Source organism: Gardnerella vaginalis (assembly GCF_001546485.1).
GTDB classification, from domain to species: Bacteria; Actinomycetota; Actinomycetes; order Actinomycetales; family Bifidobacteriaceae; genus Bifidobacterium; species Bifidobacterium vaginale_D.
Window position 1 is genome coordinate 1 of the sequence record NZ_KQ956862.1, and the last position, 57671, is coordinate 57671.

A 57671-nucleotide genomic window follows, 5' to 3' on the forward strand; every position below is an offset into this window, starting at 1 on the left:
ATATTCATCATCATAGTTTTACACACTTTTTGACCTATAACCCGAATAACCCCATTTTGATGACTGATGCGGTATTAAATAAAAAAGCCAAGAACCACAACAATCGTGAGAAATTTGTGTGATTCTTGGCTTCAGTAGCGGGGCATGGATTTGAACCATGGACCTCTGGGTTATGAGCCCAGCGAGCTACCGAGCTGCTCCACCCCGCGTCGGCTACTTTTAGCAGCTCTATCTACGATAGGTGCAAATTTAGATTTGTCAACTTTCGGCGTGTCTTATTGGGCTACTCTGGAAATTCTGTTGATGGTCATAATAGAGGCATAAACAGTTGTGAGATATAATAAACATATGCCTATTAAGATTCCTGAAGGATTGCCAGCACGAAGCATATTAGATGCTGAGCGTATTTTTGCATTGGAACGCCCAGAAGCAGAACAGCAGGATGTTCGTCCGCTGCGCTTATTGATTTTGAATCTCATGCCCAAAAAAATCGAAACAGAAACTCAACTTTTGCGCCTTATCTCTAAATCGCCTTTGCAAGTTGATGTCGATTTTATGAAAACTTCCACGCATGTATCAACACATGTGAGTGCGGATCATTTAGTGAAATTCTACGAAAATCTTGACGCACTTCGTAACAATTATTACGACGGCTTTGTGGTTACAGGTGCACCAGTCGAACATATGGAATTTGAGGATGTTGATTATTGGCAAGAATTCACTCAAATTCTTGACTGGGCAGCAACACATGTTTTTTCAACAATGTACTTATGCTGGGGTGCAATGGGCGCGCTTTACCATCGTTACGGCATAAAAAAGCATGTGCTCAGTGAAAAAGTTTTTGGAGTATTTCCGCAATATTTGCAGGATGAGTATTGCTTTCTTACGAACGGGTTTGATGAAATTTCTTTGCAACCGCATTCTCGAATAGCGAGTGTGGATATTGACGATATTGCTGCAGACAAGCGTTTACAAATTCTTACATGCGGTCCTGAATCTGGTCCGGGTTTGGTCGCAACACGTGATTTTTCAGAAGTATTTGCACTCGGGCATTGGGAATATGGCAAAATGACGCTTGCTCAAGAGTATGAGCGCGATATGGCGAAGGGTTTACGTAACGTGCCATTTCCACGCAACTATTTCCCTCATGATGATGCAAAATTAGAGCCGCTATTTTCTTGGCGTGCGCACGCAAATTTGCTATGGCGCAATTGGCTAAATTGGGTATATGAGACTACGCCTTACAATCTTGCCAATATTCCGCAGCTTCGTGCTACAGGCAAACTTGGAACAGATCGTTCTATTCGTCATGAGCCAGCTTCTCCGCGCGTTGACGATTTTTACCCATTCCGCCACATGAAGTACGGTATACATGAATAATTTCCACGATGGTGTAATTATGTACATACGGAGAGTACAATCAGCATTTAGATGTATTTTTCGTTTCGTGCCCCGCGCCTTGCGAGATAGATGTGCTACTGAATGATTTATTATGTCGCGAGAATGAATGAATTGCATTAATGAGATGAACAGCACTGTTATTAAGGCGTGTGAACGAATTGCTTAAGGAGGCACTTATGGATGGAATGGTTGACTTGTTGCTGAGGACTACCAATGTAGCTTCAGCAGTGGCTTCGTCTGGACCAGAATTGCCTAATATTGGCGAATTTTTGCCTCCAGAGATTTTGTTCCAGGGCACACCGTTTGCTATGAACCGCATTATTTTAGTGCGTGTGCTTATGGCTGTAATTGTCATGATTATTTTCGGCATCGGTGCTGCTCGTGCAAAGTTAGTTCCAGGAAGATTCCAAAGTATGCTGGAAATCTTAATGGACTTTGTGCGTTACAACATTGTGTACGAAATGATTGGTGAGGAGCGCGGTAAGCGTTACGTGCCAATGATGTCTACACTTTTCATCACGATTTTCTTCTTTAATCTTTGTTCTGTGATTCCAGGATTAAATATGGCTGCAACCGCAACCATTGCTGGTCCGCTTGTATTTGCTTTGTGGGTTGTGTGCCAATATCTTATTGCTGGCATTCGCGAAAAAGGTTTTGTGCGATTCTTCCGTGAAGCGTTGTTCCCAGCGGGTGTGCCATGGCCGATTTACTTCATTCTTTCGCCATTGCAGCTCATAGAATTAATAATTGTGCGACCACTTTCGCTTACAATCCGTTTGTTTGCGAATATGATTGCTGGCCATTTGCTGGTGGCCACTTGTTTAGTATTCACCAATTTCTTTGTGGTGGATTCCAGCAATAAACTCCTTGCCTTCGGCGGTGCATTATGGCTGCTTGGTGGCATTCTGTTTACCCTATTCGAAATTATGGTAGCCGGTTTGCAGGCGTTTATTTTCACTGTGCTTGCTTCTGTCTACATTTCGGAAAGTTACCCTGAAGAAGAAGAAAAGTCTGCTGTTGCTGTGGCTTGATAGCATAGCTTAAATCTTCAGATTTTACCTATCTTACGGGTTTATACTGGTTACTGTTTTACAGAAAGGAAACCAATGAATAATATCATCGCTCTCGCAGGTTTGGTCGGTAACCTGAGCATTCTTGGCTTTGCTGTTGCAACAATTTCTCCTGCACTTGGTATGGCAATCGTTGTTGCTAAAGCTATGGAATCTACTGCACGCCAGCCAGAAGTTGGCAACCGTATTCAGTTGTTCATGTTCGTCGGCTTGGCATTCATCGAGGTTCTGGGTTTGCTCGGATTCGTTGCCTACATTATGGGAAAGTGAACCGAACGAAACAACTCGTTCCAGCGCAAATATAAAAGTGTTGAAGGAATAGAAAGGACAAGCCATGGCACATGCATCTGAGAGTAATGGTTTGGCGTTGTTCTTGCCTGAGCCTTATGACTTAGTGTGGTCGTTAGTTGTTTTGGTAGTTCTTGCAGTGTTTTTCTACAAGTTCGTTATGCCTAAATTCCAGGCAATTCTTGACGAGCGCGCAGAAAAAATCGAAGGCGGAATAGCTAAAGCAGCAAATGTGCAGCATGAAGCTGACGAATTAAAAAGTCAGATGGAAGAGGAGCTTGCTCAAGCTCAGGCTGATGCTGCAAAAACTCGCGAAGAGGCTCGTACAGAAGCTTCAAAAATCATTGGCGAAGCTAGACAACGCGCTGAAAAGGATGCTGCCAAAATCATTAGTGAGGCACAACATTCTATTGAGGCTCAGCATAAGCATGCCATGTCCAGCCTCCAAGGAGAAGTATCGGTTCTTGCAGCAGCGTTGGCTGGCAAGATTCTTGCATCTAAGCTGGATGACGATACTGTAAGCTCCAAAATTATTGATCATGTAATTGATGAAGTTGGAGACACTAAAAATTCGGATCAGAGCAAGTAAAGCTTGATGCATTAATCTCAATAGTAAGTTATTGAGTTTGATGCATTCGTTGCATTACTTCGTTTTTACAGAAACGAGGAGGTAAGAATGCCAGAAAAGGCATCGCGTGCAAACGATAGTTTGTCGCGTTCTTCACTCGCTCAGGCTATTACAGATGCACATGATGAAGCGCAGCGCATTGCTGACGAACTTTCGTCAATGATGGGCATGATTGATCAATATCCTGAGCTTTCTGATGCGATTACCGATCCGAACAGGTCTTCGGAAGATAAGTCTCGTTTAATTGACGAGCTTATTGGAGGTAAAGCGCACCCTGTTGTATTGCGCATTATGCACTATCTCGTAGGAACCTGGCATGGTGGATCTGAAAGCGGTAAAACCGGTAGCTTTGGTGGCGCTTGGTCAGGCTTCGAGCGTGAAGCTGGTGAGACCTTGGTTACGGTCACTACTGCTCAACCGCTTACAGATAAGCAGATTAAGCGTTTGATTGAGATCTACAGCAATAAGTTGGGTCATCGCGCATACATTAACCCAATTGTGGATCCAAACGTGCTTGGTGGTATGCGTATACAAATCGGTGATCAAATAACCGATCGCACCATGTTAATGCAGCTGAAGCAGTTGCAGCGTTCTGCTCGCAATGGTGCTTGGACACAGGCAGTGAAGTAATAAATTAAGGAGAATTATGGCGGAACTATCTATTGATCCCGCCCTTATACGCAAGGCGCTCGACGGTTTCGTTGACTCGTATAAGCCTGCAGACATGCCAACACAAGAAGTTGGTTATGTTGTTACGGCTGGTGACGGTATCGCGCACGTAGCCGGATTGTCCGGCTGCATGGCGAACGAGCTGCTCACCTTTGAGAACGATACCTTGGGTCTTGCGTTCAACCTTGATGCACATGAAATCGGCGTTGTTATTCTTGGCGATTTCACTGGCATTGAGGAAGGGCAGGAAGTATACCGCACAGGCGAAGTGTTGTCTGTGCCGGTTGGTGACGCTTATCTTGGTCGTACTGTGGATCCTTTGGGTAATCCAATCGATGGTTTAGGTGCGATTGAGTGCAATGAGCGTCGTATTCTTGAAGCCCAGGCTCCAGACGTTATTCACCGTCATCCAGTTGACGAACCTTTGTCTACTGGTTTGAAGGCTATTGACGCAATGACGCCAATTGGTCGCGGTCAGCGTCAGTTGATTATTGGTGACCGCCAAACCGGTAAGACTGCAATTGCAATCGATACAATTATCAACCAGCGTACAAACTGGGAGAGCGGCGATCCAAAGAAGCAAGTGCGCTGTATTTATGTAGCAATCGGTCAGAAAGGTTCTACTATTGCTGCAGTGCGCCAAAGCCTCGAAGAAGCAGGCGCTATGAAGTACACCACGATTGTGGCAAGCCCGGCTTCTGATTCTGCAGGTTTTAAGTACATTGCACCTTACACTGGTTCTGCAATTGGTCAGCATTGGATGTATAACGGCAAGCACGTTTTGATCGTTTTTGACGATTTGTCGAAGCAGGCAGAAGCATACCGTTCAATTTCCTTGCTTTTGCGTCGTCCACCTGGGCGTGAAGCTTACCCAGGCGACGTGTTCTATTTGCACTCTCGTCTGCTTGAACGTTGTGCTAAGCTTTCCGATGATTTGGGTGGCGGTTCTATGACCGGTTTGCCAATTATCGAGACTAAAGCAAACGATGTTTCTGCGTATATTCCAACCAACGTGATTTCTATCACTGATGGTCAGATCTTCTTGCAGTCTGATTTGTTCAACGCAGGTCAGCGTCCAGCAGTTGACGTCGGTATTTCTGTGTCTCGTGTTGGTGGTGCAGCTCAGGCTAAGGCTTTGAAGAAAGTTTCTGGCATGTTGAAGATTTCTTTGGCTCGTTACAAGTCTTTGGAATCTTTCGCCATGTTTGCTTCCGATTTGGACGCAGCATCTAAAGCTCAGTTGACCCGTGGTGCACGCTTAACTGAGTTGCTTAAGCAGAAGCAATTCTCTCCTCGTTCTATGGAGCAGGAGGTTGTTTCTGTGTGGGCTGGTACGCATGGCAAGCTTGATGATATTCCTGTGAAGGATGTTTTACGTTTTGAAAGTGAATTGTTGGATTACTTGGATAAAGGTACCGACATTTTGCAAGTAATTCGAGATACTGAGGACTTCACTAAGGAAACTGAAGCAAAGCTTGATGCTGCTATTGATGATTTCCGTAGGACGTTTAAGACTTCTGTAGGCAAGCCTTTGATTGTAAAGGATTCGTTGCCGCCGGCTGAAAATCCTGCTCCTGTTGAAAAAGAGCAGCTTGTTGCAAAGCCAAAAACAGACGGTCGCGAGCCTGAGGGGAAGTAGCGTATGTCCTCCCAACTTGCATTGAAATCGAGAATTATTTCCACACAGTCTTTGGGTAAAATCTTTAAGGCTCAGGAAATGATTGCGTCTTCGCATATTGCAAAAGCGCGTGATATTGCGCTGAATGCTAAGCCTTACAGCGACGCAATTTTCGATGCCGTGCAGGCGTTGGTAGCTCATCACGAAGCAAATATTAAGCATCCTATTTTCGGTAAAGAGCATGCCGGCAACCGTGTAGCGGTTCTAGCTCTTACTTCTGATCGCGGCATGGCAGGTGCGTTTACGTCTTCGATTATTCGTGAGACTGAGGCGCTCCTTGCCAAGCTTGATGCGGAAGGTAAGCATGCAGAACTGTACGTGTATGGTCGTCGTGGTGCAACTTACTATAAGTATCGCAATCGCGATGTGGCAGGCACTTGGGAAGGTTCTACGGATCATCCTGATGTCACTATTGCAGAAAAGATTTCCGATACGTTGATGGATGCTTATATGACGCCGGAAGCGGAAGGCGGAGTTTCGGAACTGTATATTGTATTCACTGAATTTATCAATATGGTGAGGCAAAAGGTTCGTACACTACGTATGCTGCCAGTTGAGCTGGTTCCATTGAAGGATGGTGAGGAGTTTGCTATGCACCGTCCTGATTATGAAGCAGCTTCTGGCCCTTCAGCATCGTTGTCGTCTACGAGCGCAGTTTCAGCTCGTGAAGAAGCAGTGAGCCGTAGCAATCCTGATGCTGTTGAATATTGCTTCGAGCCAAGTCCAGATGAAGTGCTGGATGCTGTTCTACCGAAGTATATTCAGTCTCGTATTCACGAGTGCTTGCTTACTTCTGCTGCTTCTGAAACGGCGAGCAGGCAGAACGCTATGCATACGGCTACAGATAACGCCCGCAATTTGGTGGATGATTTGACTAGAAAGCTTAATGCTTCTCGTCAGGCATCTATCACTCAAGAACTTACCGAGATTATCGGCAGCGCTGATGCGCTGAATAATGAGGAGGATTAGGAGCATATGGCTGAGAATCAGACCACAGCGCCTCCAGAAGCTGAAAAGGAAGTCGACCCAACGGCTGGTCGCGTAACTCGCGTTCAGGGTTCCGTGATTGACGTTGAATTCCCGGTTGGCTATCTGCCGGATATTTACAATGCTCTCAAAGTAGATATTGCTACCGTAGGTAATACGGAAGGTGATACCGTTCACGAGATTACGTTGGAAGTTGAACAGCACCTTGGTGATTCCACCGTGCGAGCAGTGGCGCTTAAGCCTACGGACGGCTTGGTTCGTGGTGCTTTAGTGCGCGATACTGGTGGTCCAATTTCCGTACCAGTTGGCGATGTTACTAAGGGTCACGTGTTCGATGTTACTGGCAACATTTTGAATGCTAAGCCAGGTGAGAATATTGAAGTAACTGAGCGTTGGCCAATTCACCGCAACCCACCTGCTTTCGATCAACTTGAGTCTAAGACTCAAATGTTTGAAACTGGCATTAAGGTTATTGATTTGCTTACCCCTTACGTTCAAGGTGGCAAAATCGGTCTGTTCGGTGGTGCAGGTGTTGGTAAAACCGTGTTGATTCAGGAAATGATTCAGCGCGTTGCACAGAACCACGGCGGTGTGTCTGTGTTTGCTGGCGTCGGCGAGCGTACTCGTGAAGGTAACGATTTGATTGGCGAAATGGCTGAGGCTGGTGTTTTGGAGAAAACGGCACTTGTCTTCGGCCAGATGGATGAGCCTCCTGGGACTCGTCTTCGTGTGCCTCTTACCGCTTTGACTATGGCTGAGTACTTCCGCGATGTGCAGAATCAAGATGTGTTGCTGTTTATTGATAACATCTTCCGCTTTACTCAGGCTGGTTCTGAGGTTTCCACATTGCTGGGTCGTATGCCTTCTGCAGTGGGTTATCAGCCAAACTTGGCTGATGAAATGGGTGCGTTGCAGGAGCGTATTACTTCTACTCGTGGTCATTCCATTACTTCGCTTCAGGCTATTTACGTGCCTGCAGATGATTACACTGATCCTGCACCTGCAACAACCTTTACGCACTTGGATGCAACTACTGAGCTTTCACGTGATATTGCAGCTAAGGGTATTTACCCGGCTGTGGATCCTTTGGCTTCTACGTCAAGAATCTTGGATCCGCGTTACGTTGGTCAGGCTCATTATGATTGCGCTAATCGTGTGAAGGCTATTTTGCAGCGTAACAAGGAGCTTCAGGACATCATTGCTTTGATTGGTATTGATGAGCTTGGTGAGGAAGATAAGACTACTGTGAGCCGTGCACGTAAGATTGAGCAGTTCCTTGGTCAGAACTTCTACGTGGCTGAAAAGTTCACAGGTCGTCCGGGCTCTTACGTGCCAGCAGATGAAACCATCGAAGCATTCACTCGTATTTGCGATGGTGTTTACGATGAGATTCCTGAGCAGGCATTCTCGGGTATCGGTGGCATCGATGATCTTGAGCGTCGTTGGCACGATATGCAGCAAGAGTTTGGTGCGTGATTATGGCAGAGAAGCAAGTAAAATCGCTGCACGTGAGTGTGGTGGCAGCCAGGCATCCTGTGTGGGAAGGTGAAGCCAAATTCGTTGTTATTCCTTCTGTGAATGGCGCAATGGGTGTGCTTCCTGGACACGAGGCTGTGCTTGCGTTGATTAATCACGGTTTTGTCAAGGTTGATGATTTGAAGGGTGTGCGTCACGTTTTTAAGGTGACGGATGGATTCTTCTCCGTTGACTCTGACAATATTACAATTGCTGTAGAGCATAGTTGTAACGTCGATAAAGACGGTAACGTGCTGCCTAACGCTAAGGTGATTTAGGCTTACGTATAAGTGAAGTAAGCGAAAAGACAGGAGTTTGGATATCCCAAGCTCCTGTCTTTTTGTTTCTATCGTGCGTTTAAAAAATAGATCTCAGTGGCGAAACACTGTTACTAACTCAGTCAGCCGAGTCACTAATATTGTCTTCAAAATCGTAGTATTTTTCACTTTTGAAAGTAGATACGTATTTTCACTTTCAAAACTGTAATATTTTTTCACTTTTGAAAGTGGGGCGTTTGTTTACGCAAAATTCAGATCTTTACTTTGATATGCATGCCACTGCTGCGTTGCTTACGCCGAAACGAGTGTCTGTATGTTATAGTGCACAACTTAAACTTCTAAAAATCCAAAGTTTAGGTCATCAATAACCTAAACTTACGAAAAATAAAAGTTTAGGTCATCAATAACCTAAACTTGTAAAAAATCGAAGTTTGATTCATAATATTCATAGGATTATAAAATTCATGAAATTTGTGGCCACACAATCAGCATTGGCACTGTTTTGCTAATCGCTAAACTTGTTAAAGCGGAGTTGAGGTTTATTATGGTAAATTCGCAAAATCAGCCACTTGAAAGCGCAAATTTGCCAATGCGCAGTAATCGCACTGCAATAGTCGGCAAAAATATTAAAAATCGCGATATTTACCTTAGCCAGCTTATATCTTTCAAAGATACAGAGCCTGTAAAAGTTGTAACAGGTATTCGCCGCTGTGGCAAGTCAACTCTGCTTAAGCTCATGCAATCGTACTTGCTTAACTCCGGGGTTGAGCAAAATCAAATTATATCTATAAACTTTGAGTCACTCGAGTTTCAAGATATGAGTTACAAAGACTTATACTTTTACGTTAAAAGCAAGATTGAGTCTACTAAGATTGAGTTTTCTGGTATTAAGTCTCCTAAAAAAACGTATCTTTTCTTTGACGAGCTGCAGCGTATAGATCGTTGGGAAGATGCAATTAACTCGTTTCGCGTAGATTTTGATTGCGATATTTACATAACTGGATCCAACGCATACCTGCTTTCCTCGGAGTACTCAACATACTTGTCTGGGCGGTATGTGGAAGTGAAAATGTATCCGCTTTCGTTCAAAGAGTTCGTTGATTTTCAGGATTATTCCATTGAAGAATATAAGTCTCCGCTCGGTGATTTGAAAAAAAGAGCGGTGAGTGCGAATGGCAGTAGTGTAGAGCTTGGTGACTTGTTTGCAGCTTATATGCGTTACGGTGGTATGCCTGCAATTTGCGATTTTGCTTTAGAATCAGGTTTTAACCAGAGTAGTGCAATGACTTTGTTGGACGGAATTTATTCCACTGTAGTAGTTCGCGATATACTCGAGCGCGAGAAGCGCCGCGGGCAGAGGCAGATTACAGACGCCGACCTTCTTAGAAAAATCATTATGTTTTTGGCAGATAATATTGGAAACAATACGTCTTTAAATTCTATGTGTAATACGCTTTCTTCGGAAAATCTGCTTGATTCTGCGGATAGCAATTCTCGTGGCTTGCGCGCGCGTGGCACTAAGCCCGCTACTCAAACTATATCTGCTTACGTTGGTGCGTTAAAAGAATCTTACATGTTTTACGATGTTAAACGTTTCGATATTAAAGGTAAGGATTATTTACGCACTCTTGGCAAGTATTACATTGTTGACATTGGGTTGCGTAATTATTTGCTTGGATTTAGGGACAGAGATAGAGGACATGCGCTGGAGAACGTTGTTTTCTTTGAGCTTTTAAGGCGAGGCTACGATGTTGCTGTTGGTAAAATAGATAATTTGGAAGTGGATTTTGTTGCGACTTCTGCTTCCGAAAAGCTTTATATTCAAGTAACTGAAAGCATGATGGATGAGTCTGTGCGCGAGCGAGAGTTAAAGCCGCTTCGTAAGATTCATAATAATTACGATAAGTTGGTTATAACTTTGAGTAAGGCTTTAGATGATGACTACGACGGCATTCGCGTTGAAAACATTGTTGATTGGCTGCTTAAGTAGCGTTGTTTATTTGTTTCTTAGCTAGCTGTTATGGGTATGCATTAAAGCGCGTAAATCGTGCTACGCCGAAACAAGTGGCGTTATGTTGCCGATGCTGGATTCGTCAAATCGCAGAATGTCGTAGTCGCGTTGAAGGTTGAGCCAGAAATCGGGGGTTGTTCTAAAAGCTTTAGATAGCTTGTATGCCATTGCTACACTGATTGCGCGTTTGTCGTTTAAAATTTCTCCGATGGCTGTTTGGGATGTTCCAATAGTGTGTGCAAGTTTGTATGAGCTGATTTTAAGCGGTTCCATAAATTCTTCGCGCAAGATTTCGCCAGGAGTGCTCAAGTGTTTGTTAAGTTCCTTTTCTCTGGTTTTCATAAAATTATGGTAATGCATTGCGTTACTAACGTCAAGCGTTAGTGTTATTTGTGTTAGAGCTATCAAGTGTTTAGTATGCTGTTTTTAGTTGATTTTTGATTAATATTGTTTATTTTTGGCAACGGGGGGTATTCTTGTGTGTGATTGTTGATGAATTTCTGGCTTTACTTTTATCAATCTGCCAGTTGTGTCAACATGTGATATTTGCGCTTTTTGTGTGAGAGAAGAAAGGATAAAGTATGCTAAAGAAAAAAGCGATAGGTGCTTTTGTTGCTGCTGCTACTTTGCTTAGTGGTTTTGCTTTTGCATCGCTTGCTCCAGTTGCGTTTGCAAACGATGACAACAGTGGTAGTGATATAGAGAAAAATTGCGAAGTTCGCGAGAAAGATGAAGAATTTCACATAGGTATTTACACCCGCACGCTATATTGCAAAGATTCCAGCAGTTCAGAATATCATGAGGCGTCACTCGCAGAAAGAAAGGAATGGAGCATAGCTGTTGCAAAGAGACTTAATGTTCCAGGAGAATTATTTATTGGTGATGCGCACGATTGGTGTGATGGCATTTTTTGCCCATTAGGCCCTTTTGTTGATTATGATCGTGTTGACAACTATATTAATGAAAAACTGAAGACGAGCGACGTATTTTGCTATTATGCACTTCGGGGCGGATTCTTGCATAGCATGGACGAAACAGGCAGAAGGAGAGATGTCGTAACAAGTGGTGGCCCTGAATACTGCGATAAAAATGGATGTAAAGACGCCAGTATAGGTACCAACGAATATAAAGTATGCAAAGCGCATGGATATTTCAATGATGGCGAAGATCATAAGTCTGGTTCAGACCAAACTCCTGCTCCTGCTCCTGCTCCTGCACCAGCTCCTAAGCCAGCTCCAGCTCCTGCACCTGCACCTGAGCATCATGGTATGACTCCTGCCCCTGCTCCTTCAGTGCTTGACTCGCTTACTCCTGCGCTCGACGACAATATTGATTTTAGCGAGATGTTAGATATGGCTGATTTTGATGTTGATGCGTTGGGTGATTTGTCTGATTTAGGCAACATGAACGTCGGGGATTTCGTCGGCACTGGTAGTGTTGATAACTTTGGTGACGCTGATACCCCTAGTGGTGTAGATGATTTCAACATTGGTGATTTCGATCTGTCTGATTTCGATTTTGCTGATTTGTTGGATGATCTTGGTGATTTGGATCTTGATGATTTAGCTACTGCTGATGTCGCTGATGCTGATTCTTCTGTTCCAGCTGTGCCTGTTGGTGTTGTAGCTCGTTAGGTTAGCTGACATAGTGTAGTTGTTATAAGTGAAAAGATTAAGGGTCTTCGTTTGCGTTCGCCTGCTTGCGTTCGCGCGCGAAGGCTCTTTCTTTATGTGCTTTTCTACTGCATTCTGTTTATTGTGTTTTCGATTGCGTTCTGTTATTTGACTTAGTTCGCGCTAAGCAGCCATTGCGCTATGTCTATTACGCGTATTCCTTCAATATCGTAAGAATCGTGGCGAGTGTTTGCAAGTAGGATTTTAGGGTAAGAGTCTTTTATTGCTTTTAACGGCGAAAGTTCGCGTTCCAATGTGGAATCATTGCTAATGTTGTCTGAAACTTGAATATAAAGTTTTTCACTCGCTTTTATTGCCACAAAATCTACTTCTTTTTGATAAAGTTTACCAACATAAATCGAGTATCCTCTTCGCATAAGCTCAAGTGCCACAATATTCTCGTACGCTCTTCCGTAATCCATGTTGCGCGTTCCTAGAATTGCGTAGCGTAGCGCGGTGTCTGCTAAATAGTATTTTTCGTTTGTTTCTAAGTATTTTTTGCCGCGAATATCGTAGCGTTTTACTTTATAAAACATGAACGCATTGCATAAATATTTTAGATAATTGCCAACTGTTATGTGTGTTGTTTCAATCTGATTCTGCTTAAGTATTGAGCTTACATTGTTTGCGGTTGTGAGATTTGCGATATTGTCCATTAAAAATTCGCATATTGAGTCAAGAAGTGATACTTCCGATATTGCGTATTTGTCTACTAAATCGCGTTTAACAAGAGTTGTATACACGTTTTTTATGTACGCTTGTGCATCGTCTTGGTTGGCGTAAACGTATGATCCTGCAAGCCCGCCCTGTTGTAAATACTTTTGCAAAGCATCGTTAAAGTTGTTTTCTACTTCAAAGTATTCGCAATATTCTGCAAAACTAAACGGGAATACTGGTATTTCAATGAATCTTCCACTAAACAGTGTTGCAAGATCAGAGCTAAGTAAGAATGCGTTGGATCCTGTTAAGTAAATATCGTATTTATTGCTATTGTGAAGGCTGTTAATCGCAAGCTCAAATTTTGGGCATAATTGAACTTCGTCAATCATAAGAACGTTGTACGCTTCGGGTATGTAACGGCTTTCAACGTACGCAAAAAGACTTTTGTAATTTTTCAGATTTTCATAATTTAGGTTATTGAAGTCAATGTTGATTATGTTAAGTTGTTGGCTGTTCTGCTGATGTTGTAGTGCGTCTGGTAGTTGCGCATGCTTTGCTGAAGCGTAAAGTTTGCTACTTTGATTACTGTATGTGTTTCCTAAATATGTGCGGTAAGCGCGTAGTAGTTCCGATTTTCCACTGCGTCGAATTCCGGTAATGATTTTTATATCTGGCGTGCCTTTAACGCGTTTGAGGCGATTTAAGTAATCTGTTCTCTCGATAATCTTCATTTTAATCGCCTTTCACTTTCAAAACTGTAATTTTATTTCACTTTTGAAAGTATTATACCATTTTCACTTTCAAAACTTTAATTTTATTTTACTTTTGAAAGTATTATATCATTTTCACTTTCAAAACTGTAATATTTTTTAAGTTTTGAAAGTGAGTGCCTATTTGCGCTCGCGTTCGATTGTTTGTTTTCTTGCTTGCGTGCGCGCGCGAAGGCCCTTTCTTTTTGTGCGCATGCCACTGCTGCGTTGCTTACGCCGAAACGAGTGGCGTTATGTTGCCGATGCTGGATTCGTCAAATCGCAGAATGTCCTGTAACTAAAGTGTGCCGTAACTAAAGTGTGCTGTAACAAAAATATGCTGTAATCAAAATGCATTGCGAATAGTAAAATAGTGCGTAGTTATTTTTGATTTTAGAGCGGGTGCTGGCAGGGAGAAGAAATGATTGATAAAGAAACGCAACGTAGACGTGAAGAAAATTTGGGTCTTGCAATAGCTTCAGGCAGACTTGAAGGCAATTCGCCTTCAAAAGAGTTTCTTTATGACGCAAATCAATATGCTAAAGGTTTTATAACCAGTGACGAATTTGTTGCTAGAATGCGTTCTAGATATAGTGTAACGGATTAACTTACTCGGATTGCGTTAGTGCTATGGAAACAGTTTTTGATCCATATCTTATTTCCCACACAAGGGTGTTAAAGAACAAATCTAATATAAATAATCAGATTGAATTAGATAAATATGAGAACGATGCTGTTCTCACAAGATGCTCTATTTTGTACGAAAACTTGCCGCATGCTGAAGGAACTGTTAAGCAATTGCAGTGGATTCATCATTATCTTTTCCAGGATGTTTACGATTGGGCTGGTCAGATTCGTACTATAGACATGTCTAAAGGCGGTGGTGAGCCGTTTCATCCGCTTGAATACATGGGCGTTGGGATTCGCTACTGCGAACAAACGCTTAAAAATGATAATTTATTGCAAGGTTTATCTATTGATGAGTTTATTAGTAAGCTAAGCGTAAATTACAATAATTTTAATGTTTTGCACCCATTTCGTGAGGGCAATGGTAGAACACAGCGTGTTTTTTGGGATATAGTTGCGCGAGATGCTGGATACCATTTTGATTGGGGATTAATAACTCAGCGCGTTAACGACAAGGCTTCAATACAGGCCAAAGATGCTAACGATACCAAGCTTCTTGAAGACATGTTCCACATTATTACAAAGCCTTTGAATGTTGAGCTTTTAGCTCAGCAGCAGTTTGCGCATCTTGTTGAAGAAGAATACGAATACGCGCCGAATGTGGCTAGTGTTTTGCAAGATAAGGATTATGCTGCGTATAAAACGCGTTACGGCATAGATTGATTAGGGCTTTCGCTCGCGTTCGCTTGTTTGTTTTCTTGCTTGCGTTCGCGCGCGAAGGCTCTTTCTTTTTGCTTAAGTTTTGCGAATCTTTACTTTTGAGTGTACAAAATCGCAATTATCTTTACTTTTGATGTTGATTATGGGAAAATAAGTAAAGATTTTAGTGTGTGAGTATTTAGATTCTTCATGATTTATCTCAATCAAAACTATGCAAGCGGAAGAAAGCGAACTGTTAAAAATGTATGATTACTCGGGATTGAACAAAAGGCTACAAGAAAAATGCGTTAAAAAATCTCAATTAGCAGCCGAGCTGCATATTTCTTCTCGTACGATTGCGAAAATTTCAAAAGGTGAAAAACTGTCAAATTCAGTAATCGCAAAAATAAGCAACTATTTACAATGTAATCCGAGCGAATTGTATCGCGTAATTTCAAGTAACCCTATTTTGCAGAGGCTTAGGGAAGAAAAGGAGCATCGTATACCTGGTGGAATTTACCACGAGCTTCAAATTCGCATGACGTACAACTCGAATCATATTGAAGGTAGCCAGCTAAGTGAAGATCAAACTAGGCGAATTTTTGAAACTAATACTATTGATTCCGAAGAAAATGTGGATGGTGTAGTTGATAGCGCGGCTTCAAGCACTGGTGCAGCAGAGAGCACAGCTATTAAGGTTGATGACATTGTTGAAACAGTGAATCATTTTCGCGCGATTGATTATTGCATTGATGTCGCTGAAGAGCCTCTTAGCGAAGACATGATTAAGCATTTACATTTGCTGCTTAAACGCGGAACAAGCGACGAGCTTCTGCCTTGGTTTCGTGTGGGCGACTACAAGTTGCGCGCAAATGTTGTAGGTGGTGTGCAAACTTGCGAGCCGAAAAAAGTGCACGAGGAGATTAGTAAGCTGTTGGCTGAATACCTTGCTAAAACTGATTTGCAGCTAGAGGATATAGTTGATTTTCACTACAGGTTTGAGCGAATACACCCATTTCAGGACGGTAATGGCAGAGTTGGGCGTTTGATTGCTTTTAAGGAATGCTTAAAGCATAATATCGTGCCGTTTATTATTGAGGATCGAAAGAAATATTACTATTATCGAGGTCTCAAAGAATACAGCAATGAGCGCGGATTCTTAGTTGAAACTTGCTATGACGGTCAAGATACGTTCCGTGCGTTGTTGAAGCTTTTTGGGTTGTGACGCAAGCTTTTTGTAAAGAGACTGTATTGCGTAACGTATGCGCGGCGTGGTAGCGTGTTTTATACGACTTGAAAACGAAAGTTTTGCGGGCGATGCATTTATGCGTCGCCCGATTTTTTCTGCTTACCCTTACATACCCCCATTTCGCAAAATTAAAAAATTTTCAAATTTGCGAAATGAAATTTGCTAGTTTTATAGCGTTGTAAATCATGCTACGCCGAAACGAGTGGCGTTATGTTGATGTTGCAGACGCTACCGATGTTTCTATACTGCTATTTTTCAAAAATGTAGGTATAGACGAATGTTTTTTACTTGCTATGCCTTCATTTTGCGAAAATGTCGGTATAGAATAGATTTTTACGTTAGTTAAGCAATCATTTTGTGATAAATGCGTTATTTGCGTATAAGCAAAAATATCGCAAGCAAAATATTGCAAGACATTACTACAAAATCCTCAATAACGTAGACGCAATAATGTAAACGCAATAACGTAAACGGAGCTGCATTATGGATTACAAAACAATACGCAAAATAGTTGCGATGTCTAAAAGTAATGCAAAACCGTGCGATATTGCGGAAGAAGAATATCGATCGCGCATTGATAATCCTGCGACGTATCGTTCTGGAATCGTATTTGATAATCATGAGATTTTTGCAATGTGCGTAACGGATCTTGTAACGCACATAGATGATATTATGTGCACTGAAAAAGTCATTGAAAAAACATGGAGCATGCTGCCGCGGTTTGCTCAGCGTGAGTATTTAATGCAACTTATTGCAAAAGAAGTGCAAAATACAAACATTATTGAGGGTGTTCACAGCACTAGAAAAGAGCTTTCCAAAGCGCTTAATGCTGCGAGTGAACAGAATAAGCATACGCGTTTTAGTGAATTTACTAAGCTTTTTCTTGAGCTTGCAGATTCTAAAGAAAAGTCTGTTACGGACTCTGTTGCGGATTTGAATGTAAAGTCGGTTGCCAACTCCGATGAGTATGGCACTTCAATTCCGCAAATATTACAAGATATACGAAAAATTTACGACAGCATTATGCAAGGCGAATTAGAAGAAAAAGACATTCCAGATGGTGAGATTTTTAGGAGTGGGAAAGTAAGTATTCGTGATGGTGCAAATAATGTAGTGCATGATGGCGATGCAACGGAAGTAGAAATTCAAAATCATTTAATGCAGATGTTGAGATTTATGAATATCAGCAAAGTCCCAACGCTTATTAAGGCGTGCATGTGCCACTATGCTTTTGAGAGCGTGCACCCATTTTATGATGGGAACGGCAGAACTGGGCGATTTTTGCTTGCTTTGCAATTGCATGATCAGCTTTCGATGCCAACAATTTTGAGCTTAAGCTCTATAGTTTATGCAGAAAAATCTGGATACTATGCTGCTTTTTCTAAATCGCAGGAGCTATTTAATTGCAACGATTTAACTATGTTTTGCTGCACAATGTTGGAATATATTAAAAAAGCGCAGAACGAAGTATTAGACAATATTATTTTGCAAGCAAAACAGATTATTTACTGTATGGATAAGCTATCCGAGTTTTCTAAAAAAACATCGATTTCTAAAGTGCAGCACGAAGTGATGACCATTTTGTTGCAAAATAAGCTTTTTTCTTATAACCCAACTCCCATGACTCGCAAGCAATTAAGTGAATACGTTGGCAATGCAATTGATGAGAAGATTGGCGAGCGAAAGATTGTGAGCGCGCTTAACGGTTTGATTGATTTTGGAATGATTGACGTGGTAGGTGAGCGTCCTATTCGGTATGAGCTTTCTAAAAAAGCGAATGAAATGTTTGAGTGAAGCAAGCGATGTTTAGGAATGTAATGGCGTTTGAGCGCGCGCTTGGCACGGGGATTATTATCTCTAGCAGCGTGCCGATTTCGCAGCGCGTGCAGAAGCGGATTCGCGCTTTTGTTGAAGAGTATGAATCGGTGCTTTCGCGCTTTCGTGAAGATTCGCTTGTTTCGCGCATGTCTCGTGCGGAGGACGGCGGCGAGTTTGAGTTTCCAACGTGGGCTCAGCCACTTTTTGCTCTTTATAGCGAGTTTTACGCTGCAACGCACGGTGCTTTCGACGCGTGCGTTGGCGCGGATTTGCTTGCTCTTGGCTATAACAATTCTGTTCGCTTTATTCCGCAATCGGCAGCTGGCTCAGGTAAGAATGAGAATAGTAGCAGTGATAGTTGGTCTAACTATCGCCGCGCTTTGCCAGTTACGTGGGCAGATATTTCGCAAGGTGGCGGCGGCACAACGCTTTGCACAAATCAGCCAGTGCAGCTTGATTTTGGTGCAGCTGGAAAAGGCTATTTTGTAGATTTTGTAACGCAGATTATTAAAGAGGAGCTTAGCGAGCAGCTTCATGAGGATTTTGATTTTTTGGTAAACGCAGGCGGCGATATGCGCGCTTGCTTTAGCAAAGAGAATAGTCAAATAAAAGTGGCTCTGGAAAATCCTTTTGACACAACTCAAGCAGTTGGAGTGGCATCAATCGCAAGCGGGGCGCTGTGTGCATCGTCTAGTGCAAGAAAGCGTTGGAAAGTAAAAGAAGCAAGTTACTTAGGTAAAGATGCAAGTGGCTTTGAGTCTAATTTAATTGCGACTCACTTGATTAATGCGCTTGACGGCATTCCTGCTTGCGATTTATGCGCAAGTTGGGCGTATGTGCCTGCTAAAACTTGCGATTTTCCAGCTGCTTATGCCGACGCGATTGCAAGTGCGTTGTTTGTATCGAAAGAAAGCGATTTGCAAAAAATCGTGCAAAATGTTGGCGCTGAGTTTGCTGTAATCTCGCCAAATCATGCGCTTCGCAAAACGCGCGCATTCCCAGCGCACTTTTTTGCCGAATGATGCCGAATAATGCTGAATAATGCGGGATAATTCCAACTAATGCTGAATAATGACGATGCGAGTTAGTTGGGTTATAGACCAAAAAGTGTGTAAAGCTAGGGTTGTGGGTTATAGTCCAAAAGACCTATAACCCACATTTTTTACTTGGCACTGTTAACTCAACCTTAAACCCACCGTATTTGCTTCTACTTATATCAACTGTTCCATTATGAGCGCCAATAATCTGCTGAACAATCAGCAAACCCAAACCATGCCGTTGCTCTGCAGTACTTGTATCGCAAATCATATAGTGCGGTTCATGATTAAGCTTTTCGATTTTTTCATCTGAAACACCTATACCGTTATCTTCAACACAAATAATACAATTATTATTATTTGCAGCAACGGATACATAAATCGTACACCCATTTTCATTATGAGATATGCTGTTCTGAATAAGATTAGATATTGCTCGTTTTAATAAATCTTTGTCTACATTAATATTGCAAACAGTCAATTCTGCGTTCGTTTCCCATTTAATCGAAAACTCATCTTGCATACCCATGTTCATAAAATCCACAACAACTTGCCTAACAACAGCAACAACATTTTCTTCTTTTTTCATAATTGGTTGCATATTGTATTCAAGTTTTGAAGCCAGATTAAGGTCATTAATCAAATTCTTCATTCTGACACTTTGCTTAATAATCATCGTTGCTTTTTTACGATCTTCTTCCAAAATATGGAGAGAATTTTCTAACTGTCCCGCATATCCCATAACCATAGATAACGGCGTACGAATATCATGCGAAACCCCAGCTATCCAATTCGCTCTTGCAGTCTCTCTTTTCCTCAATTGTTCTTTTTGTATTTGCAAAATATCGGAAGCAGAATTTATATTAGATGAAATTTCTGAAAGCGCTCCTGTTTCTGGAATATGCACGCTTTCTCCACTAGATAAACGTTGTATCCCTTTTGTAATCGGATTAATTGATTTTAGTAGTTTTATATTAGCTATTAAATAAATTCCAAGAATCAGCAAAATGTTGATAAATAATACGCTTAAAACAATCTGCGGAAAATTTGAGATTAAACTGTAGTTCCAACTTGGTCGCGTATGTTTCCAAAAACTGTTGTGCGGAAATCCGACTACAACAACTCCATCCTTATTTTTGCCAGTGTAAGTTGGATAACCATCAATGTAACCAACGCTCAAATTAGCTATATCAGACAAAGTATAGTCGTTTGGAATACCTGCAGGGACATTTTCTGTTTTCCATACGACTTTCAACGTATTATTATCAATCAAAATTGCCCATGCGCCAGAATTTGTCAATTTGGAAGACATATTTTTTGATAATGCATAATCCCCACTTGCGGATAATTGTAATGCTTCTCCCGTCTCTTTTGCTATGCTATAAGGAGACATCTCTTTATCGGGAGCGTAGTTTCCTATAAGTACAACAAACGCAATAATATTCATTAATACTATAAGCACAGAGCTTAGTAGAAAAATACTTATGAAGCGTTGTATTAGTTTTGGTATGCTTTTCATTCTGCTTTACTTCACAATCAGCTTATACCCTAAGCCTTTAACTGTTATTAAAGAAACAGGCTGCGATGGATTGAGTTCTATTTTTTCTCTGATACGACGTATATGTGCCATTAAAGAATTTTCATATCCAAAAGGATTAGCTCCCCATGTAGCTTCACATAACGCGTCAATTGTTACAATGCATCCAGCATTTCTATAAAGTGCAGAAAGTAAGTCATATTCTTTGGCTGTGAGTTGAATATGTTCGTTATTTTTTATTACTTGGGCAGAAGAAAAATCAATCTGACTATTTTTCAGTTTAACAATGGGATTTTCGTTCTTGTAGCTTCGTCTTAAAATTGCCATAATGCGAAACGTTAGCTCTTTTGGAAGAAACGGCTTTACAATATAATCGTCTGCTCCTAAGTCAAATCCCTTAAACTTATCTTCATCTTCACCGCAAGCAGTAAGGAATAAAATAGGACAATCACTATATTGTTTTATCTGCTTCATTAGCTCAAACCCATTACCGTCGGGGAGCATAACATCAAGGATTGCTAATTCTGGACGTAATTTTTGTGTTGCTTCTACGGCATCTTTTATACTTTTTGCAGTCGTTATATTATAAAAACCGTATTCGTTTAATATGGACACAACCATATCTAGAAGTTCCTGCTCATCATCAACAAGCAGCAGATGCTTGTTCAATAAATAATCATTCAGATTCATGGAGAACCCCCTAACATATATTATGCCATGTGAATATTCATTTTTTGACCTCGCATAAAAATGTAAGGTAGATGTAAGGTGAAGAGAATGTTGTAGAAAGGTTGACGCAATATCATAAATCCCGAAAGGAGATATTGCCATGAACAATATTGTTACAACAGAACATTTAACAAAAAAATATAAATCATTTATTGCTGTTAATGATGTTTCACTTCATATTCGCAAAGGTAGCATTTACGGCTTTCTTGGGCCAAATGGAGCTGGAAAATCTACAACAATGAAAATGCTCCTAGGGCTTACGGCTCCAACAAAAGGTGTATTTACAATCGACGGAAAGCAGTTTCCTGCCGATCGCATACCTATTTTGAAAGAAATAGGCTCATTTATTGAATCACCATCTTTCTATGCAAATCTAACAGGTAGAGAAAATCTTGACATTATACGTCGCATTTTAGAACTACCTAAGAGTGCGGTTGATGACGCATTAGAATTAGTAGGTCTTTCTGAGTTTGGAGACCGTCTTGCAAAAAAATATTCGCTTGGCATGAAGCAAAGGCTTGGTCTTGCTGGAGCATTGCTTGGTAGACCACCTATTTTGATTTTAGATGAGCCAACAAATGGACTCGATCCATCTGGCATACACGAAATCCGAAATCTGATTAAGTCGCTGCCAGATCTTTACGATTGCACGATTCTTATTTCTTCTCATATGCTATCCGAAATTGAGCTTATTGCAGATGATATTGGAATACTTAATCACGGACACTTGTTATTTGAAGGTAGTTTAGATGAACTACGACAGCATGCTTTACAATCTGGTTTTGCTTCCGACAATTTGGAAGATATGTTCCTATCCATGATTGATGAAGACAATAAGATCAGGAAGCAGAGTGCAAGACTATGAAAACGCTTGTAATCGAACTAAAAAAATGCAAGAGAACTGGTTTTATAGCTCTTATGATTGCTATTGGCGTTATGGGAGCAGCGTACGCTTTTGTGAATTTTATTGTACGAAAAAATACATTATTAAACCTGCCTTTAGCTCCTATGGATATTCTTCTCACACAGCTTTACGGCATGATTATGGTGTTAAACATGTTCGGCATAATAGTCGCAGCATGCATTATCTACAACATGGAATTTAAGGGAAATGCAGTAAAAAAGATGCATATGCTGCCTATGAGAGTTCCTGCTATGTACCTATGCAAATTTATGCTGCTGACTGTTCTATTACTAATCGCTATTTGCATACAAAATTTGGCACTTGCAAAAATCGGTGTAACAGATTTGCCACAAGGTACGTTTAATGTAAGTACTCTTATATCTTTTGCTGCATATTCATTTATTACGTCAATGCCTGTATTGTCCTTTATGATTTTTGTATCATCACGATTTGAAAACATGTGGGTAACGCTTGGAATTGGTGTAGCAGGATTTTTAAGCGGCATGGCATTGGCTTCTTCAGACATTGTGCTTTTTATGGCATCACCTTTTATCGTTATGTTAAAACCAGCAGTTGCCATGAGCGCGCAACCTAATACTACGGTCGTAATCGTATCCATAGTTGAAACACTTCTGTTTTTATGTTCTGGATTGTGGGCGGCTAAGAACCTGCACTATGAATAAGGAGATTATGAAAATGAGATTTTTTGAACTTTTTAGAATCGAATTTAAGAAAGTAAAACGTAGTAAAATTATTCCTTTGATTTTTATTGCGCCATTACTTGTGGTTGGATCTGGTGTAGCAAGCCTTCATAGCTACTTCACTCCAGAATATACACACGCATGGGCTGCTATGTTTATTCAAAGCGCATTAGTCTACTCATATTATCTGCTTCCGCTTAGTATGATTGTTATTTGCGTGATGATTGCAGGACGAGAAACAAGCAATAACGGAATACTAAAAATGCTGGCATTACCTGTTAGCAGATACGCGATTTCTGCTGCAAAATTTTGCGTACTGCTATTTTATTTGCTTATGGAAATGGTCGTATTTTTTGCTGTATTCGTTATAGCAGGATTGTTTGCAACCAGTAGTACAGGAGTTACAGAAACGCTCCCAATTGTGTATCTACTAAAATGGTGTTTAGATCTGTTTTTGACTATGATTCCAAGCGTAATAGTCATGTGGGCGATTACTGTGCTTTTTGAAAAGTCAATGTTATCTGTTGGATTAAATATACTTCTTGTGATTCCTGGCGTATTAATAGCAAATACTCCACTTTGGATAGTTTATCCTTATTGTTACAGCGGATATATGGTTTCCCGCTCTCTACATGCAGTTACATCAACAGGATTAGTAAACGGATTTAATCTTATACCATTTTTGCCATGTGCAATTGCAATATCTGTGTTTGTATTTTTGATTGCAATAACACAATTTGGTAAAAAAGAGATGAGATAACAAGGTATATTAAATAACAATGCAGTGAGATAACAAATGAAACGAAATAACAAATGCAGATGTGACTTGCAAAATCGCATATAAGGTTTTAGCTATACACAAAACGCGTAAAACGTTCAAAACGCAGTATGGAAACAAATAGAACAAAAACAAAAAGCTTTCGGTTTTGAATGCCACTAGTAGCAAACAAAACCGAAAGTAACACATTCAACACTCAAAACCACCACACGCACAACAAACGCCAACACAAATCAGAGATAAAAATGTTCTTGCTTCTATTAAGGCGGCGGTTGATGCTAGCCCAGAGTTGCGTAGTAAAAAAGCGCTTATTGAAGGGTTTATTGCACAACTTAACGAGAAGGAGCTTGAGAAGCTTGCGGATTATAGCGATGACACTGCTGTTTACGATTCGCACGGCAACAAGTTGAGCGTTGTTGATTGCTGGAGCGAGTATGTTGAGCAAAAGTATAATCATGACTTGGCACAACTCGTGCAAAGCGAAGGATTAAACGATGCTTTGACTCGTAAGTTTATGGAGAAATCTTTTAGCGCTGGCGAAGTAAGTGAGCTTGGCACAGATATTAATGATTTAATGCCTAGAATGAGCAGATTTGGCGCTGCGGCTAAGGCGCGCGCTGAGAAGAAAAGTCGCATTGTAGAAAGTATGAGAAAACTGTTTAATGAGTTTGTTGGACTTATTGGCTTCAGTCAATACGAAAGATAATTCTCATTATCAATATCATTTTGCAATATTTCCGCATTTTTTGCGCTGAACTATATCAATCTAGTTGATATATCGATATTATGTACCTGTGGGGCCTTTGTATGGCAAGTTTTAGTTGGGTGCGCTCGATTGGGGTAGAGCGTTTAGAAATGCAGGAAGTGCGTGAAGTGTGTGAAGCGCAAGCGCGCAAAATGCAAAAGACACAAAAGAACGCGAGGAGATGTTATGCGCGCGTGTGTAAAAGTGCGCTGGATTATTCGTAATTCGGCTGCGCTGATGCTGGCTGTGTGCATGCTTATAAGTTGTGTAGTAAGCTCATTTGCTATCGCTACGCCAGTTTTCGCAACAGATGCAGATCGTTCATACGCTACATGGACTGAAGTTTCCAAGGCTATAGATAATCAATTACAGCAAGGTCAAAACGAATACAGAAGTGGTAACAATTCCGGTGCTGCGACGAGATTCCAAGCAGCCTACAATTCTGTGTACGTTGCTTCAAACATGATTACAGTTGTGCGAGATACAATTGGGCAGGATAAAGTTCAAGCGCAGCAAGACCAGTTCCAGCAGTTGCAAACGCTGGTATATCAACAAAATCAAGGTTCGCAAATAAGCGCTGTATCAAAAGCTCTTTCAGAAGACGTTGCACAAACTGCAGCTCAACTTGACTCAAATGCTAAGTTAGATAAGCCTAATATTTACGCACAAAAACTTCGGGCGCAAATCAAAGCAGAGCGAAAAAAGCTTGACGCTGCAAAAAAGAAAAATCTTGGCAGAAATGGTCGCACATGGAGTCAAGTTGCACGAGAAATGAACGTTATTCTCGACAAGTCCGTTGCAACCTACAAATCTGCAAAAGGAAACCAGTCGCAAGTCGCAACAGCCGTTGATTTAATTAACGAAGCCTACTACCAGTATTATGAAAAACTTGGCTTTGAGAAAAACGTTATGAATGCAATTAGTGGAAGCCGCGTTTCAACAGTCGAATATCAGTTCAAAGAGTGCCGCCAAGCAATGAACAACGGCAAAACGGTTGAGCAAGCTAAAAAGTTCGTAACGGATCTTAAAGCAATGCTTATAGAAGATGCTGCAAAACTTGACGGTGGTGCTTCTTCTAGCGCAAACCCGTTGATGCAATTTATAACTAGTTCTTTTGGTCAGGCTTTTGTTATTTTACTGCGTGAAGGCTTAGAAGCATTGCTGGTTGTTGCAGCAATTATTGCGTACCTGATTAAATCTGGTCACAAAAACATGGTGAAGTACATTTACTTAGGACTTGTTGCTGGTATTGTTGCTTCGCTGATTGTTGCTGCACTGTTCGGACTATTGTTTAATGGTTCTGGACCGCAGCAAGAGATTACGGAAGGCGTGGTTGCACTGTTTGCAATGCTTATGCTTCTGTACACAAGCAACTGGATGATTTCGCGCTCTTCTGTACAAGCGTGGAATAAATACATTAGCGATCAAACCACGGCTGCCGTGTCCCAAGGCAGCTTGATTTCGCTTGTACTGCTTAGCTTCTTGGCAGTGTTTCGTGAAGGTGCAGAAACTGTAATCTTCTACCAAGCTATTTTTGCGGTTTCAAACGGAGCTGATTCCATGATTTGGGGCGGTTTCGTTGCTGCGGCTGCAGTTTTAGTAGTAATTTTCCTGCTGATTCGTTTCGCATCTGTGCGCATACCAATTCGCCCATTCTTCACCGGTACAAGTGCTCTTATGTCTGTGCTTGTGGTGATTTTTGCTGGCGGTGGCGTGCATGCGCTCATAGAAGGCGATGCGCTCGCAGGTATGTATATTCAAGGCTTGCCAACTAACGATTGGCTTGGATTCTACCCGTATGTGGAAACGATTGTAGCTCAAATTGTAGCTGTAATCGTGGTAATTTCGCTGCTTTGCGTATCTATTGTGCGAAGCCGTGGAAAGTGTACGGTAGAAAATAAATAAGCAAAATAATCAAAAATAACCAATAAATAACTAACAAATAAGTAACAATTAAACAACGAGTAACTCACAAATAAATAACCAATCAACAAACAGAGAAGGTTAGATATGAAGAATAATAAGATGATGGCACTTGCTGCCTTAGTGCTTGCAGGAATGCTTGCACTCGCTGGATGTGGTGCTAATGGCAATTCTGCTAAAACTGCCGCTAAGTCACAAGCGACTGAGCAGAAGGCTGACGACAAGGCCGACGACAAAGGCGGCGATAAGGGCTTTGAAGAGGTGCCAGTTGGCCCTCACCAGGATCAAAACATTGGACCTCTTACTATCGGTGCCGTATACTTCCAGCCAGTTGATATGGTTCCAGCTGGCATGGGCTTGAAGGCTTCAGAAGCGAGCTTCCATCTTGAAGCCGATATTCATGCTAACCAAAAAGGCACCAAGCTCGGCTACGGTAAGGGCGAGTTCATTCCAGATTTGACTGTGAACTATGAGATTGTTGACAAGGCAAGCGGCGAATCTGTTGGCAAGGGCACGTTCATGCAGATGAATGCTTCCGATGGTCCTCATTATGGTGCAAACGTTAAGCTTGACAAGGCTGGCAACTACAAGCTTGTGCTTTCCATCGAATCCCCAGAAAAGAAGGGTTGGATGCTTCACGTCGATCCTGCTACCGGCGTAACTGGTCGCTTCTGGACTGAACCAATCAAGGCAACATTCGACGACTGGAAGTACACTCCTCGCCAGTGGTAGTAATAGTTAGTAATAATCAGAAGTAGTTAGTAATTATTAGCAATTATTAGTAATTATTGAGTTAAAGATTATAACTGATAGCAAAGGAGGGAGTTATGCTCAGACTGTTCGTAGCAGTTATGCCTGGGCTGCTCCCGCTTATGCTACTTACCATGGGCTTAAGCGCTTCTCTTACGGTTGGTGAGGGGCGAGATAAGCCGCTAAGTGCGCGATGGAGATTGTATGGCCTGTCGGTTGGCACAGTTGCCGCACTTATTTTTGCGATTCTTCGAGCAAGCGTAGTAATTAATCAGCGTAACTTTATTAACATGCCTGCGCTTTGCGTTGCAGTTCCTTTCGACATTGCGGCGATTGTAGTTGTGCTTCGTTCGCACAAAACTGTTGAAAACTGGCGTACGCACCAGCTTGCAATGCACATAAGTAACGCAATCGGCGCGTGCGCACTAGCATTTACCGTATTTTATGCGCTTCCAGACGTTATTTTACAGCTTACAATTTTCGTAGATTCAAGCACGCCGCCGTTTACTTCCGACATGCTTTTGCGTGCTCTTGGTTTTATTCTAGGTATTATTGCGGCGATTTGTTTAAGTCTTATGGCTCGTTCAGTGCGAGCTACAGCTAGCGCAATTTCCTTCAAAATTGCAATTGTGCTCAGCATGATTATTCTGCTTGTGCAGCACGTAACTTCACTTTTGCAGATTATGCAAGGAAGCATTCTGCTTTATATTGACGACTTTTCTTTCAGCGTGCTTGTTTGGCTGATTAACAATAATCCGCTGATGATTATGGCGCAAATTTGTGTGTTTTTGATTCCTGCAGTTGCATCTCTCGTAATCGGTTTTAAGACGGCAGTAGTTGGTGAAAATGCTGCAGAAATTCGCACAAAGCGAGCTTTTAAGCGCAAATCTCGAAAGTCTGCGCTCGCAGCGCTTTTGGCTGCAGTTACGGTAATACTTACGCTTACTGCAGGCGTATCTATTATGAATATTAAGCCAACTCTTACGCCTCCAGAACCGTACGAATTGCACGATGGTGTGGCAACTATCAACTTTGTGCAAATTTCAGACGGCCACCTTCACCGCTTCCAATACAAAGCAAAAGATGGCACTGTTATGCGCTTTATAATCATTAAAAAGAATGGTGGAGCATATGGAGTTGGTTTAGACGCGTGTGAAAACTGTGGAGACGCAGGCTACTATGAAAAAGACGGCAAGATTATTTGCCGCAAATGTGACGTAGCAATTAACTTGGCGACCATTGGTTTTAAGGGTGGTTGCAATCCGATTCCGTTCCCGTATAAGGCTGGGCATGGCAAAATCACCATTCATACTGCTGATTTAGACGTGCTTAGTTCGCACTTTAAGTAAGGAGCAACTAATGTTTATGATGCGTATGGTTGCTCGCTCTCTTGTGCGGCAAATAAAAAAGCGCGTTCTGATTGCGCTTGTAGTGTGTTTAAGCGCGTGCGTAAGCGTTGCAATGCTTAGTGTTGTGTATGACGTTGGAGACAAGATTAACGCCGAGCTTAGCTCATACGGTTCGAATATTGTTGTTCAACCAAAATCTAGTGCTGTTGTGAATGATTTGTATGCGTCTCGCGAGCAGGAAGATGCTGCTTCTTTGCATAATCTAGCAGCTGCCGAAAGCCAAGAGTCTACTGCTTTTTTGAAGGAATCAGACGCTGCAAAAATTAAAATGATTTTTTGGGCGTTCAATATTACGAATTTTGCGCCGAAAATAAAAGTTCACGCCAATCTTGAAGTGAAGTCTTCTACGAAAACTGTGGTGCCGATTGTTGGAACTTGGTTTAATCGCAAGCTTGCGCTGGCTTCTGGTGAAACAACTGTTGTTGGCGTTCAAGGTTTGCGTTCTTGGTGGAAGATTCGCTCAGGCAGATGGGCAAAAGATAATCAATCCGAGGCAATGGTCGGTGTGAATCTAGCGGAACGTTTGCACTTAAAACTTGGCCAGCGTTTGCGTTTGCTTCGTGACGGACGCAAAATTTTGTTGCGCATTGTGGGCGTATACGATTCCGGCGACGACGATAATAACGCAATTTACGCAAGCTCTAGCGATGCTCAAAACCTTGCAAATAAGCCGAATATGGCTGATTTGATTGAGGTAAAGGCGCTTACTACTCCTGAAAATGATTTAGCGCGTAAGGCTGCTAAAAATCCGGCAGCACTCAGCCAAGAAGAGTGGGAGACTTGGTATTGCACTGCTTACCCGAGTTCGATTACTTACCAAATTGAGGAGGTAATTCCGGGAGCTGTTGCAAAACAGGTTCGTCAAGTTGCGGCGCTGCAGGGAAACGTATTGAATAAGACGCGCGCTGTTATGGTTTTGATGACTGCATTGAGCTTGATTGCTGCGGCTGTTGCTGTGGCGAATCTTATGGCTGCTTCGATTTCGGAACGTTCCGGTGAGCTTGCCTTACTTAAGGCTTTGGGTGCACGAGATGGTGCTGTTGCTCGTCTTATGCTTATGGAAACTGCGGTTATTGCATTTGGTGGAGCGCTTCTAGGCATGGTTTTGGGATTTGCGGTGGCACAGATTATTGGTTTTACGGTGTTTGGTTCTGCGATTTTGTTCCGACCAATGGTATTTGTGCTTGTGTTTGTGCTGCTTGCGTTGACTGTGCTTGCGGCTGCAGGCTCGTCGATTCGTTCGATTTTGAGTGTGCGTCCTGCGGAGGTGCTTCATGGCAGGTAAATCTTATATGACTTCCAACAATGCAATGTTTATAACCATGCTATTGAGCGCGGTATTTCGCCGAAAATCGCGTGCTCTAATGGCTGTTATTGCAACGCTTGTTGGTGCTGCTACGCTGTTTTGTTTGGCTGCAATCTGCCTGGTTGTGCCCCAGCAGATGAGCGACGAAATGCGCGCGTATGGAGCGAATATTATCGTAACGCCAATTGAGGGCGAGTGGAAAAACGGTATTGATCGCGCAATGGTTTTGCATACAAACGATATGGTTCTTGCAAAAGGTGCTATGCGATCTGCTACGTATCGTTACGAAAATGTGCGTATTAACGCAGCTCCGTACGTTTTAGCAGGAATAGACGTTCGTTCAGTAAAGTCTCTTAATAAGCATTGGAATGTAGACGGCTCTTGGCCGAGCAGCGGAAATGTGATGGTTGGGCGAGATGTTGCTTCTGCGATGGGCTTAAAAATAGGCTCTCGTATTGCAATTGCGTATAGATCTTCGGATAATACTAACGGCTCGCATAAGCCTGCAGAGAAATCTGAAGATAAGTCTGCAAGTAAATCTGCAAATAAGTCTACAAATCAGTCTGCACAAAAATCTTCTCAACAAAAGCTTGTTGAAGGCAGAGTTTCAACGGATATTATGGATACTCACGGCACAACTTTCCGCGTTTGTGGCATTTTGGACACTGGTGGTGCAGAGGATTCCATGCTTTATGCACTAAACGCAGATGTAAATACTCTTACTGGAGTTAAGCGCGGAGCAGACGTGATTGCTTACTCGTCTTCTGCGCCTAGCGTTGATGCGGTTGTGAGAAGCATTAACAATATGACTTCTATGCGCGTGCGCGCTCAGCAGGTTACTAAAGTTACTGCTGCTGACACTGGTATTATTACTATGCTTCGCAGCCTGTTTTGCATAGTTTCGCTAGTTGTGCTCGCGTTGATGATGGTTGGTGTGAGCACTACGATTTCTTCGATTGTGCAACAGCGTCGAAACGAAATTGGTTTGCGCAAAGCTTTGGGTGCAAGCGCTAAGAGTATTGGCGTGGAATTTACTGCCGAAGCTGGATTATACGGTTTCGTTGGTGGCATTGCCGGCACGGCAGTAGGGTATGTGTTTGCGCGTTTGCTTGCGGCAATGGTGTTCGCTAGAGATTTGGGTGTGAATTGGTGGCTTGTTGCATTTTCTGTTGCATTTAGCCTGATTGCTTCTTGCGTTGCTGCGTTGCCGCCTGTTTTGCGCGCTTCAAAAATTGACCCTGCAATTGTGCTTCGAGAAGAATAATTTTAAGCGTAAATTTATGGATTGTTTAAGATTTGAGTTAAGGATTTAACATGGCAGAGAATGTAGAAAATAAGTTGGAAGGCGCGGAGTCTAAGCCAAAAATGCTGTTGACTTTGGATCATATTTCCAAGATCTACGGCTCTCTTCGTGCTGTTGACGATTTGTCGCTTACTGTGCCAGAAGGTGAGTGGCTTTCTATTGTTGGCTCCAGTGGTTCTGGCAAAACAACGTTAATGAACATTATTGGCTGCATGGATTCGCCGTCCAAGGGTTCCGTGTCTTTGCAAGGACGCAAACTTGAGGATTTGAACGCCGGTCAGCTTGCTGACGTTCGTAAAAACGTAATCGGCTTAGTTTTTCAAAAGTTTTATCTTGTACCACATTTAACGGCTGTTGAAAACGTGATGGTTGCGCAATACTATCATTCGGTTGTTGACGAAGCTCAAGCGATGGACGCTTTGGATCGCGTAGGTTTGAAGGATCGTGCTTACCATCTGCCAAGTCAGCTTTCTGGCGGCGAGCAGCAGCGTGTGTGCATTGCTCGTGCGCTTATTAACTGTCCTAAGTTGCTGCTTGCGGATGAGCCAACTGGCAATTTGGATGAAAAAAATGAGCAGATTGTGCTCGACTTGTTTAAGCAGCTACATAAGCAAGGCACGACGATTATTGTTGTAACTCACGATTCTTTGGTAGCTCAATGCGCTGATCGCGAAATTATGCTTAATCACGGTGTGCTTGTTGGTGAGCGCTGGAATAATGAGGATGCGCGTAAAGCGTACGAGGCGATTGGCGGCAAGCCTGCGTTTACGAGTGCGCATATTGATGAAAGCGTTGCGGAAGCTTTGCAAGACCATGAGCCTACTAAGTCGCCTAAATTAGCGAATTTAGATGATTAGTTGCGTAAGATTTTAGAATATACAAGATTTAAAGGCGATGATTGTATGATTTCAGATAATATGTTTCACGATGTTTCACGCGACGATTTGAAATCCAAAAAAGTTACGAAAACCGTTGCTACACTTGCGATTGTAGCTGCATCGTCTGCTATGTTGTCTGCTTGCGGCGAGCCGAGTGCTGTGCCGATGAACGATGAGTTCGCTGGTAATTCTGGTCAAAGCGCAGACGATAGTGGTACCCCTTCGAGTAAGTACGATTCAGGTGCTCAACAATCGCACGCTTCTGCGCAAAGTGAGGATTCTCAGAATCAGCAAAATCAGCCTAAAACCGATACTGGCAATTACAAAGATGGTGAATACAAAATCAAAGCCACGTATGGCCCAGTTGCGGAAGATAGTATTGAAGTCAATTTAAGCGTTGCGAATGGCAATGTGAGCGATGTGCAAATCACTCCTCATCCGTTTACGCCGATTTCAAGAGGCCATATGAATGCATTCTCAAAGGCTATTCCAGGAAAAATCGTTGGAAAACCGTTGAAAGATTTGCATATTTCGGTTGTTGCTGGAGCAAGTTGGACTAGCGACGCATTCAATAAAGCGCTTGACGTTGCTCGCCAAGAGGCTTCAATTCAATCCGCAAAATAATCTACAACCACCTTAATCTTTGACTTCAAGAATAGTGCCTTCGTCGCGAATCATCGTTGCTGCCATAGCTCCGGTTGCTGCCATAAATGGAATAATCGCATTACTGTATTCGTGCATGAATTGTGCAAAATCATGATCCCAAGAAATAATCGCAACGTACAAAAGAAGGAATTCGATTGCTGTAAATATTGCCCACTTAAGAATCCAAATAAGCGTTTTTTTAATAAGTTTTATAGAGTCCTTGCTCATGAGTTGCCTTCTTTCTAATTTGCTGTTTTGTTCGTGAGCATTGTAGCTAATTAGCGTACGTTGCTGCTCGTTCGTATGTATTTCTAGTATAAATGTCGCAATCCTTCGAGCAGTACGATGTACTCAGAACTTAGTACTCAATATTGCACGGAAAATGTTGGTAATTAGACTTAAAGCAACGCACAAATATGTTGTGCAAATACGTTACAAATACAAGGAGATACAAACATGAGTAGCGCAAATATGGGTAGTGCAAGTATGAGTGATTTTGGTATAAGCTCTTGGCAACCAGAAGATAACGTAAACAAAATAGGAAACGTTAGTGAAAATAGCATTAATCAAATTCAGGAGCAGGAAGATAACCTTGCGGAAAATAGTAGCGAAGAGCTTTCACAAGATGACATTGATGAATTAGCTAAGCAATTAGAAGAATTCTTTACAAAATATATCGTGCTAGAAAATGGCTCTTTTGTAGTAAAAGAGGATGCTATTATTGCAGACGGTTATGGCAATCATATAGAAGATTTTCGCAATGCTGCAAAAGGATTAAATCTTTCAATGGAAGATCAACGATAAGCTTAAATCCGTAAAGTCTTAAATCCTTAAAAATCGCTTTCATCAATAGGGTGACCTTGTGGGCGCTTTATGACGCGCCACAGAATCACCAATGTTACAACGCCATTTGCAATTCCGTAGTAATAAATCCAAGGAACGTGAATAAGCCCACAAATAAAGCATGAAATAATATTTGTTAAATTATTTAGATAATTGCTACGTATTTGCTTATTTTGTGATTCAACTTTTTTGCGTTTTTGCTCAAGAGTCATTATGTAATCTTTGTTGTTTTCTATATTCTCAACATCACTACTTATGCTGTTAGCGCCTGCGCCGTCAATCTTAGATATATTATTTTCTATATACGCATTTTTTTCTTTAATAACGATTTTTCGCAAGAAAAAATATGCATAAGAATACAATGCAACAGAAAGAAGTCCTGGAACAAGCCACAAAACGAAAAAGCCAAAGCTACGCATAAAAGCAGCTGTTGAGGCAAGCGCCATCGCAGCTACTTCTGCGGAGTGCAATACTACTAATCGTTTTGTCATATAATCCTGCTGCAATCATTATTGAAACTGCATTTTCAAACGCAACTAAAAGTCACATATTGTTACTTATTATAAGCACATATGATCTACGCGCAGTACTTGTAATCATTTTTTACTACACAATTTGCCCTACTTTGCGCGCGTTTATAAAGTAGAATATAAGAAAAGTAGCGTGTGATTGCAAGAAAGCCATTATGCCAAAAACGTATGCAATAGTAGATAACGACCCGCTAGTTTTAGCGGTTATGCGAAACGTGCTCAGCAAGCTTTTGCCGAGTGAGTACGTGTGCAAATGGTGCGTAAAATCTGGAGCGCAAGCTTTGAAATATTGCCTCGTAACAAAAACAACTCCGGATTATATTTTGATAGATATGTCAATGAAAGACATGTCTGGAGTGGAAGTAATACGCGCAATTCGTGAGCAAAACAACAGTATCATTTTAATTGGCATGACTTCCTACGATTGTAGATCCTACGCTTCGATGGTTGCGCAAGTTGGTGGGCAAGCAATGGTCGCTAAAGACAATTTCAAAGGACTAGCAGAAGCTTTGCAATATTGCGATAAGCAGAATGTGTATGGCTGCCGTTGCGTTAAAGGCGTTGCTTACGATTTTGCTACACCGCAAGAATCTTTTATTAGGCTTTCTAAATCAAGGTCTCGCAGCGTTTTGCCGCCTCAAGAACTGAAAATCATGGATCTGCTTGCTAAAGGCTACACAACAAATCAGATTGCGGCTCAACTTGGTCTTATGCCAAACACTGTAAACACGCATATTCATAGGATTTACAAAAAATTGCATGTTTCTAACCGCGTGCAAGCAATATCTGCATTTGCTGCAATGCAAAATCGTGAGCAAAATAGCAATATGCAATATTTTAATGATTCGCTGCAAAATCATCAGAATCTTTTGCAAGAAACGGATAACGCATGGTAATGAAAACATTTTCGCGTGTTATTGAGTTGGTTAAAAGCTGGAAAATTCAACGAACTTTATTCATAATATTGGCGATTCTTGTAGTGTCAATGGATGTGCAATCTTGCAATACAGCTGGTTTGTGGCATAACCCGCAGCAATCTGTGTGCCAATACGTTTGGATGTTCGCAATATTTCTTTTGATTGCTTTTTCACGTCAAATATCCCTCGTAACTCCGATTTTGTATTGCGTAACGTTAGCAGTACCAGGCGTAAATGCAACTTGCTTTCTTTTTTCATTGATCGCTAGCATGTTTGTTGCAGGCTTTTACGATTCGTGGAAGTATTTGCTTTGTGCGTACATAGTTTCGCTGAATATTATGTACTTTGCAAAAATGGCGTACATTCCGCTTACTTTTCCTTGTTTTATTCTTATTTCCATGATTTGCGGTTACGCTTTGCGCAAGTATTTGAACATGTTGGAAGAAAATAATCGCGCAAAAATGGATATTGTACGAAGCAAGTTCCAGTCTTATATTGCGTCGGTTGCGTTGCAATTGCATGACGATGTGAACAATGAGATTACGGATATTACGCTGCTTGCAACGGATGCTTTATATGCTGAGAATAGTGAACATACAAAAGAATCGTTAGAGCAGATTGTTGAACATTCGCGTAACGCGCTTTCCAAAGCGAGACTTGTTATCAGCCTGCTTGAGCAAGCTGAGCAAAAGTATGATGATTCTTTAGATTCAAATATTGCCAGCACGCAGTTCGTTTATGGTTCTAATAGCAATGATCGCATGAATTTGACTGATTTTTTATGCAATATTCGTGCGCGCTTACAAGCTGAACAGCAAATTTGTGAGCAGCTTGGGTATTATGGCTCTCTAACAGTGGTTGATAAAAGTTCGGGGAGTGGTGATTTTACTGCATCTGCAACTGTTAATACTGAAAAGGCCCAATGTGCTATTCGCATGTGCAGTGAGTTGCTTACTAATATTCGCAAGCATTGCAATACTAGCGTTGATTTTTCTATGAATGTTACGGTTGATGAGCGCGAATGCAAAATAATGTGCATGAATTCGATTTCGACGTTGAATAAGTTTGGCGAAAGACTTGTTTTTGGCAAAGGTCTACTGTTTCACAAAAAATCTGTGGAACGTTTAGGCGGATCTTTAAGCGCTCAAAAAGATGACGACACTTGGTTGGTTAATGTTGTTATTCCGTTAAACTAGTGGCGCTCAAACTGCCACGATAGCTCCATGTTCTCATATGTTACGTAAATATATATCTTTATTATTTTGGCGACAAAGCGACAATTTTGGCGACATAAAAATGTCGCTTTGCGTCATATCTCTCATGCTCATTCTTGACAAACTCATACAACAACTTTATTATTTTTAATAAAAGTTTAATTTAATTAAAGTTTTATAGGTTGAAGAAAGGGGTGATATGGATCATATTCCAAAATGGATGGCTAATCTCACAGACGAAGACATGTCGTTTATAAAGAACTTTGTATTATCGTCTGGATCGTTAAAAGAAATGTCGCAAATGTATCAAGTCTCTTACCCAACGATGAGAATCAGGCTTAACAGGCTCATCGAAAAACTGCGCATAGGCGACAATGAACCAGAAGACCCGTTCGTTCTTTTGGTAAAGAGTCTTGCTATTGACGATAAATACGATGTTGACACAGCTCGAACACTTATAAACGAATATAGAAAAAGAAAGGATGAATCATGAGCTATGCATTATTTGGTCCGATAATTGACATTCTTATTGCACTTGCTATATGTGCTTTAGTGTTCTTTGTTGCAAGAAGTCTTATTCGCTATGCGCATTCTCTTAAGAAGGACGATAAGTCATCTAAACAGTCTGCAGAAGATAAAAGAATTGCGTTACAGGACTTATAAAACACAAAAACCGAGTTATCGTGGCAGATTTTGTTAATTTTGCAATTTTTGCAACGATAACTCGAAATTTAACGAAGAGAAGAGAAGCAATGCAACTACCGAGCTAACGCCTCAATATGCAACACACGATCACATCGCTGAGCAATCAAAGGATCATGTGTCACTACAAGCAATGTCTTGTTATATTCTTTATTCATCGCTTGCAATTGCGCAAACACTTTATCAGCAAGATCTCTATCAAGTGAACCCGTCGGCTCATCTGCCAAAATCAACGAGCCAGGTTTCAGCATTGCACGAGCAATCGCAACTCGCTGCTGTTCACCACCAGAAAGCACAGCAATACGGTCATTTTTAGCATACTCAATATTGAGTTCAGCAAGAACTGCATCAATCATTTGGTGTTTAACAGACTTTGACTCTTTATTATATGCCATCGCAATCCACAAATTATCAAATACAGTTCGATTATTGAGCAATGCAAACGATTGAAATAAATAGCTAATATGATAACGACGTAACTTAGTAGCAGCAACAGAATTAATAGCTGGAAGTTCTTTGCCAGCAATCTTTATTTCACCTTTATCATAGGTTTCAAGCATGCCGAGAATGTTTAGAATAGTGGATTTTCCAGAGCCGGAAGCCCCCATGATTGCTAACGATTCTCCTTGTTGCACACTAAAACTAAGATTATTTAAAACCGGTCGATTTCCATATGATTTATAAAGATTGCGTACGCTTATTAAAGGTTCAATACTGTTATTTTGCATTATCGACTACTCCTTTACCATAGAAGTAATGTGTTTATTACTCAAATAATATGTTTGTATCGTTAATAATATGAGTTCAATAATTGCCGAAATCAGCACATATATCATGCCAGAACGAGTCCGTTCAATCGAAGCAATAATAAAAAGTACTCCTTGAACGAGTCCCACAAGCAAGAATGGCATAGAGAATATGCGTAATAGCGAAAAACCAAGCAATCGTTTCACTGCAATACTTTCTTGATAGCATGCTGCAAACATAGCAATAATCGCTATAAGCAATATCAACATAAGCAGAGTAATAAGCAGAATTACGCTACCGAACAATTGCAACGTCTGCATAATCGTCTTTTGGTAGCCTGCAATGCATTCTCCTACTTGTAAGAATTGAAGATGATTATCATCAAGATGATACCGTGCAGTATAAGCGTCGCTCAGATATCGAGCTGCTGCTTGATCATTCAATTTAATGTAGCTATTGTCAAGGCCGCCAGCAAGTAATGATTCACTTTCAGACGCATTCAAATTATCGCTCGTCGCATAAAAAATAATAGGATCTTTTACCATAACTTTATGATGAATATCCGTAGACCAGTTAAACCACTCGCGAGAAGGATGATACGTGCGGAATGCGAATTGTGGATGCGCAGTAAACTTGGTCGAAACATCAGTAGACGTTAGGTTGTCTGACTCTTGAAGCCACTGCCTCATCGAAGTCTGCTCTTGAGGATTATACGTGTCGGGAATGAAGTAGATGCGCACACCCTGACGAGCAAGGTTTTTGACATCGCTATCTACAGTAAATCCTTGATCTTGCAAGTACTTAGGCGACGCCACAAACGACCAGAATGGCTTAGAAGGCACATGCTTATATACGCTACCATTGCGCCAATCTTGTAGTATATCTGCATCAAAGAAGCTTGTGTAAATAAGCCTTACTCCTGGCTTATCCTCAATAGAACGATACCATGCAAAAGCATCTTTGGCATACTGCGTCGATTGACCAGATACCGAAGCACCATCTTGCCCTACGAGGTGGTGATACATAATTCTCTGGTTTAATACAGGATGCCACATACGAGCAACTTCCACACTTTTCGCCAACTCACCTATTGGCCCATCTATGCTATGCACACCTTCTAATACGCATGTTGATGCAATAGCATAAACGAGTGCAAGAGCAATAAGCATACCACGTTTGGTAATACGATTACGAATTGCATCTACTGGTTTTACAGAAATAATCATCAAAATAACTAATGCACTGAGAAGCAACACAACTGCAATAACTGGCAACGCTATAATCAGCGCCTGCATTAACAATTGAATATTCCATATAAATCCGTGAGTAAATAAACTCATCACGATACAAACAAGAGGATATACGGCGAGTGCTGAAACAAGTATCGGCATAAGATGACGCAAAGCAAACGATGAACGCGACCAACCCAGCAACAAGTAGCTTCCCAATGTTCTATACGAAAGATACCCATCAGCGATTATCGTAATGCCAAGAAGCAACACTGTTACAATGCAGACAATAATAAAAGTAAGTTGATTAAAACTATTGGATCGTGCTATTCCAGATTTTCCACGTTGAAAATCTTGGTAGGTTGTACCAGCGATGCGAGCAGCTTGAGTAACTAATGCATGGTAGTCTCGATTGGAAAGTCCCACAATCCTGTAATCACCAAGCTTTGTTTTACTATTGTCGACGAGGGCATCTAATTGACGAACAACTAAACGCGAACCCTCAATGGAAATAGTGGGCAGATCAGCAAGCATATCTGCTTTTGCCATATCAAGTCCAAGCGTTTTGCTACTTTCGCTGTGCAATAATTGCGTAAAGGCATGCGATGTCAGAATCGGCGTTCCGAGATATGACAAAGTAAGCAAATCATCTTTACCCCGCGGATTGCCAAATATGCCAAGCTCAAAACCATCTACACCGGCGTCACTCGCTGCCAAGCGCATATCATTACGAACCACAAAAGCATTATGCTGAGCAACAGTCTTCTTGAGTAATGCATAAATTTGATCAGCTTTGTCTTCTGTCACACCGCGTAATGAAAAAAGGCGACTCGTTTGTGGATATATAGCAATACAATCACCCAAGGAGTCGTTCATTTTTGTCAAACCTAACAGCGATGCAAATAATGCAAGCAGAAGAACAAGTGCGCATGACAATGAACGCAACAATCGAGACATCGCATCCCCTATGATAAGTTATTCATACATACAGATTATTTGCAATCCCAATATGCAGTAGCGCATGGAGCCAATGCCATGGAAATTGCTAACACTACTGTCGATGCAATACGTGAAATTTTCTTCATCGTAAACCTCCAACTTATTTGCTGGGGGGGGGGCAATGTGCCTCCCACTAACATGATAGATTCACTTATTTGTTGCGTCAACAAGAAATGCTAACGACTTATTCCGACCGAGTATTTAGACGAACCTTTGCGTAGCAAACGCAAATAAGAAGTTAATCTGCGATGCAGAATGGTGTTTCGTTGCTATTTTATACACGTTATCGCGTCAGTTTTTGCTAGCTAGAATAAGTCGTCGTGAGATCCTAAGCGTAGGAATATAATGCAATCTTCTTTAACTTGATACAACAGTAGAACATCTGCAGACACATGCAATTCATGCACGCCTTTATATGAGCCTTTAAGAATATGATCTCTATAAGTTGCAAGCTCGCGAGAATCTGCACCATTGCAAATAAGTCTTACAATATTGATTACCTGCTCAATATCGTAATGCTTCTGCTTATATTTCTTAACATCTCGCAGATAGATTGGACTATAAAATGGCGGTTTAGGCATTGCGCATCAGCTCAGCAAAATCGTCAACAGTACCTGCAGCTATTGGTTTTTCTTTCATAGCTTCATCAATAGAGTGCTCATATGGAGAACTTTCAAGTGAAAATGGGAAACGTTGCGTATTTACAATCTGATACAAAAATAGGTTGACTGCTGAACTCATATCAAGACCATAATGTTCAAGAACTTGCGATGCGCTATCTCGTATTTCTGGGTTAACTCTTACACTTAATCTGCTTGTTTTGGCTGTTTTTGTAGAAGTCATGTTGTTTCCTTTAAGCTTAAAATCATAAATTTGTTATTCATGCTTTGCTTTATTGTAGCAGACATGTAGCACCCAACGTAATGCCAAAGTAGCACCATTGTGCACACAATTATTACTAAATCGTGCGTTATCGTGGCAAAAATTGCAAAATTGTATCCTACAGGATAAAATATTTTTATGGAGATACTTAAAACAGATGAGTATCGCAATTGGATGAAAAAACTTCGCGATACGCAATCTAAAGCTCGAATTAACGCGAGGTGAGATTATGTGAAATTGCAGGCAAGCCAGTAGGTGATTTGCATCCAGTTTGCAATGGCATTAGCGAGCTGCGTTTCGCTTTTGGACCAGGATATCGTGTGTATTTTGCGCAAAAAGGCTCAAAGCTAATGCTGTTACTCGCTGGTGGAGATAAAAGTAGTCAAAGTAAAGATATTAAACAAGCAAAGATACTCCTTGCACAGTTAATTGAGGAGAAGAAATGGTAAATATAAGTAAATGGGATGCGAGTGAGTATCTTGAGAACGATGATGATGTTATTGCATATCTCAATGCCGCAGCAGAACTTAATGATCCTCGCTTGTTGCAAGCTGCTATAGGCGATATTGCAAAAGCTAAAGGAATGAAAGAGATTGCTCAAAAAGCCGAGGTTGGAAGGGAAAGCCTTTACAAAAGCTTAAGACGAGACGGCAATCCCAGCTTCCAAACTATTGCGAAGGTTGTTCAAGCGTTAGGTGGACGTATTGCAATAGAACCAGCAAATGTGTGACGCACACAGTTATCGTGGCAAAAATTGCAAAATTAGCAAAAACTGCCACGATAACGTGTGTAACATAGCAACGAAACACCATTCTGCATTGCAGATTAACTTCTTATTTGCGTTTGCTACGCAAAGGTTCGTCCAAATACTCGATTGAAATAGATCCAAGTACTCGATTAAAGCGCAAGAAAGCATAATAATTTATTCTTGCACAATGGCTATTGCTCTGCATGAAGCGGAACGTGTACATTAATAATCCACGAATCGCCATCTTCAATAACTTTAAAAGTTCCGCCAACTCGTTCCGCAAGCATCTTATGGAAACGCAGTCCATATCCTAATTGCAAGTTAGCAAGAATACCTCGTTGCGCACTATTTATACACGTAATATGACATTCATTGTCATTAAGCATTACATTCATGGCGTATTCTTTAGGCTTTGCAGCATGCTTTTTTACGTTTGCAAGTAGTTCTCGGCAAATATATTCAATTTGAGCACATTCTTCAAAAGGCAAATGGATTGACCGAGAATCTTCAGCAGCTAAATCACTATTCAAGTCAATGGAACCAATATAGCCAAGCTTTTCAAACGACTTTTGCTCACCATCAAATAAAACGCGTAATCCTGTACAAAAATCTTTATAACATGTAGTCGATTGCATAACATCGCCAGTGCTTGCAGTTGTAGCATTGTCAAGAAGAGAAATAATATTACGTGCTTTATGAATAGTTGTAGTAGCACATTGAAGAATCTCTCGAGAATTTTCATGCTCTTGTTCATGAGTTGTTTGAGGTTCAATAGACTGTTGGGCCATCATCATAATACTGGAAAGCTCATTAGTTACTTCATCATGCATGCGAATTGCTGCAATAGTGGCATATTTTTGAAAAACGTTGTAACGCTGTGCAAATAACTGTTCCTGCTGTTGGTGAATAGTGGAAATATAGTATTTTACGATTGCGCTAGAAATAAGAGTGATAAGAAGCCACCACGCTAACACATAAGCGTTTTGAAAATCGCATATAATAAAGAACCACGAAGAAACTCCGCAAGAAGAAAGCACAGTGTACCAAGGTTGAGTAATTACAGCAATTGCCAGACAAATCAATATGGTAAGCATCATAGATGAATAGTTGATATTTGGCGCAATAATTACCAACGGCATCCAAATGAGCACAATAAAAGATGCTTTACGAGGCCAGATTGCAATACATAAGCAGATTACAATCCATACTATTTCAACCGTAATTGCATGCCAATTAGAGTAGTAATGAAGATTATTATAGGAACAAATTTCAAGAATCAAAGTACAACTTATGATTGCGCCAATTCCAATTTTCTGCCAAGCGTCATGCGGCAAAAAATTGATCATACGTGTTAATAATTTCATAACTACCTACTTTTACACGTTAATTTCTTACACGTTATATGTCATGCGAATATTTTGCTAGCGCAGCAAGCGCCTGCATTCGACTTCGGACGTGAAGTTTTCCATAAATACGCCGTAAATGCGTGTTGACTGTTGAAACTTTCACATTAAGCTGATCTGCAATCTCTTTCGTAGAATACCCCTGTTTGCACAAGCGCATAATTTCCGATTCTTGAGGAGACAAAACTGAAGTCTTCGGAAGTTGAGAAATCATATTAAATGATTCTTGCGGAGTGTGAAAATAGTCAATATATTGTGGCAATTCTGGACACCCGTAGCTTGTTGCGCGCGATTGGATAGCTGCAACTACGTCTGATAAATTGTCTTTATGTACTAGCGCTTGACCGCCTGACTTAGCAACTTGCAATACGTATTCATCTAACATGTAGGAAGTAATGCCGATTAAAACAATATTGCTATTGCGCTCGCGAATTGCCTTAATTACATCAACGCCACTCATTTCTCTCATTGACATATCTACTAAAAGTACGTCAGGAGTATTTTCTGTAACGCAACGATGAATAGCTTGTTTTGCAGAAGAACACATCCATGCACAAACAAAATTTTCAGGCAAACGACTTTTTAGAAGAAGTTGCATATATCGCAATACAAGCGTGTCATTATCAACAATTGCGTAAGTAGTGTTCATACAATATATGGTATCTTGTTTCGGAATTTGCTTATCAAGAGATGTGCGATTGTATTGTTTTTCTCAAATTATCAAGATTGTACACATTAAAGTGCCATACGCTAGCACTTTCCGTTGGCACACTCCATTCTTCGGTTTTACTATTGACAGTAAAACGAATTATTTGAGTTGTTGGCTTATTTATAACTTCAAAATTAGTGAGTTGATTCCACGCAATACGACGAAGATGCTTATCGTCTAATTTAGCTAGATTACCCGAGCCTAAAATGGCATTCGGATTAATAACAATAAACTCATTATCAGTGGCAGCAATAATACGCGCATCAACGCTTTGCGCTACATAGAATAATTTAGGTAACAAAAATAGTTTGATTAAATCTTTCCACCAAGGGTCGTATTTCATGGTAAATACATACGTTTTACCAACTGAAAGATTATGCACTTTAAAGTACTTAACAATATCCTCTTCTCGTATACCGCGCAAAGGATTAGTCATAATAAGCACCTCCTCGTGATTCTTGTTTTGTAAATTATCAACATACTAACGTGCAGATTTTATCTACACAAATAGGCGTACCTATTTTTAACGATAGTGCTTTTAGAAAACTTTTTAAAACTTTTACTATTAGCAGTTTGTATGTTCTCAACAATCAATATTTAAGAATATTTCCGTTTCGGAATTATTTTTAAATAGAGGCATACTTATGGAGTTATCGTGACAGATTTTGCTAATTTTGCGATTTTTGCCACGACAACTCGTATAACATAGCGACTGTGCAATTAGAGTTGCGTAACTATTGTCGCGTAATCAGTTAAAAAATATTGCCTGTTCATCAACCTCGTCGATGCACAGGCAATATTTTCAAAACAACAAAATTTGGTAAATAATCTAAATTTTGCGGCTAAATCGTTTACTATTTTGCTACGTCAAGAACTACTAGACGTTGTCCGCCATAAGTTCTGGCATCAAGACAAGTCTGAATGAAGTAAGCAGATTTAGGGAATTGATCAACGTACTCTTTGAATACTTTTAGCAACTTATCCGAGCTTCCGCCACCCTCAAAGTCTTTATAATCCGCCACTTTGTAATCTTTGCCGTTTAGTTTAACTGGCATGCCTTTTTGGAGTTTCTTTAATAAGATGCCTGAACTATTCAAACGGTCGACAACCATATAATGGCCAGTATTAACCTGGAACCAGTCGTCTTGAAGAGTCCAGTGGTAGAAAGCATCTTTAACGTAAGCCAACTGATCAGGATAAGCGTCCCAAATAACGCGTTTAGTTTCGCCTAGGGCTTCCAAAGTACCTTCTTGTCCCTTTACAAAGGCTTCGGCGATTTTCTTCTTTGAGGCTTTTTTGACTGATTTTGGATGTTTTTTAGTCGAATGGTGGGCTATTTTTGTTGGCGCTGGTTTGTTTGCATTGGGACTACCGCAGGCTGCTAGCCCCACCAGCGAACTGAATAGCACTACAACACAAAGCAATTTTTTATAAGTCATTTTCCCCATAAATGGGCTTCTTTCTTCTTGTAGATGCGTCTAACGGCTGTTAGTTATCCTTATAACTTGGACTCCAACTTTAGTGCCCGCTCAGTTCAGTTTAAAATCTTGGTTTGAACGTGAGTAGGAAGTGATGGCCACTGCCGATTTTTGCATAAATGAATCAACAAGACCGGTTCCTTTTCACATAGTGTACCATAAAGACTGAGTGACCTGTGTTATTTTTTGACTTCTAGTTTTTATATAGGATCTATTTTGCTGCAATAATTGATCTAACTAAATTAAAATTGGTTAACTAATTAAATTAATTAGTTAACCAATCAGTTAGTTATTCAGTTATTTAGTAAATCAGTCAGTTAGCCAACTGTGAGATTAGAAGTCCCAATCATCGTCGTCAGTTTCAACAGACTTGCCCATAATGTAGCTGGAACCAGAGCCGGAGAAGAAGTCGTGATTTTCGTCGGCTGCAGGAGAAAGAGCTGCGAGAATTTCTGGGCTTACGTGAGTTTCTTCTTCGCTGTACTTGGCAGGGTAGCCAAGGTTCATCAAAGCCTTGTTAGCGTTGTAACGCACGAAATCAAAAACGTCATCGTGGAAGTCAAATCCTTCATAAATCTGACCAGAATACTCAACTTCCAAATCGTACAAAGTGTCAAGCAAGTTCATAGTGAACTTTTCAAGATTCTTCTTATCGTTCTCGCTTCTAAGCTCCAAACCGCGCTGGAACTTGTAGCCGGAATAATAGCCGTGAATAGCTTTATCGCGCAAAATCAAACGAATCATGTCCGCAGTATTCATCATCTTGCCGCGAGAAGCAAAGTAAAGCGGAAGATAGAAGCCTGCGTAAAGAAGCAGCGAAGAAAGCATAGTTGCTGCAATCTTGCGCTTAAGCGGATCTTCGCTCTCATACTCGCAAAGCACGGTGGTAACGCGCTGCTGTAAAACGTCGTTGCCAACAGCCCAACGGTAAGCTTCGTCAATTTCTTCGCTAGAGCAAAGAGTAGAGAAAATAGAGGAGTAGGAGCGAGCGTGAATTGACTGCATAAAAGCAATATTCGTGTAAATAGCCTGTTCGTGCTCAGTGCGAGCGTGCTCAATCTGGCAAAGCTCACCAATAGTTGCTTGGCTGGTATCAAGCAAAGTCAAGCCCGTAAAAACGCGAGTAGTTGTTTTGCGTTCAAGATCGGTGAGGGAACGCCAAGAAGGAATATCGTTGCTCAGTGGCACTTTTTCAGGAAGCCAGAAGTTAGCAATAAGGCGATTCCAAACATCTAAATCTTTGTCATCAACAATATTATTCCAATTAACTGGGCGCACGCGCGATCCGTGATGGTAGCGGTACTGAGCTGGTGTGATAGAAGCTGCCATCATCTCGTCGCTTGCGATGACGCGATTCGTGCCGAAAGGCTTATCGAGGCTACTGCGCAGTGCAGTTGGGTCGAGTGCTGTTGGATCGAGCTCGGTTGGGCTGAGTTCTGTCATTATTACTCCTGATTTTGTGTTTACGTTTTATAAAATTTCTTAAGTTTTTGATTTAATTTGCAAAAGATTTACGCTGATAGATTTACGTCACTAAGATTTTTAGCGCTACTCCTTACAGCGTGCAGCTTACGCAACCCTCGATTTCCGTACCTTCCAAAGCCTTCTGGCGAATACGAATGTAGTAAAGAGTCTTGATGCCCTTACGCCATGCGTAAATCTGAGCCTTGTTCAAATCGCGAGTAGTAGTAGTGTCTGGGAAGAACAAAGTAAGCGACAATCCCTGATCCACATGCTGAGTCGCTTCAGCGTAAGTGTCAATAATTGCCTTCCAACCAATCTCGTAAGCGTCCTTAAAGTACTGCATATTGTCGTTCGTCATGTAAGCGGCAGGGTAGTAGACGCGTCCAACTTTGCCCTCTTTGCGAATCTCAATGCGCGAAGCAATCGGGTGAATCGAACTCGTGGAATGGTTGATATACGAGATGGAACCAGTTGGAGGAACAGCCTGCAAATACTCGTTGTAAATGCCATCGCGCAAAATCTCGTCGCGCAACTGCTCCCAGTCGCTGACGGTTGGAATTGCAACGTTAAAACGAGCAAACAAATCGCGAACCGCTTGAGTACGAGGCTCAAGAGAGCGGCTGCCATCGGTGTATTTATCGAAATAGTTGCCTTTGCCTGCAGGCTTAGCGTAAGCGCTCGTCTTAAAGCTTGCAAAAGCGCGGCCACGCTCCACAGCTAAAGCATGAGAAGCTTTATAAGCATGGTAAGCAACAGTCATAAAGTACATGTCTGTAAAGTCAAGAGCTTCCTCGCTTCCGTACTGCATGTGTTCGCGAGCAAGGAAACCGTGCAAATTCATTTGACCCAAGCCAATAGCGTGGCCTTCCGCGTTTCCGCGACGGATAGAAGGCACGGAATCAATTGAAGTGTGCTCCGAAACAGAAGTGAGCGCACGTACGGCCAAATCAACGCTTGCGCCCAAGTCGCCGTCCATTGCCTTAGCGATATTAAGAGAGCCAAGATTGCAAGAAATATCGCGACCAACGTGGCTATAAGACAAGTCGGCGTTATACGTGCTTGCTTCTTGAGTTTGCAAAATTTCTGAGCACAAGTTGCTCATAGTAATGCGACCCTCAATAGGATTCGTACGATTCACAGTATCCTCAAACAAAATATAAGGGTAACCAGACTCAAACTGAATCTCCGCAAGCGTCATAAAGAATTCGCGAGCATCAATGTACTTCTTGTGAATACGAGGATTTGCAACCATCTCATCGTAATGCTCAGTAATGGAAATGTCAGCAAGAGGCTTGCCATACTCGCGCTCAACATCGTAAGGGCTGAACAAAGCCATCTTTTCCTTACGCTTAGCAAGCTCAAAAGTAATATCTGGAATTACAACACCCAAAGAAAGTGACTTAATACGAATCTTCTCGTCTGCGTTCTCGCGCTTAGTATCAAGGAATCGCATAATATCTGGGTGGTGGGCGCTAATATACACGGCACCGGCACCTTGGCGAGCGCCAAGCTGATTGGCATAAGAGAATGAATCTTCCAAAAGCTTCATAACAGGCACAACGCCACTCGACTGATTCTCGATGCGCTTAATAGGAGCGCCAAGCTCGCGCAAATTCGTAAGGAGCAGAGCCACGCCGCCGCCGCGCTTAGAAAGCTGCAAAGCAGAATTAATTCCGCGCGCAATAGACTCCATGTTATCTTCCAAACGCACGAGGAAGCAGCTTACAGCCTCTCCGCGTTGAGCTTTACCAAGATTTAAGAACGTTGGAGTGGCTGGCTGGAATCGGCCTGCAAGCATCTCGTCTAAATAGTTGAGTGCTGCTTTTTCGTCGCCGTCTGCGAGTTCCAAAGCTACGGCAGCTGCGCGCTGAGCGAAGTTTTCCAAATACTGTTTGCCGTCAAAAGTCTTCAAGGCGTAAGAAGTGTAGAACTTAAAAGCGCCCAAGAATGTGCCAAAAGTATGGTGAGCTGCTTCAGCATGCTCGTAGAATTTATCGAGAAATTCGTCGCTGTACTTTCCGAACACGTTGCTGTTGTAGTAGTAGTTGTCAATTAAATAATTCAAGCGCTCGCGAGTGGAAGCAAACTTCATGCTGTGCTCTTGCACGTAACCCGAAACGTAAAGCTTTTCTGCTTCCTGATCCTTATCAAACTGAATTCCTTTTTCTGGATCGAAAAGACCGAGCATAGCGTTAAGAACGTGGTAGTCGCGGCTGTTGCGAATGCGTTCTGCCGTGCTGCTGGCGGTTGTACTGGCAGCGGATTCAGTGCTGCTAGCAGAGTCAGTGTTGTCAAGATTAAGAGCAGTAGATTCGCTCATCGGATCCGTGCTATTCATGGGGTTTTTATTCCTTTCTTTCCGCGTTATGCTTACTTTTCAAATACTGTTTGTTTGTCTGTTTTTGTTTACTTTGTTTCTTTTAATTGTCTTAGAAATTTTGGTATTCCCTGCGCTACTTTTTCAATATCTTCCGCAGTTCCCGTCAACTCAAACGAGTACATATTCGGAATGCCGCACTTTCCGGCAATCTGACCTCCTGCAGCGCAATAAGCATCGCCAAAATTCGTGTTTCCGGAAGAAATTACGCCTCGAATAAACGAGCGATTCTCGCGATTATTGAGGAATTTTCGAACTTGCATTGGTATTGCTTTTGCAATATTGCCGCCTCCATATGTTGGTACGATGAGCACGTATGGTTCGCGTACGTTTAATTCTGGCTCTTTTGGTCGCAGTGGTATACGGTATACGTTCACATTATTGCTAGGAAAATCGCAATTTTGCACGAATCGTAATGTGTTTTCGGAAACAGAAGAAAAATACACTACGGCACCAATTGGTTCACCTTGTGCTTGTGCCTCTGGTGTACTTGGTTGTGTGATATTTTCTTGTTCGCTCATTATCTCAGCTTCTTTGTTTGCTATTTTTGGTGGAGAATGTCAATATGTATTGCGTTTATTTACTAAATTTCACTTATTTTTTCTTTTACTGTGCTGAAGTTGTGGAAGTCCCGAGTTTATCTGCAATTTGCGCTATTAAATCTGGGCGGTATCCACTCCAGGAAGCATCCGGAGCAATCACTACTGGAGCTTGACGGTATCCAGCATTGCGCAACTGTTCTAATGCTTCAGGACTTTTGGATAAATCAACAGTTTCAAAGTTCACGCCAAGTTTAGTGAACTGTCGTTTAGTGGCATCACACTGTGGGCAATGAGGTTTGGTGAATACTGTAATGGTCATTGTAATCTCCTCTGGTGATGGGGAATTTGGTAATTCCAGGTTGTATCAGCAAAAGCCAAATAGTTAGCTTACTCCCAATAGGCACTATTTATAGTGGTGTGTCGATTGTGTAAACACTACATATAGTTATTGTTTAAAATAGCTAAAAATAGCGTGTTTGTAAGCGTGTCGTGTTTTATGAGGAAAATGTAAGTCTAACTTTAACAATGAAAAATGTAATCTTTCTCACAAAATTTATATTTCCGACTCGTTGATTTATAGATTGCGGAGCCTTGTGCATATCCGCCTATAAACTTAATAAGTGCGTTTCTTGAAGGGGCGTAACGCAAAATAAAAAATTGTGCATTGAGAGTTAATGCAGATTGCTTGAGTACGCAAAGCGTGCGTGCAAATAAAACAAAAGACAAGATAAGAGGTGTCATCATGACGGAAGCTCAGGCAAATATTGGTGTTGTCGGTTTGGCGGCTATGGGTTCTAATCTAGCGCGTAATCTTGCGCATCACGGCAACACGGTTGCTGTGTATAACCGTCATTATTCTCGTACTGAAACCTTAATGAATGAGCATGGTAGTGAAGGTGCTTTCGTGCCTTCAAAAACTGTTGAAGATTTTGTGGCTTCTCTGAAGCGTCCGCGCACCGCAATCATCATGGTAAAAGCTGGTGCTCCTACGGATGCTGTTATTGAAGAACTTGCGAATGCTATGGAGCCGGGAGATATTATTGTCGACGGCGGAAACTCTTATTTTGAAGATACGATTCGCAGAGAGCGTGACATTCGCGCGCGCGGTCTTCATTACGTTGGTTGCGGTGTTTCTGGTGGCGAAGAAGGTGCGCTTCGTGGTCCTTCTATGATGCCTGGTGGCACTGAGGAATCTTGGAAGACTCTTGGTCCTATTTTGAAGTCTATTGCGGCTGTTGCTGAAGGTGAGCCTTGCGTAACTCATATTGGTACGGATGGTGCTGGCCACTTTGTAAAAATGGTTCACAATGGCATTGAGTACTCGGATATGCAGCTTATTGCCGAAAGCTACGATTTAATGCTTCGCGGTTTGGGCATGAAGTCCGACGAAATTGCAGACGTGTTTAGCGAGTGGAATAAGGGCGAACTTGATTCTTATTTGATTGAGATTACTGCGGATGTGCTTCGCCAGAAGGATGCTAAGACCGGTAAGCCTTTGGTTGAGATGATGGTGGATCATGCTGGCATGAAGGGCACTGGTACTTGGACTGTGCAGTCTGCACTTTCGCTTGGAATACCAGTTACTGGTATTGCTGAAGCTGTGTTTGCTCGCGGACTTTCTAGCCAGGTTGCTTTGCGTGAAGCTGCTGAAAGCCAGGGTTTGACTGGTCCTAATGTGCATTTTGATTTGAACGATGCTGAGCGTAAGGCGTTTATTGAGGATATTCGCCAAGCTTTATACGCTTCTAAGATTGTTTCTTACGCGCAAGGCTTCGATGAGATTGCGGCTGCTGCAATTGAGCATGATTGGAAGATTGATCAGGCTGCGGTTGCTCGCATTTGGCGTGGTGGCTGCATTATTCGCGCTCAGTTCTTGAACCGCGTTTCTGAGGCTTTTGAGTCCGGTGAAGCAAGCGTTTCTTTGCTTTTTGCACCGTACTTTAAGGATGCTATTGAAAAGTCGCAGGCTGCTTGGCGTCGTGTTATTGCGCGTGCAGTTGAGCATGGTGTTCCTGTTCCAGCGTTCTCCAGCTTGCTTGCGTACTACGATGGCTTGCGTTCCAAGCGTTTGCCAGCTTCGTTGATTCAGGCTCAGCGCGATTTCTTCGGTGCGCACACTTACGGTCGCATTGACGAGCCAGGCGTATTCCACACTTTGTGGGCAGATCCTAATCGCCCAGAAGTAAAGCAAGATTAAATCAAAATAATATTTAGAACTAACAGGCCTCTGCATAGCAATGCAAAGGCCTGTTTTTTTATTCTATAGTTTTTAATATATTTTGTTGCTGAATTTTATTAATTTTTCTAAATTGATTGATTTCCTTGATATTTCAACGATTTTATGGCACTTTTCGCAAATGCGCCATGTTTTAAGCATGCTATTTTCTTATTTGCGCCAGTTTATATAGCGCATTTAATTTTTGACTTGCTGAATATTATGCATGTTTATAGAAAGCTATGCAGTTATTCAATAGCAGCTTGCAGTGTGCCTGCTGTGGTCATCCAGGAGATTTCGTCAGTTCCGTTTGCAAAAGACGCAGGATATTCAGGATTATTAGCTCCCGAAAGTGCGTTCATTAAAGCAGCGCCCTTTTCTGCGCCTGCAGTCAAAAACCAAGTGCGACGACTGTGAGCCAGCACAGGAACTGTAAGCGACAATCGCATTGGTGGAAGTTTAGGGGAGTGGTTTACGCCAACAACAATGCGCTCACGATTATTAACCTGCGGCAATTCTGGGAACAACGAAGCCATATGCGCGTCCGGACCCATGCCAAGAATTGCTAAATCAAACACTGGCTCTTTGCCAAGTAATCCTGTAATCTCTTCCTCATAGTCGCGCGCTGCAGCATCTAAAATAGCGTCATTTTCAGCGTCACTGGCTGCTGCAATTCCTTCAGCGTTGCGTTCATCTGCAGGCATTTCGTGAATATGAGATTCTGCCAAAGCTTTATGAGAAGTAAGTAAGTCAAGCAGCGCTTTGCGAGTTTTGCGTGCGTTGCGGTCCTCGCTATCGTAAGCTACGAAACGTTCATCTGCCCACCAAATATGCACTAAATCCCAATCAATCACCGTCAAAAGTGGGTTGCTGGCAAGCATTTGGAACATGCGAATTGAATCCGTGCCGCCAGTAATAAGTAAATGGAATGGCTTGTCGAGATTTTGTACATTAGCTTGTGATTCCATAATAAGAATTGCCAAGCGTTGAGCTGCAATGGCTGAAAGTACGTCGGGATTATTGTAGCCGTAAACGTTTGCGTTGTGTGCAAAAGTAACTTCATTATCTGTCATAGCTATTCCTTTTATGCCATTAAAAATGTTTCATGCGTTGTTTCACGCTATGCTTTGCTATTTGTTTTATGCATTTTTACTATGCTTCACGCATTTTCTGTAGGATTATCTCGTACCAGCTGCGCGTAAATTTCGTCCGGATCAATGCGTCGCAATTCTTCGCTTAAGCAATCATCCAAAGTGCGAATAGGAAGCGCAATAGGCTGAGCAGTCTGACCGGGAAGACGAATTAAAGCCTGATCTCCGCCAGCAGGGCGAGTAAGAGACAACGTGCCGTCCTCGCGCTCTAAAGTTACGGAGGTAATTGCTTGAGCATCAGGATTCTCAACTATTTCTACAGGCACGCGCAAACTGCTCTTAAGCCAAGCGGCCAGTAAATGCAAAGATACGTAATGAGTAGGACCCACAACCTTCGCGCTGAGAATAGGCAAATGTGGAGGTTGATCGAGCATAGAAGCAAGTAACGCGCGCCAAGGAGTTAAACGCGTCCAAGATAAGTCTGCATCTTGCGGGGACCAGTTTTTGCGCAAGTTTTGCACAGTTTTAAGAGTATCGTCTGCTCGCTGTGCGTCAGTAATTCTGCTACTTGCCATAGCTCCAAGCAAATCGTGAGCAGGATCTTCCGGAGCGTTCGTCGGCCACCAAGCAACAATCGGCGCATCGGGCACAAGTAGCGGAATAACAAGCGTATCCGGATGACGAACTAAACCGTTGTGCGGATACAAAATAATAATTTCACCAGCTCCGGCATCTGCGCCAAAACGTACTTGAGCATCGAGATTCGGCACAACCTCACCGCGCTCAGCAGCGTGCTCGCTAGACCAATCTCGAACCATTGCAATAACTCGGCAAGGATGCTCGCGGCTAGCTGCGTTTGCTGCATCAAGTGCATGTTCTAACTCTTTAAGAGTTGTATCAATAAGCAAAGTGAGCACTCGACCAGTAGCAGATTCGCCGCGCTCTTCGTGCAATTCGTCGATTTTTGCTGCAATTTTGCTGGTATTCGTATCGGGAAGATTGATAATCATGGCAGCCTCCAATGACGATTATCGCGAGCGAGCATATTATCTGCTTCCGCTGGACCCCAAGTGCCAGCGCGATACGATTGAGGTTGTGTGCCAAGCGAACTCCAGAATTCCTCAATCGGATCCAAAATCTTCCAGCTCAAATCTACTTCTTCAGTAGTTGGGAACAGCGGTGGCTCACCAAGGAGCACATCAAGAATTAAACGTTCATAAGCTTCAGGCGAACTTTCAGTAAAGGATCGTCCGTAGCTAAAGTCCATAGAAACATCGCGAACTTCCATAGCGGTCCCGCCAGGAACCTTAGCGCCAAAGCGCATAGTAACACCCTCGTCTGGCTGCACGCGAATTACAATTGCATTGCTACCAAGTTCTCGAACTGCGGTTGATTCAAACGGCAAGTGTGGAGCGCGCTTAAAAATTACAGCAATTTCCGTAACCCGCTTGCCTAAACGTTTGCCAGTACGCAAATAGAAGGGCACTCCAGCCCAGCGGCGAGTATCAACGTCTAGTCGCACAGCAGCATACGTTTCAGTAGTGCTTTTAGGGTCGATTCCTTGCTCTTCCAAATAACCAACTGCTTTATAAGAGCCTTGCCATCCTGCTGCGTATTGCCCGCGAGCAGTATTTGCTGCCAAATCTTGAGGCAAACGAATAGCAGATAAAACTTTCGTTTTTTCCGCAGTCAAATCGCTGGCGCGGAAACTTACTGGCTCTTCCATAGCAGTAAGCGCCATAAGCTGAAGCAAATGGTTCTGAATCACGTCTCTTGCAGCACCAATGCCATCGTAATAGCCTGCGCGTCCGCCAATACCAATATCTTCAGCCATCGTAATTTGCACGTGATCAACATAATTCGCATTCCAAATCGGCTCGTACATTGCGTTAGCAAAACGGAAAGCCAACAAATTTTGTACGGTTTCCTTACCTAGGTAATGATCAATACGGAATACAGAATTAGGGTCAAAAACCTCCGAGACGACGCGGTCTAATTCGCGAGCGCTCGCTAAATCATGGCCGAAAGGTTTCTCAATAATTACGCGGCGCCACGCGTGTTCAGAAGAGTGAGAAAGTCCAGATGCTGCCAACTGTTGTGCAACAATAGGGAAGCTTGAAGGCGGAATAGACATGTAAAATGCGTGGTTTCCGCGCGTGCCACGATCCCTATCTAGTTCGTTAACAGTTTTACTTAAACGCTCAAACGCTGTTGCATCGTCAAAAGTGCCGCGTACGAAACGTATTCCTTTTGCAAGATTAATCCAAGTTGATTCACGAAATGGCGTGCGGCAATGCTGCTCAATATTTTCGCGCACAAAGTTTACGAAATGCTCATCTGTCCAATCGCGTCTTGCGAAACCAGTTAAACCAAATCCTGGGGGTAAAAGTCCACGATTAGCTAAATCATATACGGCTGGCATCAGTTTTTTGCGTGCTAAATCGCCAGTAATACCAAAAATTACTAGGCTGCACGGGCCTGCAATGCGAGCCAAACGTAAGTCGCGCGGGTCTCGTAACGGGTTTGTCCACACAGACTTGTTATTTGCAGCATACTGCATGTCAAAAGGAATCCTCAACTCAGTCATACATACCATCGTAATGTTTTGACGCTATTTTTCCTACTCGGGTTGCTATTTTTAATTACATTTTCGCTATAAGCTTTTCTTGTATCAGCTGCAAGATTGCAATACTGATACTAATCTACTAAGCTCTTTGAGTTTCAACGTAACGTTTCACGCTCCGCACAAAGCAAGTCGAATCATTTTTGCATATTGCGGACCGCCAACTGGAGTTAAATGCACGCCATCGTCGGTCAGATATTCAGAGTGACCTTCACTAAAGCCGTGCCAATCAATAATTCCAACATTAGAATGTGTTGCAGCGAACTTTCGCAAATGTTCGTTAGTTACATCTTGCCATGGCTGCGGTACGCGCGTAGTGACAAAGTAAACTGGCTTACCTTTTGCAGCGTCAACCATACGTTGCAGTACACTGTCGTCGCGCGGAGGGCCGTTGGTGCCAAGAGCAAAAATAACTACATCTCCAGCGTGTTTACTCGCAATATCTTGCTCATATTCATCAGCACCATGGAAAATTTGTCGACTTACTTTTCCATCAATAAAAGCATTAGGCATTACTTGTAATAAGTATGGTTTTGCGCCTTCAGTAATGGAGTCGCCAACCATGGTTAAGTTTACAGAACAGGTATTGCGCTGCTTATTAATGCGAGTATGCGATGCAGCAAGATTTTGTGGTACTTTTTCTGCGATAGGGAAAAGTACGCGATATGGCGATGGTACTGGTGGTAAGGATTGTTTTGCTATATTTTTGCGTACACCTTTTACATCACGTTCTTTAGAAGAAGATTGAGTTTGTTGAGTATGGTTTTTGTTTTGTTCTGACGGCTGAATTGTAGCAGTCGTCAACTCTGGGCGAAGTTGAATTGATCGCTGTTGAGCAATGCTATTCCAATTTATAGGCAATGCAATCAATGCAATAAGAATGAAGCAGCATAATGTTATTGCTATGTAGCGAATAATCTTAAGTAAATGCTGGTTTTTTAGCGGCTTTTCAAATAATTGATAGAAGCATTCAGCAATCACAATAATGATTGCTATTTGCAAGAGTTGCTCCCACCAAGAAATTGCAGTCGTTCGTGTTGCTGGGTTGCACAATTCTAAAATAGGGAAGTGCACTAAATAAATAGCAAATGAGCGTTTGCCGAGATATGCTAATGGCTTCCATGCAAATAAGCGTGAGCATATGTTATCAGTTTGCGTGCATGACCAGAGTATTAATGTGCATGCTGCAGCCGTTAGTGTGTATCCACCAAAAGTGAATACAGACGATGTGCCATCTGCATATACGAAACAGTAGCACAATATAATTGTTGCCATTAAGCCAATACAAGAGCGTTGCCACGGGTGCAAAGGATTGTAAAGCACAGTTTTTGGCTTGTTAAATACGTTGTCTGGAAGTTCGCGTAAATCAGATGTTTCGGCGGTAGTGGCGTTCTGAGAGAAGTCAATTTGTAATCCTTCTCGTAAATCTTCCGGAATACCTTCCTTAATTGCAGCCTGCGTGACATCGGTAAAAACTTGTTCAGTAGTATTAGCACTATCTGGGTTGTTGCGGTTAATGTCATATGTTGCTGTAGCAGAAATAACCGTCACTTGCTTATTGCCGCGTAGCCAATACCATAAGCGAATCAGCCATTCATGTAATGAATGTTTCGCAAACCACGCACCATACATTGCCAGCATCGCACCTAATAAGAATTCTGATGCTCGTGTATCGAGTGAATAATAGACTCGCGCCGGCGTTGTGTAATTGCCAAATAAGTGTGCAAAGGTAATAGTTAAAGCGGAAGACAGTATGACAAGGCATGCAGTAATGTACATGCGACTTACTGTGTTGTGTACGAATTTTACGAGAACTGTAAGAACAAGCGGCCAAACAATGAAGGCTTGCATAATCAGTCCGAGATACCAAAGATGTTTAATCGGAGAAGGCAATCCTGATTGTTCAAAGTATGACAGCTTACGTATTACGTACATGACGTTACTGAAGAAACTGACTCCTGGAAGAGCATCTGCTTGTAATTTTGGCAATAAACTTGGTGAAACCAGCCACATGCTGGGTGCTGTAATAGCGATAATGCCCAGTGTTGGCGGCCAGATTCGTTGAATACGGTGCCAGATGTATTGCCAGTAATGCGTAGTCTTCTGTGTAGCGTTACCGCTGCTATTAATAGTATTTGCAGTGTTGTCGACTGTTGCTTTGATACCATTGATTTGGTTAGCTTGAGTTTGTTGACTGGCAGTATCGTAGCCACCACGTGCAGCTTTTTCATTTTTGTTTGCGTTTAAGTAATTCAACACAGCACGTGTGCAAAAATAACCTGCTAATACTAAGAATAATGTGACACCGAGGAA

Annotated in this window: 56 protein-coding genes, 1 tRNA gene and 2 pseudogenes (1 of these 59 running past the window's edge); 36 read left to right on the top strand and 23 right to left on the bottom strand. The window is 41.9% G+C overall.

Annotation, left to right across the window (positions count from 1 at the left end; all coding sequences use genetic code 11):
* Positions 1–135 precede the first annotated feature (135 nt).
* A tRNA-Met gene (locus HMPREF3208_RS03780) sits at positions 136–209 on the bottom strand.
* 139 nt (positions 210–348) lie between these two features.
* On the opposite strand from HMPREF3208_RS03780, the gene HMPREF3208_RS03785 reads away from it, so the two are divergent.
* The 10 genes from HMPREF3208_RS03785 (at position 349) to HMPREF3208_RS03830 (ending at position 10504) form a co-directional block, all read left to right on the top strand.
* Positions 349–1380, top strand: coding sequence for a homoserine O-succinyltransferase (locus HMPREF3208_RS03785; RefSeq protein ID WP_064347321.1), 1032 nt, complete (start codon positions 349–351; stop codon positions 1378–1380).
* 197 nt (positions 1381–1577) lie between these two features.
* Entirely contained in the window at positions 1578–2432 is an 855-nt protein-coding gene (gene atpB, locus HMPREF3208_RS03790; RefSeq protein ID WP_032814995.1) for a F0F1 ATP synthase subunit A, read from the top strand.
* 75 nt (positions 2433–2507) lie between these two features.
* Positions 2508–2741: an ATP synthase F0 subunit C gene (atpE, locus tag HMPREF3208_RS03795; RefSeq protein WP_004126223.1), complete on the top strand. Its 234-nt coding sequence runs from the start codon at positions 2508–2510 to the stop codon at positions 2739–2741.
* A 64-nt stretch (positions 2742–2805) separates the two neighbouring features.
* Positions 2806–3348: a F0F1 ATP synthase subunit B gene (locus HMPREF3208_RS03800; protein WP_016637239.1), complete on the top strand. Its 543-nt coding sequence runs from the start codon at positions 2806–2808 to the stop codon at positions 3346–3348.
* A gap of 87 nt (positions 3349–3435) precedes the next feature.
* Complete coding sequence (locus tag HMPREF3208_RS03805) at positions 3436–4017, top strand: F0F1 ATP synthase subunit delta (RefSeq protein ID WP_016637240.1); 582 nt, start codon at positions 3436–3438, stop codon at positions 4015–4017.
* 16 nt (positions 4018–4033) lie between these two features.
* Complete coding sequence (atpA, locus tag HMPREF3208_RS03810; RefSeq protein WP_064347324.1) at positions 4034–5695, top strand: F0F1 ATP synthase subunit alpha; 1662 nt, start codon at positions 4034–4036, stop codon at positions 5693–5695.
* Positions 5696–5698: 3 nt separating this feature from the next.
* The gene (locus tag HMPREF3208_RS03815) at positions 5699–6703 is read left to right on the top strand and encodes a F0F1 ATP synthase subunit gamma (RefSeq protein ID WP_016637242.1); all 1005 of its coding nucleotides are present in this window, start codon (positions 5699–5701) and stop codon (positions 6701–6703) included.
* A gap of 6 nt (positions 6704–6709) precedes the next feature.
* Positions 6710–8197, top strand: coding sequence for a F0F1 ATP synthase subunit beta (gene atpD, locus HMPREF3208_RS03820; protein WP_016637243.1), 1488 nt, complete (start codon positions 6710–6712; stop codon positions 8195–8197).
* 2 nt (positions 8198–8199) lie between these two features.
* Entirely contained in the window at positions 8200–8514 is a 315-nt protein-coding gene (locus HMPREF3208_RS03825; protein WP_016637244.1) for a F0F1 ATP synthase subunit epsilon, read from the top strand.
* 544 nt (positions 8515–9058) lie between these two features.
* A complete protein-coding gene (locus HMPREF3208_RS03830; RefSeq protein ID WP_230953077.1) occupies positions 9059–10504 on the top strand; it encodes an ATP-binding protein in 1446 nt (481 codons plus the stop codon).
* 60 nt (positions 10505–10564) lie between these two features.
* On the opposite strand, the gene HMPREF3208_RS03835 is transcribed toward HMPREF3208_RS03830, so the two are convergent.
* Positions 10565–10867: a HigA family addiction module antitoxin gene (locus HMPREF3208_RS03835; protein WP_016637394.1), complete on the bottom strand. Its 303-nt coding sequence runs from the start codon at positions 10865–10867 to the stop codon at positions 10565–10567.
* 239 nt (positions 10868–11106) lie between these two features.
* On the opposite strand from HMPREF3208_RS03835, the gene HMPREF3208_RS03840 reads away from it, so the two are divergent.
* The gene (locus tag HMPREF3208_RS03840; protein ID WP_064347326.1) at positions 11107–12159 is read left to right on the top strand and encodes a hypothetical protein; all 1053 of its coding nucleotides are present in this window, start codon (positions 11107–11109) and stop codon (positions 12157–12159) included.
* A 152-nt stretch (positions 12160–12311) separates the two neighbouring features.
* Here HMPREF3208_RS03840 and HMPREF3208_RS03845 read toward each other — a convergent pair whose 3' ends face one another.
* Complete coding sequence (locus HMPREF3208_RS03845; RefSeq protein ID WP_064347328.1) at positions 12312–13589, bottom strand: ATP-binding protein; 1278 nt, start codon at positions 13587–13589, stop codon at positions 12312–12314.
* Between the two features lie 439 nt (positions 13590–14028).
* Here HMPREF3208_RS03845 and HMPREF3208_RS03850 point away from each other — a divergent pair, with 439 nt between their 5' ends.
* The 6 genes and pseudogenes from HMPREF3208_RS03850 to HMPREF3208_RS03870 all read left to right on the top strand — a co-directional run bounded on the left by HMPREF3208_RS03850 (position 14029) and on the right by HMPREF3208_RS03870 (position 19022).
* Positions 14029–14214, top strand: a complete 186-nt coding sequence (locus HMPREF3208_RS03850) for an antitoxin VbhA family protein (protein ID WP_064347330.1) — start codon at positions 14029–14031, stop codon at positions 14212–14214.
* Between the two features lie 23 nt (positions 14215–14237).
* A complete protein-coding gene (locus HMPREF3208_RS03855) occupies positions 14238–14957 on the top strand; it encodes a Fic/DOC family protein (RefSeq protein ID WP_016637388.1) in 720 nt (239 codons plus the stop codon).
* A gap of 238 nt (positions 14958–15195) precedes the next feature.
* Positions 15196–15324 (top strand): annotated as a pseudogene (locus HMPREF3208_RS06990) (cell filamentation protein Fic); the annotation flags it as partial.
* Between the two features lie 78 nt (positions 15325–15402).
* The gene (locus HMPREF3208_RS03860; protein WP_230953079.1) at positions 15403–16158 is read left to right on the top strand and encodes a Fic family protein; all 756 of its coding nucleotides are present in this window, start codon (positions 15403–15405) and stop codon (positions 16156–16158) included.
* A gap of 507 nt (positions 16159–16665) precedes the next feature.
* Positions 16666–17976 (top strand): Fic family protein, encoded by a 1311-nt coding sequence (locus tag HMPREF3208_RS03865; RefSeq protein ID WP_016637383.1) that lies wholly within the window; start codon positions 16666–16668, stop codon positions 17974–17976.
* A 23-nt stretch (positions 17977–17999) separates the two neighbouring features.
* Positions 18000–19022: an FAD:protein FMN transferase gene (locus tag HMPREF3208_RS03870; RefSeq protein ID WP_064347331.1), complete on the top strand. Its 1023-nt coding sequence runs from the start codon at positions 18000–18002 to the stop codon at positions 19020–19022.
* A gap of 124 nt (positions 19023–19146) precedes the next feature.
* Here the strand turns inward: HMPREF3208_RS03870 and HMPREF3208_RS03875 are convergent, their stop codons facing one another.
* Complete coding sequence (locus tag HMPREF3208_RS03875) at positions 19147–20556, bottom strand: sensor histidine kinase (RefSeq protein WP_016636910.1); 1410 nt, start codon at positions 20554–20556, stop codon at positions 19147–19149.
* A gap of 6 nt (positions 20557–20562) precedes the next feature.
* Positions 20563–21264, bottom strand: coding sequence for a response regulator transcription factor (locus HMPREF3208_RS03880; RefSeq protein WP_032814825.1), 702 nt, complete (start codon positions 21262–21264; stop codon positions 20563–20565).
* Between the two features lie 139 nt (positions 21265–21403).
* On the opposite strand from HMPREF3208_RS03880, the gene HMPREF3208_RS03885 reads away from it, so the two are divergent.
* The 11 genes and pseudogenes from HMPREF3208_RS03885 (at position 21404) to HMPREF3208_RS03935 (ending at position 32624) form a co-directional block, all read left to right on the top strand.
* A complete protein-coding gene (locus tag HMPREF3208_RS03885; protein WP_004105713.1) occupies positions 21404–22168 on the top strand; it encodes an ABC transporter ATP-binding protein in 765 nt (254 codons plus the stop codon).
* On the top strand, positions 22165–22890 hold the full coding sequence (locus HMPREF3208_RS03890; RefSeq protein WP_016636908.1) for an ABC transporter permease: 726 nt from the start codon (positions 22165–22167) through the stop codon (positions 22888–22890). The genes HMPREF3208_RS03885 and HMPREF3208_RS03890 overlap by 4 nt, the downstream gene beginning before the upstream one ends.
* Before the next feature lie 13 nt (positions 22891–22903).
* Positions 22904–23668 (top strand): ABC transporter permease, encoded by a 765-nt coding sequence (locus tag HMPREF3208_RS03895; RefSeq protein ID WP_032814827.1) that lies wholly within the window; start codon positions 22904–22906, stop codon positions 23666–23668.
* A 253-nt stretch (positions 23669–23921) separates the two neighbouring features.
* A pseudogene (locus HMPREF3208_RS03900) lies at positions 23922–24392 on the top strand (type I restriction endonuclease subunit R, EcoR124 family); the annotation flags it as partial.
* Between the two features lie 225 nt (positions 24393–24617).
* Positions 24618–26336, top strand: coding sequence for an FTR1 family iron permease (locus HMPREF3208_RS03905; RefSeq protein ID WP_016636904.1), 1719 nt, complete (start codon positions 24618–24620; stop codon positions 26334–26336).
* A gap of 105 nt (positions 26337–26441) precedes the next feature.
* Complete coding sequence (locus tag HMPREF3208_RS03910) at positions 26442–27086, top strand: iron transporter (protein ID WP_016636903.1); 645 nt, start codon at positions 26442–26444, stop codon at positions 27084–27086.
* Between the two features lie 95 nt (positions 27087–27181).
* The gene (locus tag HMPREF3208_RS03915; RefSeq protein ID WP_016636902.1) at positions 27182–28453 is read left to right on the top strand and encodes a DUF2318 domain-containing protein; all 1272 of its coding nucleotides are present in this window, start codon (positions 27182–27184) and stop codon (positions 28451–28453) included.
* A 10-nt stretch (positions 28454–28463) separates the two neighbouring features.
* Entirely contained in the window at positions 28464–29798 is a 1335-nt protein-coding gene (locus tag HMPREF3208_RS03920; RefSeq protein WP_016636901.1) for an ABC transporter permease, read from the top strand.
* Positions 29788–31083 (top strand): ABC transporter permease, encoded by a 1296-nt coding sequence (locus HMPREF3208_RS03925; protein ID WP_016636900.1) that lies wholly within the window; start codon positions 29788–29790, stop codon positions 31081–31083. Before HMPREF3208_RS03920 ends, HMPREF3208_RS03925 begins: the two co-directional genes overlap by 11 nt.
* 50 nt (positions 31084–31133) lie before the next feature.
* Positions 31134–31979, top strand: a complete 846-nt coding sequence (locus HMPREF3208_RS03930; protein ID WP_081091175.1) for an ABC transporter ATP-binding protein — start codon at positions 31134–31136, stop codon at positions 31977–31979.
* A gap of 45 nt (positions 31980–32024) precedes the next feature.
* Positions 32025–32624 (top strand): FMN-binding protein, encoded by a 600-nt coding sequence (locus HMPREF3208_RS03935; RefSeq protein WP_032814828.1) that lies wholly within the window; start codon positions 32025–32027, stop codon positions 32622–32624.
* A 12-nt stretch (positions 32625–32636) separates the two neighbouring features.
* Here the strand turns inward: HMPREF3208_RS03935 and HMPREF3208_RS03940 are convergent, their stop codons facing one another.
* The gene (locus HMPREF3208_RS03940) at positions 32637–32873 is read right to left on the bottom strand and encodes a hypothetical protein (RefSeq protein ID WP_016636897.1); all 237 of its coding nucleotides are present in this window, start codon (positions 32871–32873) and stop codon (positions 32637–32639) included.
* Positions 32874–33101: 228 nt separating this feature from the next.
* Between HMPREF3208_RS03940 and HMPREF3208_RS03945 the strand changes: the two genes are divergently transcribed.
* Positions 33102–33449 (top strand): hypothetical protein, encoded by a 348-nt coding sequence (locus HMPREF3208_RS03945; protein ID WP_016636896.1) that lies wholly within the window; start codon positions 33102–33104, stop codon positions 33447–33449.
* Between the two features lie 26 nt (positions 33450–33475).
* Here HMPREF3208_RS03945 and HMPREF3208_RS03950 read toward each other — a convergent pair whose 3' ends face one another.
* A complete protein-coding gene (locus HMPREF3208_RS03950) occupies positions 33476–33979 on the bottom strand; it encodes a hypothetical protein (protein WP_016636895.1) in 504 nt (167 codons plus the stop codon).
* Positions 33980–34173: 194 nt separating this feature from the next.
* Between HMPREF3208_RS03950 and HMPREF3208_RS03955 the strand changes: the two genes are divergently transcribed.
* The 4 genes from HMPREF3208_RS03955 to HMPREF3208_RS06685 all read left to right on the top strand — a co-directional run bounded on the left by HMPREF3208_RS03955 (position 34174) and on the right by HMPREF3208_RS06685 (position 36812).
* Positions 34174–34914 carry a response regulator transcription factor gene (locus HMPREF3208_RS03955; RefSeq protein ID WP_016636894.1) on the top strand — a complete coding sequence of 247 codons (741 nt, stop codon included), beginning with the start codon at positions 34174–34176 and terminating at the stop codon, positions 34912–34914.
* Complete coding sequence (locus HMPREF3208_RS03960) at positions 34908–36131, top strand: sensor histidine kinase (RefSeq protein ID WP_016636893.1); 1224 nt, start codon at positions 34908–34910, stop codon at positions 36129–36131. The genes HMPREF3208_RS03955 and HMPREF3208_RS03960 overlap by 7 nt, the downstream gene beginning before the upstream one ends.
* Before the next feature lie 217 nt (positions 36132–36348).
* On the top strand, positions 36349–36642 hold the full coding sequence (locus tag HMPREF3208_RS03965; protein ID WP_016636892.1) for a DUF2089 family protein: 294 nt from the start codon (positions 36349–36351) through the stop codon (positions 36640–36642).
* On the top strand, positions 36639–36812 hold the full coding sequence (locus HMPREF3208_RS06685; RefSeq protein WP_016636891.1) for a hypothetical protein: 174 nt from the start codon (positions 36639–36641) through the stop codon (positions 36810–36812). The genes HMPREF3208_RS03965 and HMPREF3208_RS06685 overlap by 4 nt, the downstream gene beginning before the upstream one ends.
* A 95-nt stretch (positions 36813–36907) precedes the next feature.
* Here HMPREF3208_RS06685 and HMPREF3208_RS03970 read toward each other — a convergent pair whose 3' ends face one another.
* From HMPREF3208_RS03970 to HMPREF3208_RS03985, 4 genes are all read right to left on the bottom strand, one after another.
* Positions 36908–37579 (bottom strand): ABC transporter ATP-binding protein, encoded by a 672-nt coding sequence (locus tag HMPREF3208_RS03970; RefSeq protein ID WP_016636890.1) that lies wholly within the window; start codon positions 37577–37579, stop codon positions 36908–36910.
* Positions 37580–37585: 6 nt separating this feature from the next.
* The gene (locus HMPREF3208_RS03975) at positions 37586–39784 is read right to left on the bottom strand and encodes a hypothetical protein (protein ID WP_032814829.1); all 2199 of its coding nucleotides are present in this window, start codon (positions 39782–39784) and stop codon (positions 37586–37588) included.
* Between the two features lie 347 nt (positions 39785–40131).
* A complete protein-coding gene (locus HMPREF3208_RS03980; protein WP_012913985.1) occupies positions 40132–40407 on the bottom strand; it encodes a type II toxin-antitoxin system RelE/ParE family toxin in 276 nt (91 codons plus the stop codon).
* The gene (locus tag HMPREF3208_RS03985; RefSeq protein WP_016636887.1) at positions 40400–40669 is read right to left on the bottom strand and encodes a type II toxin-antitoxin system RelB/DinJ family antitoxin; all 270 of its coding nucleotides are present in this window, start codon (positions 40667–40669) and stop codon (positions 40400–40402) included. The genes HMPREF3208_RS03980 and HMPREF3208_RS03985 overlap by 8 nt, the downstream gene beginning before the upstream one ends.
* Positions 40670–40929: 260 nt before the next feature.
* On the opposite strand from HMPREF3208_RS03985, the gene HMPREF3208_RS03990 reads away from it, so the two are divergent.
* Complete coding sequence (locus HMPREF3208_RS03990; RefSeq protein ID WP_016636886.1) at positions 40930–41157, top strand: type II toxin-antitoxin system RelE/ParE family toxin; 228 nt, start codon at positions 40930–40932, stop codon at positions 41155–41157.
* On the top strand, positions 41151–41438 hold the full coding sequence (locus tag HMPREF3208_RS03995; protein ID WP_016636885.1) for an addiction module antidote protein: 288 nt from the start codon (positions 41151–41153) through the stop codon (positions 41436–41438). The genes HMPREF3208_RS03990 and HMPREF3208_RS03995 overlap by 7 nt, the downstream gene beginning before the upstream one ends.
* A 209-nt stretch (positions 41439–41647) precedes the next feature.
* On the opposite strand, the gene HMPREF3208_RS04000 is transcribed toward HMPREF3208_RS03995, so the two are convergent.
* The 8 genes from HMPREF3208_RS04000 to nrdH all read right to left on the bottom strand — a co-directional run bounded on the left by HMPREF3208_RS04000 (position 41648) and on the right by nrdH (position 49748).
* Positions 41648–42820, bottom strand: a complete 1173-nt coding sequence (locus tag HMPREF3208_RS04000) for a sensor histidine kinase (protein WP_016637934.1) — start codon at positions 42818–42820, stop codon at positions 41648–41650.
* A 34-nt stretch (positions 42821–42854) separates the two neighbouring features.
* Positions 42855–43508, bottom strand: coding sequence for a response regulator transcription factor (locus HMPREF3208_RS04005; protein WP_004129674.1), 654 nt, complete (start codon positions 43506–43508; stop codon positions 42855–42857).
* Positions 43509–43542: 34 nt separating this feature from the next.
* Positions 43543–44004, bottom strand: coding sequence for a hypothetical protein (locus HMPREF3208_RS04010; protein ID WP_064347334.1), 462 nt, complete (start codon positions 44002–44004; stop codon positions 43543–43545).
* 418 nt (positions 44005–44422) lie between these two features.
* A complete protein-coding gene (locus HMPREF3208_RS04015) occupies positions 44423–45016 on the bottom strand; it encodes a hypothetical protein (RefSeq protein ID WP_064347336.1) in 594 nt (197 codons plus the stop codon).
* Positions 45017–45379: 363 nt separating this feature from the next.
* Positions 45380–46489 carry a class 1b ribonucleoside-diphosphate reductase subunit beta gene (gene nrdF, locus HMPREF3208_RS04020; RefSeq protein ID WP_081091176.1) on the bottom strand — a complete coding sequence of 370 codons (1110 nt, stop codon included), beginning with the start codon at positions 46487–46489 and terminating at the stop codon, positions 45380–45382.
* 112 nt (positions 46490–46601) lie between these two features.
* Positions 46602–48848, bottom strand: a complete 2247-nt coding sequence (nrdE, locus tag HMPREF3208_RS04025; protein ID WP_081091177.1) for a class 1b ribonucleoside-diphosphate reductase subunit alpha — start codon at positions 48846–48848, stop codon at positions 46602–46604.
* Positions 48849–48916: 68 nt separating this feature from the next.
* Complete coding sequence (gene nrdI / locus HMPREF3208_RS04030) at positions 48917–49408, bottom strand: class Ib ribonucleoside-diphosphate reductase assembly flavoprotein NrdI (protein ID WP_064347338.1); 492 nt, start codon at positions 49406–49408, stop codon at positions 48917–48919.
* An 85-nt stretch (positions 49409–49493) separates the two neighbouring features.
* Complete coding sequence (gene nrdH, locus HMPREF3208_RS04035; protein ID WP_016636878.1) at positions 49494–49748, bottom strand: glutaredoxin-like protein NrdH; 255 nt, start codon at positions 49746–49748, stop codon at positions 49494–49496.
* 423 nt (positions 49749–50171) lie between these two features.
* Here nrdH and gndA point away from each other — a divergent pair, with 423 nt between their 5' ends.
* Positions 50172–51626 (top strand): NADP-dependent phosphogluconate dehydrogenase, encoded by a 1455-nt coding sequence (gene gndA / locus HMPREF3208_RS04040; RefSeq protein WP_064347340.1) that lies wholly within the window; start codon positions 50172–50174, stop codon positions 51624–51626.
* A gap of 266 nt (positions 51627–51892) precedes the next feature.
* Here the strand turns inward: gndA and pgl are convergent, their stop codons facing one another.
* The 4 genes from pgl to HMPREF3208_RS04060 all read right to left on the bottom strand — a co-directional run.
* Positions 51893–52717 carry a 6-phosphogluconolactonase gene (gene pgl, locus HMPREF3208_RS04045; RefSeq protein WP_064347341.1) on the bottom strand — a complete coding sequence of 275 codons (825 nt, stop codon included), beginning with the start codon at positions 52715–52717 and terminating at the stop codon, positions 51893–51895.
* A gap of 86 nt (positions 52718–52803) precedes the next feature.
* Entirely contained in the window at positions 52804–53745 is a 942-nt protein-coding gene (locus HMPREF3208_RS04050) for a glucose-6-phosphate dehydrogenase assembly protein OpcA (protein ID WP_064347344.1), read from the bottom strand.
* Entirely contained in the window at positions 53742–55322 is a 1581-nt protein-coding gene (zwf, locus tag HMPREF3208_RS04055) for a glucose-6-phosphate dehydrogenase (protein ID WP_016636868.1), read from the bottom strand. The genes HMPREF3208_RS04050 and zwf overlap by 4 nt, the downstream gene beginning before the upstream one ends.
* Positions 55323–55469: 147 nt before the next feature.
* A protein-coding gene (locus HMPREF3208_RS04060) for an acyltransferase family protein (RefSeq protein ID WP_064347346.1) crosses the window boundary here: on the bottom strand, positions 55470–57671 show its 3' portion. It continues 246 nt past the right edge of the window; 2202 of the gene's 2448 nt are visible here — the last part of the coding sequence; its start codon lies beyond the right edge, outside the window; the stop codon is at positions 55470–55472.

Bases quoted from the DNA above. Each gene is read 5' to 3' on its own strand.
- HMPREF3208_RS03995 (WP_016636885.1), top strand. From the start codon at position 41,151: ATGGTAAATATAAGTAAATGGGATGCGAGTGAGTATCTTGAGAACGAT.
- HMPREF3208_RS03840 (WP_064347326.1), top strand. From the start codon at position 11,107: ATGCTAAAGAAAAAAGCGATAGGTGCTTTTGTTGCTGCTGCTACTTTG.
- HMPREF3208_RS03890 (WP_016636908.1), top strand. From the start codon at position 22,165: ATGAAAACGCTTGTAATCGAACTAAAAAAATGCAAGAGAACTGGTTTT.
- HMPREF3208_RS03960 (WP_016636893.1), top strand. From the start codon at position 34,908: ATGGTAATGAAAACATTTTCGCGTGTTATTGAGTTGGTTAAAAGCTGG.
- HMPREF3208_RS03870 (WP_064347331.1), top strand. From the start codon at position 18,000: ATGGCGTTTGAGCGCGCGCTTGGCACGGGGATTATTATCTCTAGCAGC.
- nrdI (WP_064347338.1), bottom strand. From the start codon at position 49,408: ATGAGCGAACAAGAAAATATCACACAACCAAGTACACCAGAGGCACAA.
- HMPREF3208_RS06685 (WP_016636891.1), top strand. From the start codon at position 36,639: ATGAGCTATGCATTATTTGGTCCGATAATTGACATTCTTATTGCACTT.
- HMPREF3208_RS03855 (WP_016637388.1), top strand. From the start codon at position 14,238: ATGGAAACAGTTTTTGATCCATATCTTATTTCCCACACAAGGGTGTTA.
- atpB (WP_032814995.1), top strand. From the start codon at position 1,578: ATGGATGGAATGGTTGACTTGTTGCTGAGGACTACCAATGTAGCTTCA.
- HMPREF3208_RS03985 (WP_016636887.1), bottom strand. From the start codon at position 40,669: ATGACTTCTACAAAAACAGCCAAAACAAGCAGATTAAGTGTAAGAGTT.
- HMPREF3208_RS03825 (WP_016637244.1), top strand. From the start codon at position 8,200: ATGGCAGAGAAGCAAGTAAAATCGCTGCACGTGAGTGTGGTGGCAGCC.
- HMPREF3208_RS03930 (WP_081091175.1), top strand. From the start codon at position 31,134: ATGGCAGAGAATGTAGAAAATAAGTTGGAAGGCGCGGAGTCTAAGCCA.
- HMPREF3208_RS03895 (WP_032814827.1), top strand. From the start codon at position 22,904: ATGAGATTTTTTGAACTTTTTAGAATCGAATTTAAGAAAGTAAAACGT.
- HMPREF3208_RS03935 (WP_032814828.1), top strand. From the start codon at position 32,025: ATGATTTCAGATAATATGTTTCACGATGTTTCACGCGACGATTTGAAA.
- HMPREF3208_RS03865 (WP_016637383.1), top strand. From the start codon at position 16,666: ATGGATTACAAAACAATACGCAAAATAGTTGCGATGTCTAAAAGTAAT.
- HMPREF3208_RS03800 (WP_016637239.1), top strand. From the start codon at position 2,806: ATGGCACATGCATCTGAGAGTAATGGTTTGGCGTTGTTCTTGCCTGAG.
- nrdF (WP_081091176.1), bottom strand. From the start codon at position 46,489: ATGACAGAACTCAGCCCAACCGAGCTCGATCCAACAGCACTCGACCCA.
- HMPREF3208_RS03805 (WP_016637240.1), top strand. From the start codon at position 3,436: ATGCCAGAAAAGGCATCGCGTGCAAACGATAGTTTGTCGCGTTCTTCA.
- atpD (WP_016637243.1), top strand. From the start codon at position 6,710: ATGGCTGAGAATCAGACCACAGCGCCTCCAGAAGCTGAAAAGGAAGTC.
- HMPREF3208_RS03845 (WP_064347328.1), bottom strand. From the start codon at position 13,589: ATGAAGATTATCGAGAGAACAGATTACTTAAATCGCCTCAAACGCGTT.
- atpE (WP_004126223.1), top strand. From the start codon at position 2,508: ATGAATAATATCATCGCTCTCGCAGGTTTGGTCGGTAACCTGAGCATT.
- HMPREF3208_RS04000 (WP_016637934.1), bottom strand. From the start codon at position 42,820: ATGAAATTATTAACACGTATGATCAATTTTTTGCCGCATGACGCTTGG.
- HMPREF3208_RS03980 (WP_012913985.1), bottom strand. From the start codon at position 40,407: ATGCCTAAACCGCCATTTTATAGTCCAATCTATCTGCGAGATGTTAAG.
- HMPREF3208_RS03915 (WP_016636902.1), top strand. From the start codon at position 27,182: ATGCTCAGACTGTTCGTAGCAGTTATGCCTGGGCTGCTCCCGCTTATG.
- HMPREF3208_RS03910 (WP_016636903.1), top strand. From the start codon at position 26,442: ATGAAGAATAATAAGATGATGGCACTTGCTGCCTTAGTGCTTGCAGGA.
- HMPREF3208_RS03785 (WP_064347321.1), top strand. From the start codon at position 349: ATGCCTATTAAGATTCCTGAAGGATTGCCAGCACGAAGCATATTAGAT.
- HMPREF3208_RS03950 (WP_016636895.1), bottom strand. From the start codon at position 33,979: ATGACAAAACGATTAGTAGTATTGCACTCCGCAGAAGTAGCTGCGATG.
- gndA (WP_064347340.1), top strand. From the start codon at position 50,172: ATGACGGAAGCTCAGGCAAATATTGGTGTTGTCGGTTTGGCGGCTATG.
- HMPREF3208_RS03965 (WP_016636892.1), top strand. From the start codon at position 36,349: ATGGATCATATTCCAAAATGGATGGCTAATCTCACAGACGAAGACATG.
- HMPREF3208_RS03880 (WP_032814825.1), bottom strand. From the start codon at position 21,264: ATGAATCTGAATGATTATTTATTGAACAAGCATCTGCTGCTTGTTGAT.
- HMPREF3208_RS03945 (WP_016636896.1), top strand. From the start codon at position 33,102: ATGAGTAGCGCAAATATGGGTAGTGCAAGTATGAGTGATTTTGGTATA.
- HMPREF3208_RS03920 (WP_016636901.1), top strand. From the start codon at position 28,464: ATGTTTATGATGCGTATGGTTGCTCGCTCTCTTGTGCGGCAAATAAAA.
- HMPREF3208_RS03830 (WP_230953077.1), top strand. From the start codon at position 9,059: ATGGTAAATTCGCAAAATCAGCCACTTGAAAGCGCAAATTTGCCAATG.
- HMPREF3208_RS03905 (WP_016636904.1), top strand. From the start codon at position 24,618: ATGCGCGCGTGTGTAAAAGTGCGCTGGATTATTCGTAATTCGGCTGCG.
- HMPREF3208_RS03885 (WP_004105713.1), top strand. From the start codon at position 21,404: ATGAACAATATTGTTACAACAGAACATTTAACAAAAAAATATAAATCA.
- HMPREF3208_RS03815 (WP_016637242.1), top strand. From the start codon at position 5,699: ATGTCCTCCCAACTTGCATTGAAATCGAGAATTATTTCCACACAGTCT.
- HMPREF3208_RS03955 (WP_016636894.1), top strand. From the start codon at position 34,174: ATGCCAAAAACGTATGCAATAGTAGATAACGACCCGCTAGTTTTAGCG.
- HMPREF3208_RS03925 (WP_016636900.1), top strand. From the start codon at position 29,788: ATGGCAGGTAAATCTTATATGACTTCCAACAATGCAATGTTTATAACC.
- zwf (WP_016636868.1), bottom strand. From the start codon at position 55,322: ATGACTGAGTTGAGGATTCCTTTTGACATGCAGTATGCTGCAAATAAC.
- HMPREF3208_RS03835 (WP_016637394.1), bottom strand. From the start codon at position 10,867: ATGAAAACCAGAGAAAAGGAACTTAACAAACACTTGAGCACTCCTGGC.
- HMPREF3208_RS04015 (WP_064347336.1), bottom strand. From the start codon at position 45,016: ATGGGGAAAATGACTTATAAAAAATTGCTTTGTGTTGTAGTGCTATTC.
- HMPREF3208_RS03940 (WP_016636897.1), bottom strand. From the start codon at position 32,873: ATGAGCAAGGACTCTATAAAACTTATTAAAAAAACGCTTATTTGGATT.
- HMPREF3208_RS04005 (WP_004129674.1), bottom strand. From the start codon at position 43,508: ATGAACACTACTTACGCAATTGTTGATAATGACACGCTTGTATTGCGA.
- HMPREF3208_RS04050 (WP_064347344.1), bottom strand. From the start codon at position 53,745: ATGATTATCAATCTTCCCGATACGAATACCAGCAAAATTGCAGCAAAA.
- nrdE (WP_081091177.1), bottom strand. From the start codon at position 48,848: ATGAATAGCACGGATCCGATGAGCGAATCTACTGCTCTTAATCTTGAC.
- HMPREF3208_RS03970 (WP_016636890.1), bottom strand. From the start codon at position 37,579: ATGCAAAATAACAGTATTGAACCTTTAATAAGCGTACGCAATCTTTAT.
- HMPREF3208_RS03875 (WP_016636910.1), bottom strand. From the start codon at position 20,556: ATGAAAAGCATACCAAAACTAATACAACGCTTCATAAGTATTTTTCTA.
- HMPREF3208_RS03850 (WP_064347330.1), top strand. From the start codon at position 14,029: ATGATTGATAAAGAAACGCAACGTAGACGTGAAGAAAATTTGGGTCTT.
- nrdH (WP_016636878.1), bottom strand. From the start codon at position 49,748: ATGACCATTACAGTATTCACCAAACCTCATTGCCCACAGTGTGATGCC.
- atpA (WP_064347324.1), top strand. From the start codon at position 4,034: ATGGCGGAACTATCTATTGATCCCGCCCTTATACGCAAGGCGCTCGAC.
- pgl (WP_064347341.1), bottom strand. From the start codon at position 52,717: ATGACAGATAATGAAGTTACTTTTGCACACAACGCAAACGTTTACGGC.
- HMPREF3208_RS03975 (WP_032814829.1), bottom strand. From the start codon at position 39,784: ATGTCTCGATTGTTGCGTTCATTGTCATGCGCACTTGTTCTTCTGCTT.
- HMPREF3208_RS04010 (WP_064347334.1), bottom strand. From the start codon at position 44,004: ATGACTAATCCTTTGCGCGGTATACGAGAAGAGGATATTGTTAAGTAC.